The following is a 57,671-nucleotide window of genomic DNA, read 5'->3' on the forward strand; positions in this document are numbered from 1 at the left end:
TCCCTTGTGGGAGCGAGCCTGCTCGCGATAGCGGAGTGTCAGTTGGTGATGAATTGACTGACCCGCCGCCATCGCGAGCAGGCTCGCTCCCACAGTTGTTTTGGGCTGGCCTCAAGATTTGTGTACATCACCGCTCCCACACGGCTGGTCGAAACGCTTAGTCCGCCAACAACACCGCCGCATCAAACCCCACCCGCAAGTTGCCCCAGTGACGGCCGCCGAAGAAGAACGGCACGTCGATCTCGGTCATGATTTCCCCGGTGTCGCGCAGGTAGGTCTGGAGCAGGAAGCGCTGGACGTTGCCCGCAGCGCGCAGGCCGATCGGGTCGTTGAAGATCCGCTTGTTGCGGCACACCGGCAGGTCAACCGCGCGGTCGCCGGTGGGTTGCTTGGAGACCCAGCTGTTATTGACCGGGCAATACCCCTTCGTATCGACAATGAACGAGACCTTGCCGCCCGGCGTGCTGCGGGTGAGCTTGTCGCATTCTTCCTGGCAGACCCGGGCAAAGCGTTCGGTATAACTGGTCATGTATTGCTTGGGATCGGTGCCGGGAATCAATTGGTAATTCTGGTCGAACAGGTTGACACCTTCATCCTGCAACGCCTGCAAATGAACCTGCAGCGTGTCGCGGCATTCGCTGGCACGGGTGATGGCGGCGTCCAGCTTGCCGTGGCCAAGCACGAAGCGGCCCAGTAGCGTCTGGACTTTCTCCGCCACGCCAGACAGGTCGCGGGTGGCGGTCGCCGATTGCTGCATGCGTTGGTCGATCGACTGGCTGTCGGCGTGGATCTGGGTGACGCGTTCGTTGATGCCAGTGTTGGTATCGGCGAATTGCTGGATATGGTCAGCGATGTCGGCCAACTTGCCGTTGGTGGATTCGAAGTCGACGATCATGCTTTCGAAATGACCGGACGCGCGTTCAACGACTTTCTGGGTTTCCCGGGCGCTGTGGCTGATCTGGGTGGTCTGTTCGTGGGTCGAGCTGACTTCCTGCAACATGGCGTCGATGTTACGGGAGATATCGTCGGTGGCGCGGCTGACGTTCTGCGCCAAGGTGCGCACTTCATCGGCGACCACCGCAAAGCCACGGCCACTTTCCCCGGCACGCGCGGCTTCGATGGCGGCGTTGAGGGCCAACAGGTTGGTCTGGGCGGAAATCTGCTGGATCAGGCCGACGATCGACTTGATGCTCGAAGAGCGCTGGTTGAGGGCGTCCACCAGCCCGGCGAACTCGCCGAGGCTGCTGGAAATCTCGCTGATGTTGCCGGTCACTTCCAGCAATTCGGCGTAGGAGTCCCGGGCCATGCTCAGGTTCTGCGCGGTGGTCCCGGATATGCCCTGGGTCTGGCGCGACACCTCTTCGATACGGCCCACAGCGGTATTGCTCTGCTCCATCACTTCCTTGGCGAAGCGCGCCTGGTGCGTCGCGCTGTCGCTGGAATCACTGATGTTCTTCAGCGAGCGGGCCGATTCGACGGCGATATGGACGGTCAATGCCTGGACGTTGCTAATGATCTCGCGCTGCTTGGCCAGGAAACGGTTGCAGGTGGCGGCCAGCGTGCGGATCTCGTCGTGGGTCACCAGCGGCAGGTCCTTGGACAAGTCGCCCTCGCCGTTGGCGATCTCTTCCAGTGCTTTGGTCATGGCGGTAACGGGGCGCACGATGAGGTGGCGGAAGTACCAGACCATGAAACTGACCATGGCCAGCGTCAAAAGCGCGCCGAAGAGCAGCGCATGGGTGAGGCTGTCGAGGCGGTCTTGAATCTGTCCCAGCAGCGCGGCGTCAAGCTGGGCAGTGCGCAACTGCAGGACGATATCGGCGCGGGCGCTGAGGGCCACCCAATAAAGCAAGGCACTGACCGCGACCAAGAGGAAAAGGCTTGAAAGCTTTTTGGTGAGGGTATCGAAAAATTGCATTTCGATAGACTCATACAAGGCCTTTAACGTCTGCATCACAGCTCCAGGGAAAAATAGATTCGATGGCATACATTCGACCGAGAACGGCAAAGCTTTAGGGGGTTGGGGCGATTTGATATCACCCTGGGATTCTGACGCGGCCTGGCCCTGTCTTTTCGGTGCGAAAGGGATGTCAATAACTGTTGTTACGAATTAGACGAAAGTCGTACTAGCGCCTTGTCCGGCGACTGCTACGGTTTGAAGTGCAGAACAATAACAACAAAACAAGAGGGCGCTTCGATGTCCACTGAAAAACAACAGGCTGCGCGTGCCTACTGGACGGAAAATCTACGCTGGATGCTGGTGTTGCTGGTCATCTGGTTCGTGGTGTCGTTCGGTTTCGGCATCTTGCTGGTCGACTCACTCAACACCATCAGTTTCTTCGGCACGCCCCTGGGGTTCTGGTTTGCCCAGCAGGGGTCCATCTACGTCTTTGTGCTCGAGATCTTCTTCTATGTCTGGAAGATGAATCAGCTTGATCGCAAATATGACGTTCACGAAGACTGAGGGCAGCGCACATGGACACAAAAACCCTGATCTACCTGGTCGTAGGCGCCACCTTTGCGTTGTACATCGCGATCGCGATCTGGACGCGGGCCGGCTCCACCAGTGAATACTACGTCGCGAGCAAGGGCGTGCACCCCGTGCTCAACGGCATGGCGACCGGTGCGGACTGGATGTCGGCGGCGTCGTTCATTTCCATGGCGGGGATCATCGCCTTCGCGGGGTACGACGGTTCCGTCTACCTGATGGGCTGGACCGGCGGCTACGTCCTCCTGGCGATGTGCCTGGCGCCGTACCTGCGCAAATTCGGCAAGTTCACCGTGCCCGAGTTCGTTGGGGCGCGTTATTACTCGCAGACGGCGCGGGTGGTGGCGGTAATCTGCGTGATCTTCATTTCCTTTACCTACGTGGCGGGGCAGATGCGCGGCGTAGGCATCGTGTTTTCCCGCTACCTGGAAGTGGACATCAACACCGGCGTCATGATCGGCATGGCCATCGTGTTCTTCTATTCGGTGCTGGGCGGCATGAAAGGCATCACCTACACCCAGGTGGCGCAGTACTGCGTGATGATCTTCGCCTACATGGTGCCGGCCATCTTCATCTCGATGATGATCACCGGCAATCCGATCCCGCAGCTGGGCTTCATCAGCGAAGCCGCCGGCTCGGGGCAGAGTGTGATCGAACGGCTCAATGGCCTGGGCGCCGAGTTGGGCTTCTCTGCCTATACCAATGGCACCAAGTCGACCATGGACGTGTTTTTCATCACCATGGCGCTGATGGTGGGGACCGCGGGCCTGCCCCATGTGATCGTGCGGTTCTTCACCACCCCCACCGTCCGGGACGCACGCAAGTCTGCCGGCTACGCGTTGCTGTTCATCGCGATTCTCTACACCACCGCACCGGCGGTGGCAGCGTTCGCTCGTACCAACCTGCTGACCTCCATCCCCAACGTCAGTTATGCCACCGCGCCGGACTGGTTCAAGGCCTGGGAAAATTCCGGACTGATTGCCTGGGCGGACAAGAACAACGACGGCATCATCCAGTACAGCCCTGGGGCGGCGCTGGTCGGGGCGCCGAGCTTTACCGGCGAACGTGGGGCGCATGAGCAGCGGTTGCTCAAGAACCAGCTTTCGCCGGTGCCCAACGAGCTGTATGTCGACAACGACATCATGGTGTTGGCCAACCCTGAAATCGCCGGGCTGCCCGGTTGGGTAATTGCCTTGATCGCTGCCGGTGGGCTGGCGGCGGCGCTATCGACGGCAGCGGGGCTGTTGCTGGTGATCTCCACCTCGATCTCCCATGACCTGCTCAAAAGCAACATCATGCCCAGGATCAACGAGAAGCAGGAGTTGCTCGCGGCGCGTATCGCGGCCGGTGTGGCGGTGTTGATCGCGGGATTGTTCGGCATCTACCCACCCGCATTCGTCGCCCAGGTGGTGGCGTTCGCCTTCGGGTTGGCGGCGTCTTCGTTCTTCCCGGTCATCGTCATGGGGATCTTCTCCAAGCGCATGAACCGCGAAGGCGCGATTGCCGGGATGATCGTCGGGCTGACCTTCACGTTCACCTACATCGTCTATTTCAAATTCATCAACCCGACGATGAACACGGCTGAACATTGGTGGCTTGGTGTGTCCCCTGAAGGCATCGGCACATTGGGCATGGTATTCAACTTCCTGGCGGCCCTGGTGGTGTCACGCTTCACCGCGCCGCCACCGGAGCACATCCAGCATCTGGTCGAGGACATCCGCGTACCGAGGGGTGCTGGCGCCGCCATCGATCACTGACCTTCAACGAGCCCCAAAAAGGAGAGGGGACCGATAAAGGGCGCCGGAGTCATCCTCCGGCGCCCTTTAATGCATTCAGAGTCAAGCGTGGAAATGTTGGAAAGATTTACTGGGAATCATTCTCAAAGTATATTCGCTCTCATTTCCAACCCTCTGTGAGTGCGCGTCTTGAATCGTTTCACCCCTTTCGCCTACCGCAACGCCCTCGTCAAATGTGTTTTACCTGCGCTGTCCTGTTGTTTCATGGCCAGCCCCTTGAGGGCACAGGACACCCTCGAACTGCCCACTACGGATGTGCAAGGCAGTCGGATCATTCAGGACGAGGGCTACACGGCGACGCAAGCCAGCACGGCGAGCAAGAGCGATGTACCGATCAAGGAAGAGGCGCAATCGATCAACGTAGTCACTCAGCAGACGCTGGCGGACTATCAGGTGCGCTCGCTGGAGGACGCGATGAAGTTCGTCAGCGGCGTCAGCCAGGGCAACACCCTGGGCGGCTCGCGGGACTCATTGGTCAAGCGCGGCTTCGGCACCAACGACGACGGCTCGATCCTGCGCGACGGCGTGCGTTCCAACCTGGGCCATAACTTCAGCGCCACCACCGAGCGGGTCGAAGTACTCAAGGGGCCGGCCTCGATGTTGTACGGCGCGCTGGAACCTGGCGGACTGATCAACGTCATCAGCAAGAAGCCGCAATACACCCAGAGCACCACGCTCAGCGGTTCCGCCTACAGCGAAGGCGGCGGCACCATGGCCCTGGACACCACCGGACCGCTGGGCGATACCGGATTGGCCTATCGCCTGATCGCCGAGCGCGGCCATGAGGATTACTGGCGCAACTACGGGGTTAACGAGAGCACGCTGGTGGCGCCGTCGTTGGCCTGGACCGGCGAGCGGGCTTCGTTGAATTTGAGTTATGAGTACAACGAATATTCCAACCCGTTTGACCGGGGGACGATGTTCACCAATGGACATCCGGCCGACATCGACTATGACAAGCGCCTGGATGAACCTTGGGCCAAAAGCGTTGGCATCCGCGAAACCGCCACCGCGCGGTTCGAGTATGAACTGAGCGAGGCGTGGAAGACACGGGTGACCTACGGCTGGAACAATGACCGTTACAGCCTTTCGATTGCGCAGCCGCGCCTGTCGAATGGTGTCCTTCAGCGCGCCGCCAACGGTGCCCATTATGACGATGAAACCCGCTACGCCAGTTGGGACTTCATTGGCAATCAAGAATTGTTCGGCCAGCGTCATGATCTGTTGGTCGGGGTCGACAACCAGGTTTCAGACCAGTTTCGGGGCAAGACTTACCGTGGCGCTAACCAAGCAGGTTTCGACCCTACGACTCCGGTGTACGGTGGCCTGGATGAGCCAAGTCGTGTGAATGCTGCGCAGAGCAACCTGAGCAACAAGCTGACCTCCAGTTCGGTGTATCTGAAGGACAACTGGCACCTGGACGACCGCTGGATCCTTGTATTTGGCGGTCGTTATCAGCATTACGATCAATACACGACGCAGGGACTCGTCCCTGCCAAGCCAGTTCGCGACGATAATGGAGACGCCTTCGTCCCATTCCTCGGCCTGGTCTACAAAGCCACGGAAGAACTGTCGCTATATGGCAACTACAGTCGCTCGTTCAAGCCTAACGACGTGGTGGACGAGGGTAGTCATACCTTCAAGCCGGAGGAGGGCCGCAGCTACGAAGTCGGCGCGAAATACGATCCGCTGCCGGGCCTGAATATCAACCTCGCCCTGTTCGATATCGTGAAGAAAAACGTCGTGACGTCCTCTACGATCAACGGCGTAACGTTGGCAGAAGCCGCTGGCAAAGTCGGCTCTCAAGGCCTCGAACTCGATATCACTGGTCGCCTCGCCGAACGTTGGGACTTGATCGGCACCTACGCCTATACCCACACGGAGATCCTTGATGATCCGGACGATGAAGGCCATCGTCTGGCCGACGCCCCCAAGCACACCGCCAGCCTGTACCTGAGCCACCACCTGAACGTCCCGGCCGAATTCGGTGCCTGGCACGCCGGTGCCGGCGCCCGTTATGTCGGCGAGCGCGCCGCCAACAACGCCAACGATTTCTGGCTCAGCAGCTACACCGTCGCCGACGCTTTCCTGCGCTGGGAGTCGCCGGTGTTCGGGCACAAGACGTCGTTGCAGTTGAACGTCGATAACCTGTTCGACAAGCAATACTACCCGTCATCCACCGGCAGTGAACTTCAGGTCGCCGTCGGCGAGCCGCGTACCGCCAGGTTGAGTGCCAGCGTGACGTTCTGATCGCAGCACGCCAACAAAAATGCCCGGACAACCATGTCCGGGCATTTTTATTTCTGGCTTCAGGCCGTCTTCGCGCAAGCTCGCTTCCAACGAAGCGCTCTTTCAGCGAAGTCTTCGCTCGTGAGCTATGGTTGAGCCAAGCGCAGCGCTTTAGAGGTGAGTAATAATTTCCCCTTTTCGGGGCGTTCGGCCTCGACTTCCCGTCTGTCTGCACCGATTCGACCCGTTTGCTGTGCCGGCGCTTGAAACTGGAGTCAGCGTTTCAGGGCTCGAATCTCTTTTCGTCGCGAAATCAAAAATAAATTTCGCTTTTTCACCGCTTTGCGCCGGTTTTTCCAGCATTGCTTCAATCCGCCGCACTTAGGCACAGCCCTTGCTACGGCTCCACGAGACCCAGCAGAAAGGAGTTTCGATACGCAAATATAAAAAAGGGGCGCACGTCATCCAGACGCAAAGGCCTGATCAGAGACCCATGCCTGACGAGGTATTCAAAGAACCAGGGCTCATAAACGAGGCAAGGCCGTACTTGGTGGAATGACGACGTAATAAGAAATGCCGTGTACGACACGGCTGGGAGTTGGCTATGCCCCACGCTTTTTTCAATGAAATGTACGACGCGAAGGGTGACTGCCGCCCGCACTACCAAGCATTCTCGCGCTGGCTGGCGGACACGCCGCTGGAACTGCTGGAACAACGCCGCCGTGAAGCCGACCTGCTGTTTCATCGGGCGGGCATCACCTTCACGCTTTATGGGGACGAGCAGGGCACCGAGCGCTTGATCCCGTTCGATATCATTCCGCGCAGCATCAAGGCCAGCGAATGGCAAATCGTCGAACGCGGCTGCATCCAGCGGGTCCAGGCCCTGAACATGTTCCTGGCCGACATCTACCATGGCCAGCGCATTCTCAAGGAAGGCATCATCCCCGCCGAGCAGGTGCTCGCCAACGAGGGTTATCAAATTGCGATGCAGGGCCTGGACCTGCACCGAGGCATCTATGCCCACATCGCAGGCGTCGACCTGGTCCGCGATGGCGATGGCAGCTATTACGTGCTGGAGGACAACCTGCGCACGCCAAGTGGCGTGAGCTACATGCTCGAAGACCGCAAGATGATGATGCGCCTGTTCCCCGAACTCTTCGCCGCCCAGCGCGTGGCGCCCATCGATCATTACCCGAACCTGTTGCTCGACACGCTCAAAAGCTCAAGCCCGTTGGACAACCCGACCACCGTGGTCCTGACGCCGGGGCGTTTCAACAGCGCCTATTTCGAGCACGCGTTCCTGGCCCGGGAAATGGGAGTGGAGCTGGTGGAAGGTGCGGACCTGTTCGTGCGTGACGACCATGTCTATATGCGCACCACGGCCGGGCCCCAGCAGGTGGATGTAATCTACCGTCGCCTGGACGATGCCTACCTCGATCCGCTGTCCTTCAACCCTGATTCCATGCTCGGCGTGCCGGGGCTGATCGCGGTCTACCGTGCAGGCAATGTGGTGCTGGCAAACGCCGTCGGCACGGGCGTGGCGGATGACAAGTCGATCTATCCCTATGTCGACGACATGATCCGTTTCTACCTGACCGAAGAACCGATCCTGAAGAACGTGCCGACCTGGCAGTGTCGCAAACCCCAGGACCTGTCCCACGTACTGGCGAACCTGCCCGACTTGGTCGTCAAGGAAACCCAGGGTTCCGGCGGCTACGGCATGTTGGTCGGGCCAGCTGCCACCGCAGCGGAGATCGAAGATTTTCGGGCCCGCCTCAAGGCCAGGCCCGAGGCCTATATCGCCCAGCCGACCTTGAGCCTTTCCACCTGTCCGACGTTCGTCGAAAGCGGCATCGCGCCACGCCACATCGACTTGCGTCCCTTCGTGCTTTCCGGCAAGGAAACCCGCCTGGTGCCCGGCGGCTTGACCCGCGTGGCGCTGCGCGAGGGCTCGCTGGTGGTGAACTCGTCCCAGGGCGGCGGTACCAAAGACACTTGGGTCGTGGAGGACTAAGACATGCTTTCAAGAACCGCATCGGACCTCTACTGGATGTCCCGCTACCTGGAGCGCGCCGAGAACCTGGCACGCATGCTCGAAGTCAGTTATTCGCTGTCGCTGATGCCCCAGGCCGGACGCGGCGATGGTCAGGCCGAGCTGGCGATGTCGTTGCTGGCGGCCGGTACGCTGGATGACTACAACGCCCGTTATGACACCCTCAACACCGAGCGCATGCTGCATTTCTTTGCGTTGGACGAAACCAACCCCGGCAGCATCTACAGTTGCCTGCGGGCGGCGCGGACCAACGCCCATGCCGTGCGCGGACGCATCACCGCGGACATGTGGGAGAACATCAACGCCACCTGGCTGGAGATGCGCAGCATCGCCAGCAACGGCCTGGGCCGTTATGGCATCAGCCATTTCTGCGAATGGGTGAAGGAGCGTTCGCACCTGTTCCGTGGCGCGACGTCGGGCACGATCATGCGCAACGATGCCTACTGTTTCATTCGCCTGGGGACGTTCATCGAGCGCGCCGACAACACCTTGCGGCTGCTGGATGCGCGCTACGAGATGTTCGGCGAAGAATCGGAAGAGGTCAGCGACAACTCGGCGCGCGGTTACTACCAGTGGAGTGCGTTGCTGCGGGCGTTGTCTTCGTTCGAGGCGTTCAACGAGATCTACCGTAACGCGCCGAATGCCGAGCAGGTGTCCGAGATGTTGCTGCTGCGGGCCGACGTGCCACGCTCGCTGCACGCCTGCATTGAAGAACTGGACCATATTCTCGCCAGCCTGCCGGGCAATAACGGTCGGCCGGCGCAGCGGCTGGCCGCCGAGCTGAATGCGCGGCTGCGTTATTCGGGGATCGACGAGATCCTCGCGTCGGGCCTGCACCAATGGTTGACCGAGCTGATTGGCCAGATCCGCCACTTGGGCCAGACCATCCATGACGCCTATCTGGAGGTCGTATGAAACTGTCCATCCGCCACGACACGACCTATAGCTATGCCGACGAGGTCTGCACCAGCATCCAGTTCCTGCGCCTGACGCCCAAGGACACCCGACGCCAGACCATCCTGCAATGGCATCTTGAATTGCCGCGCCTGGTGCGCAGCCAGCTCGACCCGTACGGCAATATCCTGCACGTCATGACCATGGACGAGCCTCACGGCGCCCTGATCCTGACCGCTTATGGTGAAGTGCAGATCGACCAGACAGTGGAAATGGAGCCCGATACCCAATCACCGCTGCCGTTCCTGCGCACCAGCCGCCTCACCCTGGCCGACGACACCCTCAGCGCTTTCGCCGTGGCGCAATGCGGCGCACGCCGTGACCGTGCTGCGTTGGCCGACTTGATGAATGGCCTTGCCGATCGCATGCCCTACAGCCCCGGCACTACTGCCGTCAGCAGTACGGCGGCAGAGGCGTTCGCCGGTGGCGCCGGGGTCTGTCAGGACCATGCCCATGCGTTCGTGGCCTGCGCCCGCAGCCTCGGCGTGCCGGCGCGTTATGTGTCCGGCTATCTGTGTACCGAGGACGAGAGCCATCTGGCAAGCCACGCCTGGGCCGAGGCTTGGCTGGATGACGGCTGGTACAGCTTTGACGTGACCAATCGCTTGCTTCGTCCCGACCGCCATTTGAAGTTGGCGATTGGCCTGGATTACCTTGACGCCTGTCCGGTTCGCGGCATGCGCCGTGGTGGCGGGGCGGAGCAGATGCACGCGCGGGTGCAGGTAAGCTCGATGGTTCAGGTGCAGCATCAGTAATTTGACCATTGAAGGCTAAGGCCTCTTCGCGAGCAGGCTCGCTTCCCCAAAGGTTCGAGTTAACCCTGGGGGGAGCGAGCTTGCTCGCGATGAGGCAGGCACATCCAACCTCTATACGGCTACTGAACAGGCAAAACCCTGCGCATTGGCTATACCTGTAGTTCCGCCCCCCTCAGGTGTGGCCTACAGGAGTAACAGCATGAAACTCGCGTCCATGATCGGCACTGTCTGCATCGCTTCGCTCGCGCTGATGGGCTGCTCGAGCAAAGTCACCCAGCCGGACGAATACTCCGGCTTCCTGGGAGACTACAGCCGCCTCAAGGAAGAAAAATCGCCTTCGGGGGCCGAAGTGATGCGTTGGGTCGATCCGAAGATCGATCTGGCTAAATACTCCAGTGTGTATATCGAGCCGACGCAGCTCTATCCCAAGCCGCAACCGACCGTGAAGATTCCCGCCGGCACGTTGGCCGGCATTACCAGCTACTACGACCAGGCGCTCAAGCGGGAGGCGGGCAAGTCGTTGCCTCTGGCGACCAGTCCCGGGCCGGGTGTGTTGGTAGTACGGGCGGCCATCACCGCGGTCAGCAGCAAGACCGAGGGGCTCAAACCTTATGAAGTGATTCCGATTGCCTTGGTGGCCGCCGCGGTCAGTACGGCCAGCGGCATTCGCGATCAGGAAACCACGCTGGGCACCGAAGCGGTGTTTCTGGACGGTGGCAATAATGCGGTGGTCGCACAGGTGGTGCGCAAGGGCACGGGTAAGCTGTTGTCAAACGAGTCCCAGGTCATGAAGCCCGATGATGTCAAAGGGGTGATCGACGGCTGGGCCTCAGATCTGCACCAGTCGTATTTGCAGCTCAAGGCTAAATAGCGGGCCCCGCCACTCGTGACTTTTTGTGTGCAGGCATAGGTCGGAGCTCCATTTCATGGTTAACTCCGGCCTCACTGTTTTCAAACCTGTCAGAAGGAATCCGTTCATGGCTCAAGTCACCCTCAAAGGCAACCCAGTCCAAGTCAACGGCCAATTGCCACAAGCCGGTTCCAAGGCGCCAGCCTTTTCCCTGGTTGCCGGCAATCTGTCGGACGTGTCCCTGCAAGACTTCGCGGGCAAGCGCAAAGTGCTGAACATTTTCCCAAGCGTCGACACCCCGACCTGCGCCACTTCCGTGCGCAAGTTCAACGCCCAGGCCAACGACCTGGATAACACCGTGGTGCTGTGCATTTCCGCCGACCTGCCGTTCGCCCAGGCCCGCTTCTGTGGCGCCGAAGGCCTGGAAAACGTACAGAACCTGTCCACGCTGCGCGGTGCCGAGTTCATCGAGAACTACGGCGTCGCCATCGCGGACGGCCCGCTCAAAGGCCTGACTGCCCGCGCCGTGGTGGTGCTGGACGAAAACGACACCGTGCTGCACAGCGAGCTGGTCAAGGAAATCGCTGAAGAGCCGAACTACGAGGCGGCGCTCGCAGCCCTGAAATAACTGTTCCGAAACAAAGTATTTATTACAATTGTTAACGGCCTGGCCTGACCAGGCCGTTTTCATTTGTGTTTCAAGGCCTTAGCCGAGCATGGGAAAGGTAAGCCCAAGGTAAATTGCCGGTAAAGGCGCTTTGCTAAATACCCGCCAGTGCTTATCGTTCAGCCTCCTGTAGAAGAAGCCCACGCGCCCAATGGTTGACCATTCAATGCAATCCTCTGTTTCCCGTAAATCCCGTCGCTGGCTGTTCGGCCTGCTCATCCTATTGGCCGTTGCGTTGCTGGCTTGGAAATTCTGGCCTGCCGGCACCGGCTCGAACAACGAAGCAGGGCAGAAAGGCGCGGCCGGGCATATGGGGCGTTCGGGCGGCATGCGGCCAGGCTTTGGCGGTGCGACGGGCCCGATCCCGGTTCGGGTGGCGCCGGCGGTGACCGGGGATTTTCCGCTGTATTACAAGGCGCTGGGCACGGTTACCGCGCTCAATACCATCAATGTTCGCAGCCGCGTGGGCGGCGAATTGGTAAAGATCGCCTTCGAGGAAGGGCAGATGGTCAAGGCCGGGGACCTGCTGGCCGAGATCGACCCGCGTCCGTACCAGAACGCCTTGCTCCAGGCCGAAGGCACGTTGCTGCAGAACCAGGCCCAATTGAAGAACGCCCAGGTCGACCTCGAGCGTTATCGCGGCTTGTATGCCGAGGACAGCATCGCCAAGCAGACCCTCGACACCGCCGCTGCGCTGGTGGGCCAGTACCAGGGCACGGTCAAGACCAACCAGGCGGCGGTCAACGACGCCAAGCTCAACCTGGAATTCACCAAGATCCGCGCGCCGATCAGCGGACGCGTAGGGTTGCGTCAACTGGACATCGGCAACCTGGTAGCGGCCAATGACACCACGGCCCTGGCCGTCATCACCCAGACCCAACCCATCAGCGTTGTCTTCACGCTGCCTGAGAACAACCTCGAAACCGTGCTCGCCCGCTATCGCGGCGGGGCGAAACTGCCGGTCGAGGCTTGGGATCGTGGTGATGTGAAGCTGCAGGCCAGCGGCGTCTTGCAAAGCCTGGACAACCAGATCGACATCACCACCGGCACCTTGAAATTCAAGGCTCGCTACGAGAACCGCGACCAGTCGCTGTTTCCCAACCAGTTCGTCAACGTGCGCCTGCTGGCCGACACGCTCAAAGGCGTGGTCCTTGCGCCGACCGCCGCCATCCAGTTCGGCACCAACGGCACATTCGTCTATGCCTTGGATGGCGACAAGAAAGTCACCATCAAGAAACTCAAGATCGGCGCCAGCGATGGCGACAGGACGGTCGTCACCGAGGGGCTTGCCGCTGGCGACAGGGTGGTGCTCGAAGGCACCGACCGCCTGAAAGAGGGCAGCGAAGTGGAAGTGGTCAACGACAGCCAGGAGGTGCCGACCACGCCGACCGAGCATTTGCAGGGCAAGACCGCCGCGGCCCCGACTGAGCCGGCCATGGCCGACAAGGCGAAAAAGGGCGGCGCATGAATCTCTCGCGGCTGTTCATCCTTCGCCCGGTCGCCACCACGCTGAGCATGCTGGCCATTGTCCTGGCCGGCCTGATCGCCTATCGGCTGCTGCCGGTGTCGGCACTGCCCCAGGTCGATTACCCGACCATCCGCGTGATGACGCTGTACCCGGGCGCCAGTCCTGACGTGATGACCAGCGCCGTGACCGCGCCGCTGGAGCGTCAGTTCGGGCAGATGCCAGGCCTGACGCAGATGGCGTCCACCAGTTCCGGCGGCGCATCGGTGATCACCCTGCGTTTCAACCTGGACATCAACATGGATGTCGCCGAGCAGCAGGTGCAGGCCGCGATCAACGCCGCTACCAACCTTTTGCCCACCGACCTGCCGGCGCCGCCGGTGTACAACAAGGTCAACCCGGCCGACACCCCGGTGCTGACCCTGGCGATTACCTCCAAGACCATGCTGCTGCCCAAGCTCAATGATCTGGTGGACACGCGCATGGCGCAGAAGATTGCGCAGATCAGCGGCGTTGGCATGGTGACCATCGCCGGTGGCCAGCGCCAGGCCGTGCGGATCAAAGTCAATCCGCAAGCCCTGGCGTCCGCGGGCTTGAACCTGGCGGATGTGCGCACCTTGATCGGCGCTTCCAACGTCAACCAGCCCAAGGGCAACTTCGACGGTCCGACCCGAGTCTCGATGCTCGATGCCAACGATCAGTTGACCTCGCCCGAGGACTACGCCGAACTGATCCTGGCCTACGCCAACGGCGCGCCGCTGCGGCTCAAGGACGTCGCAGAGATCGTCGATGGCGCCGAGAACGAACGCCTCGCCGCCTGGGCCAACGAAAACCAGGCCGTGCTGCTCAATATCCAGCGCCAGCCAGGGGCCAACGTCATCGAGGTGGTGGACCGGATCAAGGCGATGTTGCCGAGCATCACCGACAACCTGCCGGCCGGCCTGGACGTTGCCGTGCTAACGGACCGCACCCAGACCATCCGCGCCTCGGTCACCGACGTTCAGCATGAATTGCTCATCGCCATTGCCCTGGTGGTCATGGTGACGTTCCTGTTCCTGCGCCGGGTCAGTGCCACGATCATCCCGTCGGTGGCCGTGCCGCTATCATTGATCGGTACGTTCGGCGTCATGTACCTGGCCGGTTTCTCCATCAACAACCTGACCCTGATGGCCCTCACCATCGCCACCGGTTTTGTGGTGGACGATGCCATCGTCATGCTGGAGAACATCGCCCGCTACATCGAGGAGGGCGACAGCCCGATGCAGGCGGCGCTCAAGGGGGCGAGGCAGATCGGCTTCACCTTGATTTCCCTGACACTGTCGCTGATCGCGGTGCTGATTCCGCTGCTGTTCATGGCGGACGTGGTCGGTCGCCTGTTCCGCGAGTTCGCCATCACCCTGGCGGTGGCGATCCTGATCTCGCTGGTGGTGTCCCTGACCCTGACGCCGATGATGTGCGCGCGGCTGCTCAAGCGTGAACCCAAGGAAGAGGAGCAGGGCCGCTTCTACCGCGCCAGCGGCGCCTGGATCGATTGGTTGATCGCCGCCTACGGGCGCAAGTTGCAATGGGTACTCAAGCACCAACCGCTGACGCTGTTGGTGGCGGTGGGTAGCCTGGTGTTGACGGTGGTGTTGTACCTAGCCGTGCCCAAGGGCTTTTTCCCGGTGCAGGATACGGGCGTGATCCAGGGCATTTCCGAGGCGCCGCAATCGATCTCCTTCGCCGCCATGAGCGAGCGCCAGCAGCAATTGGCCAAGGTCATCCTCGCCGATCCCGCCGTGCAAAGCCTGTCTTCCTACATAGGCGTGGACGGTGACAACGCCACGCTCAACAGCGGCCGCCTGCTGATCAACCTCAAGCCCCACAGCGAACGGGACGACAGCGCCAGCGCGATCATCGCTCGCCTGCAACCGCAACTGGACCGACTGGTGGGCATCCGGCTGTTCATGCAACCGGTGCAGGACCTGACCATCGAAGACCGGGTCAGCCGTACCCAATACCAGTTCAGCCTGTCGTCGCCGGATGCCGAATTGCTCAGCCTCTGGAGCGGGCGGCTCGTCGAAGCCCTGGTGCAACAGCCGGAACTCACCGACGTCGCCAGTGACTTGCAGGACAAGGGCTTGCAGGTCTACCTGGTGATCGACCGCGACGCCGCATCGAGACTGGGCGTGTCGGTGTCGAACATCACCGATGCGCTTTACGACGCCTTCGGCCAGCGGCAGATTTCGACCATCTATACCCAGGCCAGCCAATACCGCGTGGTGCTGCAGGCTCAGGCGGGGGAAAAGATCGGCCCGCAGGCCCTTGAACAGATCCATGTCAAGACCACCGACGGCGGGCAAGTCCGCCTGTCGAGCCTGGCCCGGGTCGAAGAACGTCAGGCGCAGTTGGCGATTGCTCACATTGGCCAGTTCCCGGCGGTGATGATGTCGTTCAACCTGGCACCGGGCGTGGCCCTTGGGCATGCTGTCGATGTCATCGAGAAAGTGCAGAAGGACATCGGCATGCCGGTCAGCGTGCAGACCGAATTCCAGGGCGCGGCCCAGGCGTTCCAGGCGTCGCTGTCGAGCACCTTGTTGTTGATCCTGGCGGCGGTGGTGACCATGTACATCGTGCTGGGCGTGCTCTACGAGAGCTACATCCACCCGATCACGATTCTTTCCACCTTGCCCTCGGCGGCCATCGGCGCGTTGCTGGCATTGATGCTGACCGGCAATGACCTGGGCATGATCGCGATCATCGGTATCATCTTGCTGATCGGTATCGTCAAGAAGAACGCGATCATGATGATCGACTTTGCCCTCGACGCCGAGCGCAACCAGGGCATGGACCCGCAGACCGCCATCTACCAGGCTGCGTTGCTGCGCTTCCGGCCGATCCTGATGACCACCCTCGCTGCGCTGTTCGGCGCCGTGCCGCTGATGCTCGCCACCGGCTCCGGCGCCGAGTTGCGCCAGCCCCTGGGCCTGGTGATGGTGGGCGGCTTGCTGGTGAGCCAGGTGCTCACGCTGTTCACCACGCCGGTGATCTACCTGTACTTCGATCGCCTGGGGCGGCGGTTCGTCAGGCCTGAGGCCGATGAGGTGCGGGTATGACGCATTCCCTGAACCGCAAGGAGCTTTTGTGGCGAGGGGATTTATCCCCGCTGGGCTGCGCAGCGGCCCTTTTTGTGAGCGCTGCGCACTCAAACGGGGATAAATCCCCTCGCCACGAAGAGCCCGCCATTTCTTGCGGCCAGTCGCCTGACGTCTGGAGCCGTTGCCGATGAACCTCTCCGGCCCCTTCATCCGCCGTCCAGTGGCGACCATGCTTCTGAGCTTCGCGATCATGCTGCTCGGCGGCGTGTGCTTTGGCTTGCTGCCGGTTTCGCCGTTGCCGCAAATGGATTTCCCGGTGATCGTGGTCCAGGCCAACCTGCCGGGGGCGAGCCCGGAGGTGATGGCTTCCACCGTGGCGACGCCGCTGGAGCGCTCGTTCGGCGCCATCGCCGGGGTCAATACCATGAGCAGCCGTTCGAGCCAGGGCTCGACCCGGGTGATCCTGCAATTCGACCTGGACCGCGACATCAATGGCGCGGCGCGGGAAGTACAGGCGGCAATCAACGCCTCGCGCAATCTGCTGCCCAGTGGCATGCGCAGCATGCCGACCTACAAGAAGGTCAACCCGTCCCAGGCGCCGATCATGGTGCTTTCGCTGACCTCCGACGTGCTGGAGAAAGGCCAGCTCTATGACCTGGCTTCCACCATCCTGTCCCAGAGCCTGTCCCAAGTGGCGGGGGTAGGGGAAGTGCAGATCGGCGGCAGTTCGCTGCCGGCGGTGCGTATCGAGCTGGAGCCACAATTACTCAACCAGTACGGCGTGGCGCTCGACGACGTCCGCACGGCGATCGCCGACAGCAATGTCCGCCGGCCAAAAGGGTCGGTCGAAGACGACAAGCGCATGTGGCAAGTCCAGGCCAATGACCAGTTGGAAAAGGCCAAGGACTACGAAACGCTGGTCATCCGCTACCAGGACGGCTCGGTGTTGCGGCTCAAGGACGTGGCGAAGGTCAGCGACAGCGTGGAGGACCGCTACAACAGTGGGTTCTTCAACGACGATGCCGCCGTGCTACTGGTCATCAACCGCCAGGCCGGCGCCAACATCATCGAAACCGTCAACGAGATCAAGAACCAGCTGCCGGCCCTGCAAGCGGTGCTCCCGGCCAGCGTCAAGCTCAACCTGGCCATGGACCGCTCGCCGGTGATCAAGGCCACCCTGCACGAAGCGGAAATGACCCTGTTGATCGCCGTGGCGCTGGTGGTGCTGGTGGTGTTCCTGTTCCTCGGTAATTTCCGTGCGTCCCTGATCCCGACCCTGGCGGTGCCGGTGTCGTTGGTGGGCACGTTCGCGGTGATGTACCTCTACGGTTTTTCCCTGAACAACCTGTCGCTGATGGCGCTGATCCTCGCCACCGGGCTGGTGGTGGACGATGCCATCGTGGTGTTGGAGAACATTTCCCGGCACATCGACGAGGGCGTGCCGCCGATGAAAGCGGCCTACCTGGGCGCCGAGGAAGTGGGCTTCACCTTGCTGTCGATGAACGCCTCGCTGGTGGCGGTGTTCCTGTCGATCCTGTTCATGGGCGGGATCGTCGAGAGTCTGTTTCGCGAATTTTCCATCACCCTGGCGGCCGCCATCGTGGTCTCGCTGGTGGTGTCCCTGACGCTTACCCCGATGCTCTGCGCACGGTGGCTAAAGCCCCACGTGCCGGGGCAGGAAAACCGCTTGCAGCGTTGGAGCCACGGCCTCAACGAGCGCATGGTCCGGGGGTACGCCCGCAGCCTGGATTGGGTGCTGCGCCATCGGCGCCTGACCTTGCTCAGCCTGCTGGTGACCATCGGCGTGAATATCGCACTGTACGTGGTGGTGCCAAAGACGTTCATGCCCCAGCAGGACACCGGCCAATTGATCGGCTTCGTGCGCGGTGACGATGGGCTGTCGTTCAACGTGATGCAGCCGAAAATGGAGATCTTCCGTCGCGCGGTGCTCAAGGACGAAGCGGTGCAGAGCGTGGCGGGTTTCATCGGCGGCAACAACGGCACCAACAATGCTTTCATGCTGGTACGCCTCAAGCCGATCAAGGAACGCGGGATTTCCGCGCAAAAGGTCATCGAGCGCTTGCGCAAGGAAATGCCCAAGGTACCCGGTGCCCAATTGATGCTGATGGCCGACCAGGACCTGCAATTCGGTGGCGGTCGCGAGCAGACCACGTCGCAGTATTCCTACATCCTCCAGAGCGCCGACCTGGCGTCGCTGCGCATCTGGTATCCCAAGGTCGTCGCCGCCTTCCGCGCCTTGCCGGAACTGACCGCCATCGACGCCCGCGACGGTGGCGGGGCGCAGCAGGTGACGCTGATCGTGGACCGCGACCAGGCCAAGCGCCTGGGCATCGACATGGACATGGTCACCTCGGTACTGAACAACGCCTACAGCCAGCGGCAGATCTCGACCATCTACGACAGCCTGAACCAGTATCAGGTGGTCATGGAGGTCAATCCCAAATATGCCCGGGACCCGAATACGCTCGAGCAGGTCCAGGTGATTACCGCCGATGGCGCGCGGGTCCCGCTGTCGGCGATTGCCCATTATGAAAACAGCCTGGAGGACGACCGGGTCAGCCATGAAGGCCAGTTCGCTTCAGAAGGCATTTCGTTCGACATGGCCGAAGGCGTCACGGTGGAGCAGGGCACCGCGGCGATCGAGCGGGCGATAGCCAAGCTCGGGATGCCCGAAGATGTCATCGCGAAAATGGCCGGCACCGCCGACGCGTTCGCGGCGACCCAGAAAAGCCAGCCGTTCATGATCCTCGGCGCGTTGCTGGCGGTGTACCTCGTGCTCGGCGTGCTGTACGAAAGCTATATCCACCCGCTGACCATCCTGTCCACCTTGCCCTCGGCCGGGGTGGGCGCGTTGTTGTCGATCTATGTCCTGGGCAGCGAGTTCAGCCTGATCTCGCTGCTGGGGTTGTTCCTGCTGATTGGCGTCGTGAAGAAAAACGCCATCCTCATGATCGACCTCGCATTGCAGTTGGAGCGCGCCGGCCAAACGCCGTTGGAGTCGATCCGCAGCGCTTGCCTGTTGCGACTGCGGCCGATCCTCATGACCACGCTGGCCGCGATCCTCGGAGCCCTGCCGCTGTTGCTCGGTGGCGCCGAAGGCTCGGAAATGCGCCAACCGCTGGGCCTGACCATTATCGGCGGGTTGGTATTCAGCCAGGTCCTGACGCTCTACACCACCCCGGTGGTCTACCTCTATCTTGATAACCTGCGCCATCGTTTCAACCGCTGGCGTGGGGTGCGCACTGATGCTGCCCTGGAAACTCCGCTATGACCGATCGTTCGTTGTTCAACCTTGTCGCTGCGCTGGCGACTGCCCGTGGTTCGCGTGTCTTGAGCCTGGCGCTCTGCGTGGCACTGCTGAGTGCCTGCGCAATCGGTCCCGATTACCAGCGCCCGTCAGCCGCCGCGCCGTCGCAGTACAAGGAGGCCCAGGGCTGGCGCCAGGCCAACCCCAGCGACGCCCTGGCCCGTGGCGCCTGGTGGGAACTGTACGCTGACACCCGGCTCAACGACCTGGTGGAACAGCTCAACGCCTCCAACCAGACCGTGGCCCAGGCCGAAGCCCAGTACCGTCAGGCCCAGGCTTTGGCGCGCAGTGCTCGCGGGGCGTTCTTTCCGACGGTCGACCTTTCGGTCGGCAAGACCCGCTCCAGCCAAGGCACGGGCAGCAGCAGTTCGAGCCTGAGCAGTTCCTCCAGCGGCATCCGCGACACTTACAGCGCCCAGGCCGGCGTGAGCTGGGAAGCGGACGTGTGGGGCAGGTTGCGCCGCACCTTGGAGGCCGATGAAGCCAGCGCCGAGGCCAGCTTTGCCGACCTGGCGGCGATGCGTCTGAGCCAGCAATCGGAGCTGGTGCAGAACTACCTGCAGTTGCGGGTGATCGACCAGCAGAAGCGCTTGTTGCAGACCACCGTCGACAACTACCAGCGCTCCCTGAAAATGACCGAAAACCAGTACCGCGCCGGGGTGTCCGGCAAGGATGCCGTGGCCCAGGCGCAGAACCAGCTCAAGACCACCCAGGGCGACCTGATCGACCTGATCTGGCAGCGTGCGCAGTTCGAAAACGCCATTGCCGTGCTGATCGGTCTGCCGCCGGCCGAATTCAGCCTGGCCGAAACCCAGGATGTCCCAGCGCTGCCGCAAGTCCCGGTGGCCGTGCCGTCGCAACTGCTCGAACGCCGTCCAGACATCGCATCGGCGGAGCGCTCGGTCATGGCGGCGAACGCCAACATCGGCGTGGCGAAGGCCGCCTATTACCCGGACCTGACCCTGAGCCTGAGCGGTGGCTACAGCAGCAGTACCTACGATAACTGGGTGAGCGTGCCGAACCGCTTCTGGTCGGTCGGCCCGCAACTGGCGATGACCCTGTTCGATGGCGGCCAGCGCTCGGCGGAGGTCGACCGCAGCGTGGCGGCGTATGATCAGACGGTCGCCACCTATCGCCAGACCGTGCTCGACGGTTTCCGCGAAGTCGAGAACTACATGATCCAGCTCAAGGTGCTCGAAGACGAAGCCCGCGTGCGCCAGGAAGCCCTCGACGCCGCCCGCGAGTCCCTGCGCCTGACGCAGAATCAGTACAGGGCAGGGCTGATCGGCTATCTCGACGTGGTGTCTGTCCAGGCTACAGCTCTGAGCAACGAGCGCAGCGTGTTGAGCCTGCAACAGAGCCGGTTGATTGCGAGTGTGCAGTTGATTGCCGCGTTGGGCGGTGGTTGGGATGGGCGGTTGGAGGCGTCCGAGCAGCCGGCAACGGACTGATACCCGCCCCAGACCTTGTGGGAGCGAGCTTGCTCGCGAAAGCAGTGGTTCAGCTTATGAAAATGTTGACTGACCTGCCGCCTTCGCGAGCAGGCTCGCTCCCACATTAGATTGCGCAGCGTGATGCAGTCCCGCTTTTGGCCGATGCGCTGCCTACGTCCTGTCGTGATCGCTTGTTATAGTTCAGGCCTCTTCCAGCCGGTCAAAGGATACTGCCATGTCGCAATACCAAGCGTTCAACGTCGAACTTGCAGACAACATCGCCCATGTGCAGATCAACCGACCGGACAAGATCAACGCCATGAACGCGGCGTTCTGGAGCGAAATCGTCGAGATTTTCCAATGGATCGACGACACCGACGAAGTGCGGGTGGTGGTCCTGAGCGGTGCCGGCAAGCACTTTTCCTCAGGCATCGACCTGATGATGCTGGCTGGCGTGGCGAACGAACTGGGCAAGGATGTGGGCCGTAACGCCCGCGTGCTGCGACGCAAGATCCTGCAGCTGCAAGCCTCGTTCAATGCCGTGGACAACTGCCGCAAACCGGTACTCGCGGCGGTCCAGGGCTATTGTCTCGGTGGTGCCATCGACCTGATTTCCGCTTGCGACATGCGCTACGCCGCCGAAGACGCGCAGTTCTCCATCAAGGAAATCGACATCGGCATGGCGGCCGATGTTGGGACATTGCAACGCTTGCCCCGGATCATCGGGGACGGCATGCTGCGTGAACTCGCTTATACGGGGCGCACCTTCGGTGCCGACGAAGCGCGCAGCATTGGCCTGGTCAATCGTGTCTACAATGACACCGCCAGCCTGCTCGACGGCGTGATGGGCATTGCCCGGGAAATCGCCGCCAAGTCGCCGATTGCCATGACCGGCACCAAGGAAATGATCAGCTACATGCGCGACCACCGCATCGACGACGGCCTGGAATATGTCGCCACGTGGAATGCCGCCATGCTGCAATCCAATGACCTGCGCGTGGCCATGGCCGCCCATATGAGCAAACAGAAACCCGAATTTCTGGATTGATCGATCATGATTTCACGCTGGACCACCGCAGTACTCGACACCGACCTTCCCGGCGGCTGGGCCGTGGCCCGCAGCCCGGAAGGTTTTTTGTACGACGATAACGGCGCGCTGTTTCCTCGCGACTGGCTCAAGCGCCAAGACCTGTCGATCCTCGCCGAGCACGGCATCGGCCATTTCGATGGCGAGCCGGTCTACCTGCTGGAACTGCACAGCCCCCTGGATATTCCCGGTTGCAGCTGGAAAGGCTTGCGCGCGTTCATGCTCGAGGAAGATCACACGCTGTTCAAGGTGTTGGGTTATGCCGCTCAGGTCGGGACCTGGGCCCGGGAACACCGCTTTTGCGGCAGTTGCGGCCAGCCCATGAGCCAGGTGCCGCGCGAGCGGGCGATGCATTGCCAGGCGTGCGATCTGCGGCATTACCCGCGGATCTCACCGAGCATGATCGTGCTGATCACCCGTGGCGATGAAGTCCTGCTCGCACGTTCGCCCCGTTTTGTCTCGGGTGTCTACAGCACCTTGGCAGGATTTGCCGAGCCGGGTGAGTCGGCCGAGGACTGCCTCGTCCGGGAAGTCCGCGAAGAAGTCAGTATCGAAGTGAAGAACATCCACTACGTGGGCAGCCAGTGCTGGCCGTTTCCCCATTCGATGATGCTGGGCTTCCACGCCGAATACGCCAGCGGCGATATCGTGCCCCAAGAGGACGAGATCGAAGACGCGCAGTGGTTCAGCATCCACGATCTGCCACCGCTTCCCGCCTCGCGCTCGATTGCCCGGTATCTGATCGACCTCTACGTGGCGCGGCGCTTAGGTCATGCTGAACCAGTGTTGCCAGGCTAGGCGCACGGTCAGGGCCAGCACCACGGTGATGAACACTGGCCGGATGAACTTCGCGCCGCCGCTGATGGCGGTGCGCGCGCCAAAGAAAGCACCGACCATCACCGACAGGCCCATGCTCAGGCCGATGATCCAGTCCACCTGGCCCGAGACGATGAACACCGTCAGCGCCGCGATGTTACTGACGAAGTTCATGCTGCGGGCCACGCCGCTGGCCTTGACCAGGTCGATGGGGTAGAGCAGCAGGCTGCTGACGGTCCAGAACGCACCCGTGCCCGGGCCGGCCACGCCGTCATAGAAACCGAGGGCGAAGCCTTGCGGCGACTGCCAGGTCTTCTTGATCGGTGCATTGCTGTCCAGCGGTGCCTTGGGCGTGCCGCCGAACAGCAAGTAGAGGCCGCAGGCAAAGACAATGACCGGCAGCATCTTGTTCAGCCACTCGGCGGGCAGATAATGGGCAACGACGGCACCGGCCAGGGCACCGATCAGCGTGCCGACGAGGGCGTGGGTCCACTGCCGTGGGTGAAACAGCTTGCGCTTGTAAAAGGTAAAGCTGGCCGTGGCCGAGCCAAAGGTCGAGCTGAGCTTGTTGGTGCCCAGCACCAAGTGTGGCGGCAGGCCGGCGGTCAACAGGGCCGGGGTGGTGAGCAGCCCGCCACCGCCGGCAATGGCATCGATGAAGCCGGCGATGAACGCCACAACGGCCAGGATCGCGAGGGTGGAAAGTTCAACGCTGAGTTCGAAAGGCATGGAATGGACTTAGTCGGCAGGGCGCAGGAGGGCTGCGGGAAAGGCCGGTATGTTACCGATTATGACGGCGCGCCGCGACTGTCCGGTGAGGCCCTGCAATCCCGGTGGCGAGGGAGTTGCTCCCTCGCCATGGAGTTTGATCTATTCCGGCCGGAACACCGCCCGTAGGCAATCCTGGCGTTTGTCCTTGAACATTGCGTAGCCCTCAACCGATTGCTCCAGGCCCATGGGATGCGTCAGCAGATAGGAGGGGTCCAGGTCACCGTTCTGGATGTGTTCGAACAGACGCTTCACATAACGCTGTCCCGGTTGCTGGCCGGAACGCAGGGTCAGTGACTTGTTCACGATCGCGCCCATCGGGAATTTGTCCAGCAAGCCGCCGTACACCCCGACCACCGACACCGTCCCGCCTTTACGACACGCGCGAATCGACTGGCGCAGCACGGTCCCGCGTTCGGTGTGCAGGCGCAGCATCTGTTTGGTCTTGTCGTAGAAATAATCGACTTCCGTGCCATGGGCCTCCATGCCGACGCAATCGATGCAGCGATCCGGTCCACGGCCGCCGGTCAGTTCCAGCAGGGCGGCATGCACGTCGGTGGTCTCGTAGTTGAGGGCGATGGCGCCGGCCTTTTCCTCGGCCAGGCGCAAACGATCGGCAAAGCGGTCGATGGCAATCACCCGTTCTGCGCCTAGCAAGTAGGCGCTGGACATCGCCATCAGCCCAACCCCGCCGCAACCCCAGACCGCCACCGTATCGCCGGGTTGGATATCGGCGTTGTCGGCGGCGAAATAACCGGTGGGCACCGCATCGGAGACGAACACGGCCTGCTCGTCCCTGACGCCATCGGGGATCGTGAACAGGTTGACGTCGGCAAACGGCACGCGGATATAGGTGGCGTGGCTGCCGGCATAACCACCGAACGCATGGCTGTAGCCAATGATGCCGCAGGCGGGTTGACCGTAGGCGATGTCGGTGGCGGTGGGGTTCGGATTGGAGTTGTCGCAGCAGGAAAAGTCCGAACGCTGGCAATGCTCGCATTCTCCGCAGCCGACAATCGACACTGTGACGACCCGGTCGCCTTTCTTGATCTGCGTGACAGCCGAGCCGGTTTCCACCACTTCGCCCATGAACTCATGCCCAATGATGTCGCCGGCCTGCATGGTCGGCACGTAGCCGCCCAGCAGATGCAGGTCCGAGCCGCACACCGAGGACAGGATCACCCGCACGATGGCGTCGCGGGGATTCAGGATGGAGGGATCGTCCACCGTCTCGACCTGCAGTTTGTTGGGGCCTTGCCAAGTCAATGCGCGCATCAGACGGTACCTCCATTGAGTTCGGGTTTGTCAGAGGATGAGTCATTGGCTGGAGCTTGCGTCGCGTGGGTAGCCGGGTGGACAAACAGAAAGTCCTTGGTATGCGGATCGCGCATCTTGTTGGTGCTGACTTCGCCCGTTTCCAGTTGCTGCTTGATGCTGCGCAGCACATTGAGCAGGGCCTTGTCGGAGAACCGGGAAATAGCGGCGGCGAGCGCATAGCCGGCCGCGCCGAGAGGCGTCTCGCAAGCCACGATGACTTTGATCTGCGTACCGCGACCGGCGGGCGCATCGCTGAAATGCATCTGGATGTCATGCTTGAAGCGTCGGTCCGGACCGGCAATCCAGTGCAGCTTGCGGCCTTCCTTGGGTTCGCAGTGTTCGAGGTCACACTGCAACGTCTTGTCCATCGGGCCATGGGCGACCCAGCGATAAGTTCGTTCGCCCGTCTGTTCGATGGCGTCCACCCATGGCATGAGCGCTCCCAGATTGGCCGGTTCGCTGCAGAACGTGTAGACCTCGTCCCTCGGCTTGCCCACCGTGATGCTGCGGGAAATGACCTTGCTGCCGTCCCAATCGCGATCCTGTTCGAATGTTTGTTCGAAAGGGCTGTGGGTCAGGGCTTGCTTGATCCGGCATGTGCCTGAATAGGCTCGCCAGGCAGCGCACGCGCCGAGCAGCACCTGCGGCCAGCCCTTTAGACCGCCCTGGCGCAAACCATTGGCAAGCAATAACGAGCCGGCCACCAGCGACACCAGGCGCTCCGGCGTGCCAAGATTGGGGCGTGAAGAGGTGGGCACCGGAGCCCGGCTTGCCACCAGTTTTGGGCGTTCAGTCATGATGGTTCTCCTTGCTGATCCAGGGGACGACATAACGAATGAACCGAGGGCAACGGCGGTTGTTCCGTTGGTGTGAGTGGTTTCCCGATGAGCCGGTTGGCAGAGGTTTCGGCCCGTCGTGTTGCCCAGGAAATACATCCGAAGGTCTCACCGCCAGGCAAATTTTTTTTGAAATCAAGGGGTTGTCAGCTTAGGCAAATGAGTACATAATTGCGCCCATCGAATGCATCGAGGCGTAAAAAACTTCAATGTTTTCAAGGAGATAGCTCGCTATTAGCGGCTTTGTCCGGATAAGTTTTTATCCGTTTGATGCGGTTTCATTGCATTAGGCGTATTGAGGCCGAATAGCAAAATGGTTATGCAGTGGATTGCAAATCCACCTACGCCGGTTCGATTCCGACTTCGGCCTCCACTTCTAAAAAGCTCTGTAGATTCATGATCTACGGAGCTTTTTTATTTAGGGGGCGGTGAAAGTTTTTGTCTTGAAAAGGGCAATGGCCGCCTTGCTTCACCCAGGAGGGATGTATATATTTCCCCCTCTGTTGCACCAGCCTCGATCCTGAGGGATGCCTATCCGACAGTGTCACATGGCTTGACCGCGCTACCGCCCGAATGGCGAAACTGGTAGACGCATGGGACTTAAAATCCCCCGCTCGTAAGGGCGTGCCGGTTCGATTCCGGCTTCGGGCACCATCTAATATCAAGGGTTTGCGAGCGAAAGCTAATGCAAACCCTTGTTTGTTTCTGGTCCGTAAAAATTGTTCGTCAGGTGTTAAGCGGTCTACAGCCTGCGCCGAAACGCTTCCAATATTTCCCGCATCCCTTTTTTCATCTGCAACTGCGCAATGGCGTCCAACGGGTGCCATACACAGTCGATGATCTCATTTTGTGGCCTGGCGGCCGTCGAATCGTTGACCGCCGCCTCGAACACGTGATGCTCGGTACCGCCGTCATTGATCCGCATCAGGTAAAGCAGGCTTTCGGCGCTCAGCCCCGTTTCTTCCGCCAGTTCCCTTAGGGCGGCGTCGGCGTGGGTTTCGCCGCGCTCGACAGTTCCGCCAGGCAACGCCCAGCGGCTCTTAGGCTTACGTACCAGCAGGATGTGGCGGTCTTCTTCGCAGATGACGGTCGCTCGAATCTTCATAACCTGGCCCAATCCCGACTGTCATTAAAGTGCAATATAACTGCAATATTTGAGCCTCGCGCCATTTCGGCGTTCAAAAAAACGAAATGTTTCGTTTCTGTCCATGGGATCGCGCCCCATGGAAAAGGCTTCGTTTATTTCGCGGACGGTTGGAAAACGTCGAGGCAGGGCCGTTGTCGACGACCGATCATCGCCAAAAATGAATCAGCGCCGAAAAAACGCATCAATGTTGGGTGGACGAGCCGGCCCCGATGGGGGGAGCGAGGAATGATGACCACCGTTGAAGACTTCAAAGTCAGATCCCACGAGCTTCTGGTTGAGCTTGATGCAGCAACGTCGGAGATGATGGCGCTAATCTGTGTCCATCAAATGTCGGGAACCGCCTGGGACGAGGCGGTCCGGCGTCAGCACGAGGCCTATGAGCAATGGGTCGCCTACCTCAACGAGCGCTTGTAGCTGCATGATCGTCAACCGTAACAGCAAGTCAGATTCTTTGAACGGAGCTGGCGCGGCCATGCCTAATCCATAGACCGACAAGAGGATTGAGGCCATGTCTGAACTAGCCAGTTATTTCTGGATCGCCGTAGCGGTGTTGCTGTTGCTCGTGGACTTGTGGGCGATCGTCAGCGTCTTTCGCAGCGACAAGTCGGCCGGTACCAAGGCGGGCTGGGCGCTGTTGCTGATTATCTTGCCTGTTTTGGGCTTGATCATCTGGGGCGTGGCCGGGCCACGAGGCGTCAAGAACCCGCCTTCTTCCCCAGAACACAGCAAGGGCTGACGCCATGTGATGCGAACCACCCGGTCAGCGGTTCTTCCATTGGCCGCCGGTGGTTTCGCAATCCTTTTGTGCTTGCTGCACTTGTTGCGCGTCGTAGTAGTACCAGGTGACTTGGGCGTTGTCCGGGATATTCGCCGAGCCGCCGCTGCGATCCTTGCTGGTGGAATGGGGATTGGCCAGGGCTTCCTGAGTCAGTCTTGCCTGACACGTTGCCACGTAGCCCTCGGCGCAATGCTCGACGGGTTTCTTTTGAGTGCTCAGGGTCCCTTTGCTTTCGTTGCTGCAGGACCAGCCGATGGCCTCCGAGGGGACGCCCTTGTACTCATAGCAACTGCGGGTTTCGATTTCCTGTACCGCCTGGCTTTGGGATCGGGTAAGGACCTCGCAACCCTGCGCCATGACGGTGGCGGGGCAGGCACAGGCAATCAGCAGCAGGACTCTGGCATTCATGTTGGTTCTCCCTTATGACGGCTCTTGCATCGATACCTATCAATATCGAGGTGCAAACGTACGCCGTCGTTCCATCGGGTTTACAACCGGTGGAGCTCAGGGAAACCGGTGCGGCAAGCGTCGTTGACGAAGCTTTCCATCAACAAACATATAGCCAAACCTATCAGCGAAATCTTGGCAACGGACGTTCCACAGGTTTGAGTGAAGAGAGGGCGCTCTGGATCGACGGGGCATCCTTTTCGATGTCGTTGAGCCGATCGCGGATGCGCACTGCAGCGGGATGGCCGCCCTGATGGTCGACCCAGTCGGCAATTTCCTTGCAGGCTGCGGTCAGCCCCGCCTGGCGCGATTCCAATAAAGTGAGCAGGGTGGTGATGGACTCTTTTTCGGACATGTCACACCTCCATTCAACGTTGGATGAGGCAGCACGAAACCCATCGCTATGGACGGGTAAGGCTGCAATAAGGGTAGTTGAGATATTTCTGCGGCGTTGGATATCCGGCGCATGACTGGACAGTCGGTGCGCCGGACCCTTTCATGTCTTGTTCAGCCAGACTCCTTGACCCAGGATGGCGCGACGGAGGCTCGCCAGCGCACATCGGTAATGCCATATTTTTCTGCCATGGGTTTTGAAACCCGCTTGACCTTCTCCCTGCCGAATTTGGGGATGCGCCCAACACCCGCGTCGCAACTGGCCCAATGCCAAGCTTCGGAGTTATTCATCACTTCTGCGCGAATGATGAAAGACTTGGGCTCGCCATGGAGCATGTAGTCGATGATGTAAAGCGATGGACCGCCCATAAATCCTCCCTAATTGATCCTATACGGATGGATACGGAGGCGTTCGGAAAATTCCATTGGATTTCCGGACGGTCAAGAATGGGGTCTACAGGGAGAGTGTCGAGGGTTGCTGAACACCGTGCTCACGGTGCGGAACCAAACCCGGGTAACCTTCTCCAAGGTGAGCTTGAAAGCACCGGTGCCAAGGATCAAAGGCGACGTAACGTGGCACTGAATAAAGGCAAGACATGAACAATTTCGCCAGGGCGCTGGTCGTGGCGCTGTTTGCCCTGCACTTGTCGGGCTGCATCGGCCCGCCCATCGAATTGACCCCGCAAACCGAGGAACGCCTGCGCGTCCAGGCCCCGATCCGTTTCCTGCTGACATTCGATGATGGGCCTAGCGCATCGTCCTTCTGGAATCCGAGCGCCGACGTGCTGGACGCATTGGACCGTAATCCGGTGCAGCCTGGGATCAAGGCGGTTTTTTTCGTCCAGACCCGGGCGCCACGGGCCGGTGGCAGCGAAATCGGCCGCTCGCTCATGCGTCGTGAGCATGCGAACGGACACCTATTGGGATTCCACACGGCTACCTATTGGCATACCAATCATCGATTCCTGGATCCGGATGAGTTGGAGCAGTCCCTGGCCAATGGCGCCAACGATATCGCTGTGATCACAGGCGCATCGCCAAACCTGGTACGGCCGCCATTCTGGAGTTTCGACAAGCGCACGTTTGCCGCTTATCAACGACACGGTATGCACGTATTGCTGACTGACTTGAGCGCCAATGATGGCAAGGTTTGGGGCATTACCGTGAGCCCACGACGGCGGATGAGCCTCACGCGCCAGCTCTCCGAGGTCCGCGAGCGCATCGCGGATGGTCAATTGCCCACAGTGGACGGTGTGATACCGGTCGTCGTGACCTTCCACGACCTCAACCGATATACCGCCCGCCACGCCCGTGAATACCTACAGATCCTTTTGGACAGTGCCAGGGAGACCGGGCTCAGGACCGATGCGAAGCCGTTCTACGACGACAGCCGCGCCTTGGAACGAGCGGCGCTGGCTCGCACGGTTCGCGACACGTCCCAGCCCGTGCATCTGCCCGGTTTATGGGATTGGCTGTGGGATTCGGACTCCCATTGAATTGCATGGACGATGAACTGTCGCGACGCCCGGTAGGCACCGACGGGTGAACCGGGAGTATGGTAGGCAGCGTAACTCGGTACTTTGCAGGAGGTGATCACCATGAGTACTGCGATGCTGACGAAAATGCACATCAATGGCTATGACGTACTGAGCGTCAACAGCGGCCCTTGGCGAGTCTGTACCCAGGCTGATCGGCTGGGTTCCTTCGCCTCGCGAGAGGAAGCGCTGGCCTACGCCGCCGCATTACCCGCCAGGAGACGCCGTAACGCCCCGTCCGGGAACGTCAAGTAGGGCCGCGTTCTGTTGACTGCGCGCAGGCACGGATGCCAGCCGCGCAGTCAAAGCGGGTCATGAGGCTGCCAGCTCCAGGGGCAGTTCCAGGGTAAACAGGGCGCCTTGCCCCGGTCCGTCACTGTAGGCCAAGAGACGGCCGTTCATTTCGACCGCCGCCAGGGCGCAACTGTGCAGGCCAAAGCCATGGCCGTCCTTGCGGGTCGTGAAGCCATGATTGAAGATCCTCGCCTGGTTTTCCTTGGAAATTCCTTCGCCACGGTCCTTGACGCTGACGCATAACGTCGTCTGGTCGACGATGCGGATTCCCAGGGTCATCTCCCGTGGGTGCTCAACGCTGGACATGGCGAACTTGGCATTGCTGATCAGGTTGATCAGGATCAGCAGCAGTCGGTGCTTGTCGCCGAGAATCACGGGAGTGTCCTGGTAATCCTTGATCACGGTGACATGATGCCGGCTCAGCGCCCCTGAATTCATGCGCAGGGCATCCTCGAACAGATCGGCGACGTTCAGCGGCTCGATCAGCCTCGCAGCCCCGGCGTAGGTTTGTTGGGTGGTGACGATGTCCTTGATGTGATCGATGCTTTTGGTCAACTGCGCCAGTTCTTCGATGAGCAGTGCTTGTTCGCCTGCAACAGAGTCCACCAGTTCATTGAAGTAGCGGGGCAACAACTTGCCTTTTTCGTCCTCGGTGATGAAATGACCCAGGTCGTCGGCATGTTCGTTCATCATTTTCACGGCTTTGCCCAACCCTTGCGTCTTGCTGTTTTTCAACTTGCGAGTGACCAGGTCCGCGGAAATATTCACGCTGTTGAGGACATTGCCGACGTTGTGCAACACGTTCGTTGCAATCTCGGCCATGCCTGCCATGCGAGCGGCATCCACCAACTCCCGTTCGGCCTCCTTCAACTCGCGGGTGCGTTCCTGGACGCGTTCTTCCAGTTTGTCATTGGAAGTTTGCAGCTCATGGTTGATCTGGTTGATGACTGAATAACTGCGCACCAGCCGTACGGCCAGATAGATCATCAAAAGCGCCATCAGGCCGGCGCACACCGCCAGGTATATATGGTACTTACGGTCCGTGGCGGCGGTCCTGCGCTGCGTTTCGTTCAACAGCTCGTTGATGCTGTCCAGCTCCTGGGCCACTGGGATGACGCTGATGCGGTCCAGCAGGTCGTTGACCTGGGGCTGTTCGTGGATGATGGTCTTGACGTGGTGTATCAGTGACACAAACGCGGGCCGATAGAGGGCAGGCAGTTGGTCAATCTGATGTTCGAGTTCGCTTAACTGATCCCGCACTTCCCGTTCTTTATCCGCCGTGACGTAAAGGGCGAACTCCAGGGTGGTCAACGCCAGGTCCAGGACATTCGAGGCCGCGGTCAGGCGCGCGATCTCCCCGTTCGCCTTCATCTCCTGCAACAGGTTTTGTATTTCGTCTTCTACCGTCGGCAACTCATCCAGGGACGCCCGCAGGGTGGCGTTGTGCTGCTCGAACTGCTCCACCAGCAGATTCTTGTTCTTGACCGCATCCACGTATCCCTGGCGCCTTGACGCCCAGAGCGCCGCCAGCGGGCCGGAACTGTTCAAACGCTCCAATTGCTCCCAGCGAGTCTGCGCTTCGGGCGGTGGGGTGAGTGACAGGTTATTGTTGACGCCGATTTTCTTCCTGAGGATTTTTACGTTCCAGTTGGCGTCGGCTTGCTTGAGTTGGCGAATGAAGTCCCGTGATTCGAAATAGGTCGCTGAGTCGTATGTATAGGATTTTATTAAAAAGAAGATCAATGCGGAAAAGACAACAAGCGCCGCGGCCAACAGGACGGGCCACTTGTATTTATTGATCAGAATGGTCACAGGTTTCTCCTGCGCGGAACGGATGCCGAAACCGGACCTGGCGAGTGTGAGCAATTATCGGGATGACGGGCGGAGAATGGGATACAGGAGGGGAGTTGCGTTGTTTGTTTGCCTGGGTACACGGTGAGCTCCCTGCTAACGGTGAACGTCTGGTCATCAGTGAAGCAAGTGTAGCGTCAACCACCGGCGTCGACGTATCTGTCCAGACGCTGCACGGGAAAATGGCGCGGCCGGAATCGACCGCGCCGAGGGAGGTTACTTCAAATCGATAAAAGGCAGCGCGCTGTTCGGCAGCATGGTGGTGGGCAGCTCACCGTTCCAGCGCTCGGCCTTGGTCAGCTCCACCAGGTTCTGGTTGCTGGCCAGCGCCTGGGCGCGGGCCTTGATCGCCTCGGCTTCAGCCTTGCCACGCAGTTCCGTTGCCAGGGCATCGGCCTTGGCCTGGGCCACTTGCGAATCGGCTTCCGCCTGGGCCTGGGTCACCCGAATCTGCGCCTGGACCTGTTCGGTGGCGAGCTGCTGCTCACGGGTCTTGACCTGGACCTCGGCGGCCATGCGCGCTTCGATGGCCTTTTCGTAGGCATCGCTGAAATCAATGTTTTCAACCTGGACGCTGTCGATGATCACCGGCCCGGTAATCGTCGATTTGATCGCAGCGGAGATATCGTTGACCAGTTGGACGCGGTTCTGCACGGCGGCCACGGCGTTGAACTTGCCGAACACATTCTCCACCTGCGTCGGCACCTGCCGGCTGATCATCCGGTCGCGGATGCCTTCCAGATCCTTGAACTGGGTATAGACCTTCGCCACGTCAGAAGGCGCGATGTGCCACGACACCGACACTTTGAGCTCGGCCGATTGCTGGTCTTTGCTGTAGGCCTGCAAGTCGTCGTAGGAGGTTACCTGGCTCTGCGTGCTGATCAGGCGTACCGATTCGATAAATGGCGTCTTGAACGACAGCCCCGGCTCAACCACCCCGACCAGCGCGCCATTGCGCAGAAGCACGCCGCGCTCGGTTTCATCAACCGTGTACCAACTTCCGAAGAACACGCATAACAGGACCACGCCGACAATTGCAGCAGCGATCGAACCGATTGTTTTACGGGGCACTTTACTTTCCTTGAGTAGGCTAGGGGATGGCATGCACTGTTTCCTTTGTGAAGACCGTCACTGTTTTTTCAAACGCCAGACACGAAAAAGCCCTGACAAGTCAGGGCTTTAACGTTAGAAGATGGCGGAGGCGATGGGATTCGAACTCATGGACCTGTTACAGTCGACGGTTTTCAAGACCGTTGCCTTAAACCACTCGGCCACACCTCCGTATTGCGTTGCGGGCGCCATAATACCCGAATGAAACACACTGTCAAACTCTCCACGTAGCTTGTTACAGAGCGTCTGTTATGATCCTTGCCACTGAATGTTTCAAAACCGGAGGAGTGTCGCCATGCGCGAACAGGATTACGCAGTGAACAACAGCGTGCAGGCTGAGCAGCTAGAAGTTAGCCGCGTCCTGCGCAACACTTATGGCCTGCTGGCACTCACGCTCGCTTTCAGCGGTGTGATGGCCTTCGTCGCACAACAGATGCGCGTCGGTTACCCGAACATCTTTGTCGTGCTGATCGGTTTCTACGGCCTGTTTTTCCTTACCAACAAGCTCCGCGATTCGGCCTGGGGCCTGGTTTCGGCCTTCGCCCTGACCGGGTTCATGGGGTTCCTGCTCGGCCCGATCCTCAACCGTTACCTGGGCATGCAGGGCGGCGCAGAAGTGGTCAGCTCGGCCTTCGCAATGACCGCGTTGGTGTTCGGTGGCCTGTCGGCGTACGTACTGATCTCTCGCAAGGACATGAGCTTCCTGAGTGGTTTCATCACCGCCGGTTTCTTCGTGTTGCTGGGTGCGGTGGTGGCTAGCTTCTTCTTCCAGATCAGCGGCCTGCAACTGGCGATCAGCGCCGGCTTCGTGCTGTTCTCGTCGGTCTGCATCCTGTACCAGACCAGCGCCATCATCCATGGCGGCGAGCGTAACTACATCATGGCGACCATCAGCCTGTATGTATCGATCTACAACCTGTTTGTCAGCTTGCTGCAGCTGTTTGGGTTGATGGGACGTGATGACTGATATTGCCGGAGTGTCCGGCTTGAACTGTTGATTTGAGAAACGGCGCTTTTCCTGAAGGAAAGGCGCCTTTTTTTTGTTCTGGGGCTTGCACCAGGTCGGCGTCCATCAACGGCTCTCAACCCATCGGAGGCAACCGCCGCTTCACCGGCGTCTTCTTGACAATAGCCGTATTGGTTTCCGCAAGAACATTCAACTTATCCAACAAAACATCCAACTGTTCCATCGACCGCACATGCAGCCGCGCGATGAAACAATCCTCGCCAGTCACCTTGTCGCATTCAGTGAACTCGCCAATGGCCTGGATCTGCCGCTCCACCTCTTGCAATTGCCCTGGCAATGGGCGAATACGCACGATGGCCTGGAGTTGATAACCAAAACACTTCGGATCGACTTCAACGGTATAGCCCCTGAGCACGCCACGCTCCTCGAGTCTACGCAGGCGTTCGGCAACGCTGGGGGACGACAGGCCGCTCAGGTTCGCCAAAGCCTTGAGCGAGCGTCGGGAATCTTCCATCAGCGCCTTGATGAGGATTTGGTCGATGTCGTCAGTCATAACGGCTCCGTTAGGTAAATGGTCAAAATGGCCTTTATAAAAAAGGTCAAAAACCAGTTTAGCCTTTTTCAGGCCATGGAGAAGCGGCCCGGCGGCTCGGCATACTGTAGCCACTTACCGAAGGAGCCTGAAGATGGACAAGACCCTACGCCGCGGTTCGCTCGAAATGACCGCCGCCATGCTGATTTCCGGAACCATAGGTTGGTTTGTACTGGTGGCGGGCCTGCCCGTACTGGATGTGGTGTTCTGGCGTTGCGTATTTGGCGCCGTCACGCTGCTACTGATTTGCGCGGGATTTGGTTTCCTGCGTCGGGATGTGCTGACGCGCACAACGTTCCTGCTGGCGGTACTCAGCGGCGTGGCAATCGTGGGCAATTGGGTATTGCTGTTCGCTTCCTATTCCCGCGCTTCGATTGCGATCGGTACGGCGGTGTACAACGTCCAACCGTTCATGCTGGTCGGGCTGGCGGCGTTGTTCCTGGGCGAAAAGATCACCGCGCAAAAGCTCTTCTGGCTCGCGGTTTCGTTCCTTGGAATGCTGGCGATCGTCAGCGCCCATGGCGAACAAGGGCAGGGTGGCGAGGACTATCTGGCGGGCATCGCCCTGGCGTTGGGTGCGGCTTTGCTGTACGCCATTGCGGCGTTGATCATCAAGCGGCTCAGCGGCACGCCACCCCATTTGATCGCGCTGATCCAGGTCAGCACCGGGATACTGCTGTTGGCGCCATGGGCGAATCTCTCGACGTTGCCGCAGCAACCCGAGGCCTGGGCCAGCCTGCTGACCCTCGGCATGATTCACACCGGTATCATGTACGTGCTGCTATACAGCGCGATCCAGCGGTTGCCGACAGCCGTGACCGGCGCGCTGTCCTTTATCTATCCGATCGCGGCGATCTTCGTCGACTGGTTCGCCTTCGGTCATCGCCTCGAACCGCTTCAGTGGCTGGGGGTGGCGGCGATCCTGCTGGCTGCTGCCGGCATGCAACAGGGCTGGGGCGTCAAATGGCGGCGCCCGGCCCTGTCGTAACCAGCGAGCGGTCTCAGAAAATGTAGTCGGTGGTCAGGAAATTCGAATCCCGCTCGCGGATGATGTCGCTGATAAGCGCCTTGTTGCTCTCCTGGAATTTGGTTGCCACCAGCGTACGGATCGAAAAAGTGCGTAGCGCATCATGGACCGACAATGTGCCTTCCGCGGAATTTTTCCGGCCGTTGAAAGGGAAGGTGTCTGGGCCGCGTTGGCACTGGGCGTTGATGTTGATGCGCCCGACCTGGTTGGCGAAGGTGTCAACCAGCTTGCCGACTTCAGCTGGGTGGGTGCCGAAGATACTCAGTTGCTGGCCGAAGTCGGATTCGAGCACGTAATCGACCACGGTGTTCAGGTCACGGTACGGCACGATGGGCACGACGGGGCCGAACTGTTCTTCGTGATACACACGCATCGCTGTGTTCACCGGGTATAGAACCGCCGGATAGAAGAACGAAGCCCGGGATTCGCCACCGTGCTGGTTCATCACCCCCGCACCCTTGGCGATGGCATCGGCCACCAGGGCGTGCAAATAATCGACCTTGCCGGCTTCGGGCAGTGGCGTCAGCGCCACGCCATCTTCCCAAGGCATGCCGGGTTTCAGCGCGGCGAGTTTGGCATTGAATTTCTCGATGAACGCCGGGGCGACGTCTTCATGAACGAACAGGATCTTCAAGGCCGTGCACCGCTGCCCATTGAAAGAAAGCGAACCGGTGAGCGCTTCGCTGACGGCATTGTCCAGGTCGACATCGCGTAACACCAGGCCGGGGTTTTTTGCATCCAGCCCCAGGGCGGCGCGCAGGCGATGCGGGCGCGGGTGGAGTTTCTTGAGGTCGCTGGCAGCCTTGTTGGTGCCGATGAAGGCAAATATGTCGATCTTGCCGCTGGCCATCAGTGCGCTGACGGTCTCTCGGCCGCTGCCGTAGATCACATTGATGACGCCCGCAGGAAAGCTGTCGCGAAAGGCTTCCAGCAGCGGACGTATCAGCAGCACGCCGAGCTTGGCCGGCTTGAAGACCACGGTGTTGCCCATGATCAGCGCGGGAATCAGCGTGGTGAAGGTTTCGTTCAGCGGATAGTTGTACGGGCCCATGCAGAGGGCGACGCCGAGGGGCACGCGGCGGATCTGCCCCAGCGTGTCCTGTTCCAGCTCGAAGCGGCTGGAACGACGGTCCAGCTCCTTGAGGGCGTTGATAGTGTCGACGATATAGTCGCAGGTCCGGTCGAATTCCTTTTGGGAGTCCTTGAGATTTTTGCCGATTTCCCACATCAGCAGCTTGACCACTGCTTCACGTCGTTCACGCATGCGCGCCAGGAAGCTCTCGACATGGCGGATGCGTTCGGCGACGCGCATCGTCGGCCATGTGCCTTGGCCGCGATCATAGGCCCGGACGGCGGCGTCAAGCGCGGTGAGCGCCGTCTCGGCGTCCAGCAGCGGCGTGCTGCCGAGGATCACTTGTTCATCGCCGTTCGGGCCGGCCAGGTAAACCGGGCTGCGCACGGTGGCCAGTGGTCCTTGCCAGGTTCTCAAGACGCCATCGACCAGGTATTCCCGTTGTTCGACGGGATCACCGAGACGGTAGGCCTCTGGGATATCCGCGGCGCTGGGAAATAAATGGGAGAGCAGGGTGGCGGTGGTCATATCGTTACTCCATCAATGAAATGAGCCATGGGCTGACAGTCTGCGGCGCTTCTAGCGTTATACGCCTTAATGAAGGTGATTTCGAAGTGGCAAGGGCGTGCGGCTGTCCTGCCTACGCCCCTGCCACCATTGCGTTGAATGCATGAAGCCGGTGTTTACCAACGCATCCGCACGCCCAGGCTGGCGATGACGCCGTTGAGGTCGTTGTCGTCGACGTCACTGCTGTAGTCGGCGCTGACATACAGGCTCACCACTGGGGTGACCCGGGCAACCAGGCCCAGGCCGACTTCAACGGTCGAAGATTTGCGGCTGCTGCTGATCTTGTCGACTTTGTCCAGGGTAACGGTGTCGGCGCTCTGGACCGTGTGCCACAGGTTGGTGCGCACGTACGGCTCGACGCCCAGGCCGTTGACTTGGTAGGCCCCTTTGAGCCGGGCGCCGACGCGACCGCTCCAAGTGCTCAGTTCACTGCTGTCGCCATTTTCGCCGTTCGGCGTATCAAGGCTGATGCGCTGGTTGATCAACTGCGCCTGGGGTTCGACCACCCAGTTTTCGCTGATGCCGATGGGGAAGCCGCCTTCGACCGACAGCGTGACGGCGCTGCCCTCGGTGGCTTGACGCTGACCCTGTTCGTTCAAGCTGAAACCGTTGACCCGCCCCCCGCTGGCACTCAGGTCCACGTGCCAGCCCGCGGGGCCGGTCAGGCTCCAGTAGGCTCCAAGATTCTGCCCCTCCAGGCTCAGGGTTTCCTGGCCCGGCTTGGCGAGAGCCGGCGCGACCAGCATTGCGCTGCCATTGGCTGTGATCCGGCTCTGGCCGCTGATCAAACCGACGCGCTGGGTATGGCCATTGTTGTTGCGAAGCGTGAAGAGCGCGGGACTTTTGCCCGACGCGGGGTCGTTGCCCGTTGGGTGGTCGGCGGGTGTTCGGTCGTACCAGGGGGCAGTGAGAGGGTCTTCCAGTTCGGCCAGCACTTGCATCGACGAACACAGCAACAGGGAGGTCGAGACGGTGCAGAGGGTGGTTTTGAGTTCCTGCGGGCGGGGGGAAGTTTTCATGGGGGTCTGCCTTGCAATCGCATGCATTTCTCGCTTAGGGCGTCTCTCCTACCCCGAATGAGGGGCGACCGAATGGATGAGGCAAACCTCTGGCGACCCGCGATGGCGGGGTTCCAGAGGCCTGCCCCTGACTGTGTTTCCGGGGGTAGTACGTTGTATTCAAGAAGACCAAAGCGGTTGCGTCAAGAAATTGGCCGACAAATGGCACAGTGAAATCAGAGAGCGCTAACCCAATGATTTCACGCGGATAAAAACGATCCTATTTAGGCGTCAATTCATCGTCGTCTGCGCCTCACCAACTGATTCTCACGCCCACATTGCCCGCCACGCCGCGTTGCTGGTTGCTGTCCAGGTTATTGCTGTAGTCCACGCCGGCATAGGCGCTGACGCTAGACGCCAGGCTCACGACCAAGCCAACGCCCAGGTCCGCCGTGGAGGCGCGTTGTTCGGTCTCGATCCGTTGGGTGTCGTCGAATGTCACCGTGTCGGTGCCGGAAAAGGTGTGCCAGATATTGGCTCGCAGATAGGGCTCCACCGGCAAGCCGCTGACTTGATAGCTGCCCTTGAGCCGGGCGCCTAGGCGGCCAGTCCAGGCGCTGTCGGAGTCGAATTCGACCTTTGAAATCCCATCGTCCTGGCTGTCCAGGCTGATCTTCTGATGGATGATCTGGGCCTGGGGTTCGAAGACCCAGTCGCGAGCTACCGCAAACGGATAGCCGGCCTCCGCCGATAGGGTCAAGGCGTGCCCGCGATTGTCGATTTTGACGCCACGTTCGGAGCGGTTATCGCCATTCAGGCGGGTGCCCATGACCACCGCATCGATGTAGCCACCCGAGCGGTCGATGAGGGTCCAGTAAAGGCCATAGCTGTCGCCATCGAGCTCGATCTTGCCAGCGCGCCGGCCTTGGAACCCGAGGTTGAAGCCGTCAACGTTGCCGTTCAGTTCGGTGTGGCCGACAAAAAAACCGATACGCTGGGTCCGATCGTCGGACGTCGGGGCGGCGTACAAGTCGTGGCCGACCTGGAAACCCTTGATGGAACCGTCGAACCGGGGCGTTACCGTGCCGGCCCAGGTTTGATCGAGGTCCTTGCCGTAGGCCCGGCCCCAACCCGCGCCGAACGCGCCGGTTTCCGACAGCAGGCGCTGGTCGCCTTGCCGATCGTGAAACGTACCCAGGGCCATCAGCGTCAATTGCGCGGCGGCTGGGGGCAGTACTGACCAGGTAGGGACTTCGGGGCGGTACAAGGGAATCGGCGCAGCGCCCGGCACGGCGGCCGGCAGCGGCGGCAGCGTCGGGCTGGGCGCTGCGACCGGGCCCGCCACTACCGTGGAGCGTAGGTACCAGTTGTTGGCGTTGCCGGCCACGCCGCCCTTGAACAGGCGATAGTCGAATGCACCGGCCGAGACGGATTGCGCCAGTGAAAAGGCGCTGCTATCACTGACGGCTCCGCTCTGGGCCTGGACCAGTTCGATGCCGTCCTGGGTAGTCAGGCCGCCGGCGCCACCCAGATTCGTGACGGTGATGGCGGTGCCGCCTGTCAGGGTGCCACCGTTGACCACCAGTTTGTCACTGGGCGAATCATCGGCCCCAAGCACCGTTTGCAGGCGTAGCTGGCCGCCATTGCCGGCGTAATTGCCTTGCACGGTGAGGGTGTCGTTGGTGCGGGTGTTGCCGTCGGCAAGATCAATTGCTCCAGCATTGTTGAGCGTGGTCATCTGGCCTGAAGTAAACGGCGCGATGACGCCTTGGGTCGAGGTCAATACGCTGCTGCTGTCGATGTTGAACACACCCGTGCCGGTGGCGTTGTCGCCCAGCAGCAGCGTGTCGCTCAAGTCCAGGCGCGAGCCTTGGGTCAGGCTGACGGTTTCCCAGTTGTCATAGCGGGCTCCGGTACTGGACGTGCTGCCCTCGAAGGTCAGGTTGTCCTGGCCCAAGCCTCCGTCCAGGCTGGGCGTGGGGGCGAGTCCCGCCTCGGTGAGGTTCTGCAACAGAGCGGTGTCGGTGCCGTCGCCCATCAGGATGGCTGAGCGGATGGTGCCGCCGCTCCATTGGAATCGATCGTCGCCGGCACTGGTCCGGACCTCGCCGCCGATTTCCCCGCCACTGACGGTCACGCTGTCGTTGCCACCGCTGACGCTGACATTACCGCCGATGCGTCCTTCGGACAGGATGATGGTGTCCCTGCCGAAGCCAGTGACGAGGTTGCCGATGATTTCCCCACCTGACATGTCGAAGACGTTGTCATCGAGCTTCATGTCGACCCTGCCGATGGTGCCGCCGGTCATCTGGGCGATGTCGCCATCTTCGAACGCGTCGACGATGGTGCCGCCAGTCATCAGGAACGTATCGAGGCCATCGCCTTGGGAGATCGATAGAATCCGGCCGCCATTCATTTCAAACGCGTCGGCTTGCGAGCCTTGCTCGACGTCGCCATCGATCACACCGTTGGCGTTGATTTCGATGCGGTCGGTTCCGGCATCGAACACGACGTCACCCTGAACGAGGCCACTGCCTGAGACCGTCAGGTTATTGTTGCCCGACAGATCCGTAAGCCCGGTTGCACTCGTGCCACTGTCGCACACGTAAGTGTCGTCGCCTGCCGTGGGTGACAATGTGCAAGCCGCCATCGCTGATGAGGCAGGAAGCAGGAACGGAGCCGCTACCCATAAGGCGTTGAACAGACGATTGAGATGCCGATCGCGCCGAATCATGTGCTATCCCTCTGCATGGGCATCCATGGCATGCCTGTTTCAGCATGGGTTGCACGACAGATGGCACACAGGACCCGGCAACGCTCGCTGTATGGAAAGGCACGCTAGCAACGAATCAAAGGCGTCGCTACTGTCAGATCTTACAGGTCGGTTTACCCGGATCAGGGGCTACAGATGCACTTCCACCGCCAACGGCAGGTGATCGCTCAAGTGCGTCCAGGGCTTGTTGCCGAGGATCTGCGGGGCGTGGCTGGTGGCGTTGCGCAGGTAAATGCGGTCCAGGCGTAGCAGGGGGAAGCGGGCGGGGTAGGTCCGGGCAGGGCGCCCGTGATGGTGTTCAAAGGCCTCGTGCAGGTACTGGCGACGGGCAAGCGTGGTGTTGCCGCGCAATTGCCAATCGTTGAAATCCCCGGCGATGATCACCGGAGCGTCCTCGGGAAGAGAGTCAAGCAATTTGCAGAGCAGCTTGAGCTGCAATTGGCGATGGCTTTCCAGCAGGCTCAGATGCACGCAGATCCCGTGGACTTCGGCATGGCCCGGCACGTCCAGCACACAATGCAGTAACCCGCGCCGTTCGGGACCGGTGATTGACACGTCGAGGTTGCGGAACTGGCGGATCGGGTATTTGGAAAGCAGCGCGTTGCCGTGATGTCCGTCGGGGTACACCGCGTTCCGGCCGTAGGCGAAGTCGCTCCACATGCTGTCGGCGAGAAATTCGTATTGCGAGGTCTGGGGCCAGTTGTCGTAGCGCAGGGCATGTCGATCATGTTCACCAAGCACCTCCTGAAGGAAAACCAGGTCGGCACCTGTGGCGCGCACCGCTTCGCGCAGCTCCGGCAAAATGAAACGACGATTGAGGGCTGTAAAGCCTTTATGGGTATTCACCGTGAGAACACGCAGTCGATGAATCGCCGCGGGTGCGTCCAGCGGCACTGATTCTTCGACCCGCCAGTGGGGATCGCGAGTCACGTTCACTCCTGAGTCAGACGTCTCTGTTCATGCGACTCATGGCGACTGCGGCAGTTCCGGAATTCTTGCCGGACAAAACTTCAAGGCGAAAAATGTGGGGGCGAGCCTGCTCGCGATAGCAGTTAGGCCGCTATCGCGAGGAAGCTCGCTCCCACAGGGCTGGGGGTCAGATAAATACAATTTCGTACGGCATGCCCATGCGATCGAGAATGACCCTCGGCACCAGCGGTGCGATGCCGTTGGTGGGCTCGCTGCCGAGCTGGCTGGCATAGGCGTGCATGGCGTGACGCTTGCGGGCGGTGGTCCACACGTCCAGCCGTAATTTGCGCGCCCGATGCCAGGGGATCCTGTTCTGCTCACGAACCGGCCAGTGCCAGGCCCATACGGGCAGTTCGTTGAACACCGCTCCGACGGTTTCAGCGGCCAAGGCTCCAGCGCGGCCGACCGTGTCGTGGTCGCTGTCGCCGTCCAGGCGCCAAGTGCTGAACACCACGTCGCTAGGTTTGAGGTAATGGCCGATGAACGCGGTCAGTTGGGCTTCATGTTCGGCGAGGCCCTTTTCCGGGAACCCTCCGCGGACCCACTGCAGGCCATTGGAAGGCACGCCCAGGCGATGCAGGGCGTCCACGCTCTCCTGGGGATGCGGGCGAAACGTGCGCAGCCGCTCATCAGACCACAGTGGCGAGCCCGGATGGCTCAGGCTGCCGTCGGTGACCGAGATCAGCAACATCGGTTGGCCCAGGTTGCTCAACAACTGGAGCAACCCACCGCAGGCGCCGACTTCGTCGCCAGGGTGCGGGGCAAGGATGACCGCGCGGGCGCCCGCGGGTATGAGTGTCTGGGTGCTGATGATCGGAATATCGGCCAGTTGCGGCGCGCTGTTCCAGATTTGCGGGTGATGCCGGCCTTGCAACCGAGAGGCAGGTTTCATGAGATACGTCCTTGTCGTGTCCAATCGTTCAGTCACGCATCGGGCCAGCCGCCCAATGTCGCCCCTTGGGAGCGATGACTGTGATTCGCGATGTTCCGAGTCCTGGAATCGACCGCAGGCGAAGTATTGACCATGCCAGCGGATTCGTCGCGTCAGAATGTGTATCTGAACCGGTTTTTTTTGTTCGAACTGTGTTGCGCGTGCAGCAGGGCGCGTCCTTGCGCCAGCCGACTCGGGGAAGGTCGCTTATTCCTCTTCCTCGCGTTGAAGCTCGAACAGCAGCAGTGAGCGCCCGGTCACGGAATATTCGAAATCAAAATCGAAACGCTCCTGGCCGCGCACCGCGGGTTGGTTGGTGTCCACCATGCAGGTCCAGAAACTCCCTTCGGGCACCTCTGGCAGGCGGAAGTTGACGATGTCGTGGTGCGCGTTGACCACCAGCAACAATGTCGCGTCGCCGCCCTTGCGGCGGATGCCGGTCTCCTGTGCGCGGCCGTCCATCAACATGCCGAGGCAACGGCCCTGGCCATCCTGCCATTGTTCGACGGTCATCTCGCTTGCGTCGGGGGCCAGCCAGGTCACATCCTTTACGCCGATGTCCTCGTTGTAATTGCCGACCAGGAATCGACCGCGTCGCAGGATCGGGTAGGACATGCGCAGTTTGATCAAGCGCTTGACGAACTTCAGCAACGCCTGGCCATCAGCGCTCAGGTCCCAGTTGACCCAGCCGATTTCGCTGTCCTGGCAGTAGGCATTGTTATTGCCGTGCTGGGTTCGGGCGAACTCGTCGCCAGCGACAATCATTGGTGTGCCTTGGGCCAGGAGCAGGGTGGCGAAGAAGTTGCGCATCTGCCGATGACGCAGCTCATTGATCTCGGGATCATCCGTCGGGCCTTCGACGCCATGGTTCCAGGACAGGTTGTTGTTGCTGCCGTCCTGGTTGTTCTCGTCGTTGGCTTCGTTGTGCTTGTCGTTGTAGGAGACCAGGTCGTGCAACGTGAAGCCGTCGTGGGCCGTGACGAAGTTGACCGAGGCGTACGGCCGTCGGCCACGCTGGTTGAACATCTCGCCCGAGGCGGTCATGCGGCTGGCGAAGTCGGCCAGTTGGCCATCGTCGCCTTTCCAGAAGGCGCGCACGGTGTCGCGGAATTTGTCATTCCATTCGACCCAACCTGGCGGGAAGCGTCCGACCTGATAGCCGCCGGGGCCGCAGTCCCAGGGCTCGGCGATCATTTTTACCTGGCGCAGCACCGGGTCCTGGCGACAGGCGACGAGGAAACTGTGGCGTTCGTCGAAGCCGTCGTGATACCGGCCCAGAATGGTCGCCAGGTCGAAGCGGAAGCCGTCCACGTGCATTTCCGTGGCCCAGTAGCGCAACGAGTCGGTGACCATTTGCAGCACGCAGGGATGACTCAGGTCCAGTGTATTGCCGGTGCCCGAATCGTTGATGTAGTAGCGCTTGTCGTCGGGCATCAGCCGGTAGTACGACGCGTTGTCGATGCCTCGCATGGACAACGTCGGGCCCTGTTCATTGCCCTCGGCGGTGTGGTTGTAGACCACATCGAGGATGACCTCCAGATTGGCCTCGTGCATGTGCGCGACCATTTCCTTGAACTCGGCAATCTTGCCGCTGGCCAGGTAGCGCGGATCCGGGGCAAAGAAGGCGATGCTGTTGTAGCCCCAGTAGTTGGTCATGCCCTTTTGCAGCAGGTGCTGGTCGTTGACGAACGCGTGGATGGGCAGCAATTCCACAGACGACACGCCCAGCTTGCGAATGTGTTCCAGGACATCGTCGACCATCAGGCCAGCGAACGTACCACGCAGGTTCTCCGGCACCGAGGGATGGCGCATGGAGATGCCGCGCACGTGAGTTTCATACAAGATGGTCTTGTCCCACGGCACGCTGACCCGATGATCGCGGCCCCAGGTATGGGCCGGGTCGATGACCTTGGACTTGGGCACGAATGGCGCGCTGTCGCGCTCATCGAAACTGAGATCGCCATCGGGATGGCCGATGGTGTAGCCGAACAGGGCTTCCGACCATTTCAGCTCGCCCACCAGTTGCTTGGCGTAGGGGTCGATGAGCAGCTTGTTGGGGTTGAAGCGGTGGCCGTTCTCGGGGTCGTACGGACCGTAGACGCGGTAGCCATAGATCAGCCCCGGATGTGCGTCCGGTAGATAGCCGTGGTAGATCTCATCGGTGTATTCCGGCAGTTCGATACGCTCGAGTTCCACCTCGCCTGTGTCGTCGAAGATGCACAGTTCGACCTTGGTGGCGTTGGCCGAGAACAACGCGAAATTGACCCCCAGGCCATCCCAGGTCGCGCCGAGTGGAAACGGCAGCCCTTCACGTATCCGCGAAGCCTCGATAACGGGCGGCGGCGTGGTATTTTTCGGACGGGTCATAGTTGCTCCTGCAAAAGACAGATACGGTGGTGCGCTGCACGCAGGGCTGCGTGCTTTGCGCTTGTGGCGAGAAGACAAGTCTGGACGCCACAAGCAGGCCTCTTCGTTGAAAGAAGCACTGGCTTGGGAACGATGAGTCCGCGGGTTCAGACCGCCGGGGGCTTGCGCGTGGCGCGTGGCTTTTTAGCGCTAGCCTTGTCGGCGGGCGGGACCATTGCCGCGGTGGCTGCCGAAGGCTTGGTCGCGGGCTTGGCCTTGGGCGCGGTGCTCTTGGCGGCGGCCTTGGCGACGGTGGCCTTGGCGGCAGCAGCCGGCTTGGTGCCGTCAGTCTTGCTGGCCGCGGATTTGCTCGGTGCTTTCGGTGGTTTGCTTGGCGCCAGGGCTTCGGCCTCCGCCAGCTTGCGTGCCATTTCCCAATGGCGCTCTTCTTGCCCGGCAGGCTTACCTTCCGACTCCCAGATCTGATAGGCGAATTCACGAATGCGTTTATCGTCGGTACTCATCGCAGTGCTCCTGACTTGACTCAAGATTCAATAAAGACATTGACCGGGAAATCCCCCAGTGCGGCGCTGACCATCAGCTCCCTTTGGGGTGTGACTGCTGCGCTTGCAAAAAGTCCCCTCAGTTTTGCTCCCTCGGTGGCAAACGGTAGCGAGATGCGCGTGTCGCCCCAGTCCGATGCAGCGACCTGGGGCAGGGCACTGTTTTCCAGCAGGCGCGCCGTGTGAATCGGCACCACGACGATCGCCCGTTGCTGCTGGTGTTGGCGCACGAATGCCAATACGTGCTCGGCATGCTCACCCTGTACCGGCAACGGCTCGTAGCTGCCCTGGCGGAAGAGTTGCGGATACTCGGACCGCAAGGCCAGCGTCCGCGCGATCAGTGCCTGCTTGACACGCCCGTCGCGCCAATCACGCACAAGCGCCACGGGGGCGCTGTCGGCCTGCATCGCCTCACGGCGGGCCTCGAAATCCACTGGGCGACGGTTGTCCGGATCCACCAGGCTGAAGTCCCAGAACTCGTTGCCCTGATACAGATCCGGTACGCCGGGGACGGTCATGCGCAGCAAGGTTTGCGCCAGGCTGTTGAGGGCGCCCGCTGGAGCGATGGCCTGCACGGCTTCGGCGATGGCGCAGCGCAGAGGCAAGCCCTCATCGCACAGCAGCAACCGCTCCAGGAACATCTGCGTTGCCTGCTCATAAGAGTCGTTGACGGCGGCCCAACTGCTTTGCAGCTTGGCTTCGCGCAACGCCTTGCGCTGCCATTGCCACAAGCGTTCGGCATAGCTGGCCAAGGCCTTGGGGTCCTGCAAGTCAAGGTCCAGCGGCCAACTTCCGAGCAGGGCCTGGTAAAGAATCAACTCGTCACCGGCCGAAGGGGCGGCCGGGTCGCTGTGCAGCGACGGGGCGAGGATGCGCCATTGCTCCACGCACGCGGTGTACCAATCCGGGCGTTCGCTGATCACCGCCAGCCGTGCTCGAGTGTCTTCCCCGCGTTTGTGGTCGTGGGTGGCGGTGGTCACCAGGTTGTCTGGGAAATGCTCCAACCGCTCGAAGCAGGCCCCGTGGAACTCCTGAGCCGGGGCGCTGAACCGTTCGGTGTTGTAGCCCACGTCATTGCGCGACAGCAGCACCGCCGAACGATACAGCGCAGTGTCTTCGACAGCCTTGGCGGCGGCCGGCGAAGTCAGTTGCTGGAAGCGCACGCAAGCGTGGCGCAGCCGTTTGCGCTCGCTGCCCCGAGGCCGCCCGCGCCAAGGCATGCCACCGAGCCAGTCGGCCAGGCAGTCAAGCACCGGCCAGTCGGCTTCGCTGAGGGTTTGCCGGGCGCCTTCCAGGGCCTTCTGGAAAAACACCTCATCTTCGGCGGAGCGACCCAGCGGGGTGATATAGGTGCGGTACACCGGGAAATGCACGATCAGTTCCTGCAATGCCCGTCGAATGGCACCCAGGGTCAGGTCGCGGGTCATCACGTCATCCCGCGCCACCTGCAACAGGGCTTGGGCCACGCTTTCGAAGTCCCCGGCCAGGGATCCATTGAGAATCTGCTGGCGGGCCAGGCGCGCCTCTTCGATAAAATGCGCTGGCCGTTCACTGTGGCGGCTCCAGAATTCAGCGAGGGGCTCGGCGCCGGCCGGGTTGTGTTGCAGCAACGAAATCTGGTTCATGAATTCGTAACCGGTGCTGCCGTCAACGTTCCAATCCCGGCGCAGGGTTTCGCCATCGCCCAGGATTTTCTCGACGAAAATCGGCAGATGCCGTGACGGGGACAGCGAGTCGACGCGCCGGCGCAGCTTGCGGCAGTAGCCCCGAGGATCGGCCAGGCCGTCAATGTGATCGATCCGCAGCCCGTCCACCAATCCTTCGGCAATCAGCTCGAAGATTTTCGCGTGGGTCGCTTCGAATACCGCCGGCCGCTCGACCCGTAGGCCGCCCAGTTCGTTGACATCGAAAAAACGCCGCCAATTGATATCGTCCGCCGCCGTACGCCAACTGGCGAGACGGTAGCTCTGACGTTCCAGCAGCCGATGCAGGCGTTCGAAACCTTCCGGCTGCGTGGAGTCGTAGCCGCGCAGGGTGACCTGGATGGCGTCGAGTATCGCGGGCTCCGCTGCCAGGTCTCGCAGTTCCTGTTGCAAGGGACGGGCGAGGGAGTGGGCATCGGTCTGGTAGTTCAGCGTGGTAAAGCGCTCGGCCAGGCCCTTGAGCGACTCGATCTGCTCGGCTGCCAGGTCGTCCGAAGGCTTTAGCAACTCACCGTACTGCATGGGGCAGACAGGGAAGCGATGCTCATAATGCTCGACATAAAAGCTGCCTTGCGTGGCGTCGAAGCGCAGTTTCAGCGTGCCTTCTTGCAGGGCCACGCCGTAGTCGCTGCCCAGGAAGGGCAGGAGCAGTTGGCCTTCCATCAACGGGTCGGGGGAATGCCATTGGATGTCGAAAAATTCGCCATAGGGGCTCAGCCGTCCCCATTCCAGCAGGTCCAGCCACCACGGATTGTCATTGCCGCCGACGGCCATGTGGTTGGACACGATGTCGAGGATCAGCCCCATCCGATGTTCGCGCAGGGTGGCGACCAGGCGCTTGAGCGCGGCTTCACCCCCCAGCTCGGGGTTGACCTGGGTCGGGTCGACCACATCGTAGCCATGCATGGATCCGGCCCGCGCCTTGAGCAGCGGTGAGGCATAGATATGGCTTATACCCAGCGACGCGAAGTAAGGCACTTGCGGTATGGCGTCGTCGAGGGTGAAGCCCTTGTGAAATTGCAGGCGTAAGGTGGCCCGCAGGGATGGAGTCATTTTATCGTTCATCGGTCACGCTCGTTCGCCTGAAGCCTCGCGCAGGCGAGTATTTCCAGACGCCGTGCGGCGTCCGGGTCGTCCAGCAGCGCTCCGCTCTCCAGAGCCAGGCGCCGCCGCCAGTTAGGGTGGGTGTCGGTGGTGCCGGGGAGGTTGGCCTGCTCGTCGATGCCCAGGGCATCTTCCAACGGCAGCAGTACCAACGGCGCTCGGGTATGCCCGAGAAAGCGCACGCTAGCGTCCAGCACCTGGTCGGTTTCGCGGTGTTCCTCGCGGAAGTTCTGCGGGTCCTGGTTCAGCGCGTTGCGCAACCCTTTGCGTTCACGCTGGCGATGTTTGCGCCAATCCATTTCGGTGTGGGAATCGATCAGCTCCAGCCGGGCATTCCAGTCGATGTCGTGGCCGTGCCACCAGCCGTTGAGAGTGGGCAGGTCATGGGTGCTGGTGGTCGCCAGGGCGTCGTCGGGCCAATCGAGAATGGGCTTGAAGTGCGTGTTGTCCTGTTCGAACAACAACACGCGCATGCCGAGGATCGAGCGCGCCGCCAGTTTTTCACGCAGGCCGTCGGGCACCGTACCCAGGTCCTCGCCCAGGACGATGGCCTGGTGACGATGGGACTCCAGGGCCAATAGTCGCAACAGGTCGTCGATGGGGTAGTAGAGATAGGCACCGTCGGTGGGCGGGGCATCGTTGGGGATCACCCATAGCCGTTGCAATCCCATGATGTGGTCGATGCGCAAGCCTCCCGCGTGGGCGAAATTGGCCCGCAGCATCTCGATGAAGGCGCGAAAACCATTGCGAACCAGGCCCTCGGGGGAGAACGCGGAGATGCCCCAACCCTGGCCCGAGCGATTGAGGATGTCGGGGGGCGCGCCCACCGTAAGGGACGCGAGCAATTCGTCCTGCCGGCTCCAGGCCTGGCTGCCGGCGCCGTCGGCACCCACCGCGAGGTCGGCGATCAGGCCGATGCTCATGCCGCTGGATTTGGCCGCGCTCTGGGCACGCTCCAGGCAACGGGCGATCAACCATTGGCAAAAAGCGTAGAAGCCGATTTCGTCAGCGTTTTCTTCGGCGAAACGGGCGATTGCCGGGCTGCGCGGGTCCCGCCATTCTTCGGGCCACTGGCGCCAGTCGAGGCTTTCGCCGCGAGCCGCGCGTTCGGCCTGGAGGGCTTCGAAGCGGCAGTGATTCTCCAAGGCTTCTCCACTGCTATGGCGGAAGCTGCTGAAGTCTTCGTGCAAGGGGTGCTCGCCTTGGCTGAAGCCGTCATACAGGGCGCGAAGCACCCGTTGCTTGGCTTGGGCAGCAACCGGCCAGTCGATGAGCGGCTGCTCTTCAAGGCTGCGCAATTGGTTGGTCAGGCCGCTGGCGTCGATCGCCGTGCGCAGCGCACGCTCGCCCAGGATGGTGCCCGGCGCGGCATACAGGCTGTTGAGAAACAACCGGCTGGAAGGCGAGTAAGGGCTGTAGCGGCCGGTATCGCTGCTGAACATCGCATGCATCGGGCTGATAGCCAGGGCATCGGCGCCGCGTTCGCCCGCGACCCGCGCCAGCTCTTCGAGGGCCTGGGTGTCGCCGAAGCCGCCATCACCCGGGCGTCGTAGCGAATAAAGCTGTGCGCTCAAACCCCAGGCCCGAGGCGTTGGATCATCCACGGCATCGGCCACGCTGTAGCAACGGGCCGGCGCCACCGCCAGGGTGAAATGTTGGCCCTGGATGCTCACGTGCTGATACCCCACCGGGACGATCCCGGGGAGAGCGGCGTCGGCATCGAGCTTTGAGCTCATCGTCGCGCCGTCCTCGAGTTGGATTTCGCAAGGCGTGCCGGGCTCGAAATAACGGCTCAGGTCGACATTGACGCCTACGTCCGCCGTGAGCAGCGGTGGCAGGCGGTGGTTCTGTTGGTCCTCTTGCAGTTGCAACAGGCTGGCGTCGATTTCCTGCGCGCTACCGGCGGGATGGCCCAGGCCGGTGAGGACCGAACGCAGGACCGCCGGCGATACTTTCTGGGCCCGGCCGTTGGCGTCGATCCAGTCCACCGCCAGGCCTGCCCGGCCAGCGAGGATTTCCAATTGCGCATCACTCATAGGCGCTCTCCAGTAAGGGTGGGCAAGGTTGCCGCTTGCGTCAGACTGACCAGCGCGCTGTAGGGCGTGAGTACCCCCTGTTGCAACAGACCCATGGCCTGCGGTGGATGTTCGAAAAGAATCTGCGCATCTTGCGGGGCGCTGTGGTTGACAGGCTTGTCGCTAAGATTCAGGTCGATGCGCAACACGCTGCCATCGCCCATTTGCCAGCGTGCGCTGACGGCGCCGTGACCCAATACGTCGGCGCCCAAGGCATGGGCGGCGGGCAGGCGCGGAACGATTTCCTCCCGACGGATTTTCAGCAGTAGGCGATAAAGAGCTTCACTGGCCAGTTGCTCTGGCTGGTGCGCCTCCAGGTTGGGCCTTGAGGCGTCGAACGTACTGGCCGCGTTCGGATCGGGGATCCGTTCACGCTTCTGCGGATCGGCAAAGGCGCTGAAGGCCTTGAACTCGTTGCGGCGGCCTTCACGCACCAGCTCGGCCAGTTCGCCGTGGTGGCTGGTGAAAAACAGGAACGGTTGTTCAGCGACGACCTCATCGCCCATGAACATCAGCGGAATCATCGGCGACAAAAGCAATAGGGCGGTCGCGGCTTGCAGGGCTTGCGGCGGCGCCAGTTGATGCAGACGTTCACCGAGGGCGCGGTTGCCGATCTGGTCGTGATTCTGCAGGAACAGCACGAACGCGCTGGGCGGCAAGTGACCGCTGGGCTCCCCGCGGGATTCGCCATGGCGGTTGGTATGGCCCTGGAACACAAAGCCCTGGCTCAGGCAGCGGGCGAGTTTTTCCGTCGGTTGCTCGGCATAGTCGGCGTAGTAAGCGTCGGTCTCGCCCGTCAGCAGCACGTGCAGCGCGTTGTGTCCGTCATCGTTCCACTGGGCGTCGTAGCCTTGTTCCAGAAGGCTGGCCTGGTTGTGTTCGTTCTCGACGGTCAGCCAGACATACCGTGTCGGGTCCACCTGCTGACGCACCCTGGCGGCCAGTTCCTGAAGGAAGTCGGGGTCTTCGATGGCGTGAACAGCGTCCAGGCGCAGGCCGTCGAAACGGTACTCCGACAGCCACATCAGCGCGTTGTCGATGAAGAAGTCACGGACCTCGCGGCGCCGGAAATCAATCGCCGCGCCCCATGGTGTGTGCTTGTCTTCGCGAAAGAAGCCCTTGGCGTAGCGGTGCAGGTAGTTGCCGTCGGGGCCGAAGTGGTTGTAGACCACGTCCAGGATGACTGCGATTCCATGGCCATGGGCGCTGTCGATCAAGTGCTTGAGCTGGTCCGGCGTACCGTAAGAAGCCTGGGGCGCGTACGGCAGCACGCCGTCGTAGCCCCAGTTGCGGTCTCCGGGGAACTGCGAGAGCGGCATCAGTTCAATGGCCGTGACGCCAAGCCCGGCCAGGCGCGCCAGCTGTTGTTCGACACCTTCGAAACCGCCCAGGGCGCCGACGTGTAGCTCATAGATGACGGCATCGTACCAGGGGCGTCCGCGCCAACCGGTGTGCCGCCATTGATAAGCGTGGGGGTCGACCACCACGCTGTGGCGGTCAATATCGCCATCCTGGGACCTGGAAGCCGGGTCAGGCACTTGCAGTTCACCATCGATGTTGTAGCGGTAGCGAGTGCCGGCGGGGCAACGGGCCTGGATCATGTGCCAGCCGTTGGCCTGGGGCAGCATCGGTATGGATTCTCCAGTGTCGAGTTCGACACTGACATAAAGGGCATCAGGGGCCCACAGGGCGAAACGGGTGTGCTCTGGATCAAGCAGGACCGCGCCGTGGGTCCAGGTTTCAGGCGTCCTTGACGGCATCGGTTACCTCATTGTCTGGCAGATTTTCCTAATGATTTAGCGACCAGTTGTTCGTAAAGTTCGGCGTAGGGTTCCACAGCCTTGCTCCAATTAAACGGCGCGGACATCGCCCGGCAGCGCATGGCATTAAGCAGTTCGGGGAACTCGTACACCTTGAACGCACGGGTCAGCGCCTCTTTGTAACTGTCGACGGTGGATTCGTTGAACAAGAACCCGGTGACTCCGTCCTCGATCGTGTCGGCAAGCCCGCCGGTATTCCGGGCAACGGGCAGCGACCCAAAGCGTTGCGCATACATCTGGCTCAAGCCGCAGGGCTCGTAGCGGGACGGCATCAACAGGAAGTCGCTGCCGGCGAACATCCGCCGAGCGTCGGTTTCGTTGAAGCCGATGCGCACGCCGATCCGGCCTGGGAAGCGCAGGGCCAGTTCACGCATGGCTTGTTCTTCTTCCGGCTCGCCGCGGCCGATGATCGCGATCTGCCCGCCGGACTCGACGATGAATTCGGAAACGGCTTCGGTCAGGTCCAGGCCTTTCTGATACACCAAGCGCGATACCACGGCGAACAGTGGGCCGGTGGAGTCATCCAGGCCGAACAGGTCGCGTACATGCGCGGCGTTGGCTGCCTTGCCATCCCAGTCGCCTATGGAAAACTGGCGCTGCAGGTGGGTATCGGTGGCCGAGTCCCAGCTTTCATCGATGCCGTTGGGGATGCCACTGAGCAAGCCTTGTTGAGTCTTGGAGGCGAGGAACCCATCGAGTCCACAGCCGAACGCCGGTGTGGTGATCTCCTGGGCGTAGGTGGCGCTCACGGTGGTGATGTGGCTGGAATAGGCCATGCCGGCCTTCAGGAACGACAGCTTGCCGTAGAACTCCATGCCTTCCTGTTGCAACGCGTGCTCGGGAATACCCAACTCAGGGCAGGACGCGAGGCTGACCACGCCCTGGTACGCCAGGTTGTGGATGGTGAACAGGGTGGGGGTGCGTTGACCGCGCCAGTGCATATAGGCAGGCGCCAGCCCGGCTGGCCAGTCGTGTGCGTGGACCAGGTCGGGGCACCAGTGGATTTGCGCCAGGTTGGCGGCGATGTCTGCCGCGGCGAGGCCCAGGCGGGCAAAGCGAATGTGGTTGTCGGGCCAGTCGCGGCCATTGTTGGCGCCGTAGGGAGAACCTTCTCGGGCATAGAGTTCGGGACAGATCAGTACGTAGATCACCAGACCGTCGGCCATGTCCATGCGGCCGATCTTGCAGGGCGGAAGTGCGGCATGGCCGCCCAGTTCGCCGATGATATGGATAGGATTGCCGCTGTTCATGACTTGCGGGTACCCAGGGATCAGTATCCGCACATCGTGCAGCCCGGCCATCGCCCGGGGCAGGGCGGAAGAAACGTCACCCAGCCCGCCGGTCTTTACCAGGTCGGCGATTTCGGACGTCACGAACAGAATTTTCTTGCGATTTGGATTCTGTCGAACGACAGGGAGCAGTGCCTTGCCTCCGGTGGCCAGCACCGGTGCCGTCGGCGATTCTGCCGCCGGCGGTAGTTGAGAGCGGACTTGCTGTGGTTCCAAGGCAGCACTGATCATAAATAACTCCTATGTTCTCGATCTGTTTCCGGCAAGCGCCAGAGCTGTTGTTACATTGGCCGAATCCTGCGGCCAGGCGCACGAGCGCTACGCAAGGAGAGCAAAGCGCTGCCCAATGCGGCGAAGCGAATCAGGTGAGGGGGCCGTTGCAAGGAATGCTCCAGCCGTTGTTGCCCTTCCTCTAACCTGACCTTTCGCCGTTGTGAAAAGTTTCGACTTTTTTTCGTCCTGATGACCGGTCGGTTTTGCGCCCGGACCGGCAGTCTAGGTCAGAAGCTAGAGCGGTGCGGTTCGCTTCGTCGAATTGTCGGACAATCACATTTATTGTCGGCAATGTCTTACACGACGAAGGGGAATACGAGCCGACGAAATGCAGCCTTTTTGAAACATTCATGTTGTAGGGAAAGGCGCTGGTTCAATCGCGTGCGCGGTTCAACAGCGCATCGCACCATAAAGGGGCGGGCAGGGTGGAGGCGTTTTGATGGCTTTCAGGCAGGGTGCAGATGCTTCATGTGGGAGCTGGGTGGGAGCGAGCCTGCTCGCGAAAGCGCCAGGTCAGACGACATCTCTTCTAACTGACATACCGTCTTCGTCGGCACGTCGCCCGGAAACGGCTCGCTCCCACAGGGACGGGCAAACTCAGGCTATCGGCTTCAACACCCGAATCGGCTTGCCTGCCGCCCAGGCCTGCAAGTCTTCAATCATCTGGCCGTAGAATTGCTGGTAATTCTGGCGGCTCACGTAACCCACGTGAGGTGTTGCCAGTACGTTGTCCAGCGTCCGGAACGGGTGGTCGGGCGGCAACGGTTCCTGGGCGAATACATCCAGGCCCGCCCCAGCCAGGCGTTCGTGCTGCAGCGCATCGATCAAGGCAGCCTCGTCCACGATCGGCCCGCGGGCAGTATTGATCAGCAACGCCCCAGGCTTCATCCAGCCCAGCGCCTGGGCATCGACCAGGCCCCGGGTGCGGTCACCGAGGACCAGGTGGATCGAGAGAATATCGGCCTGCTCGAACAGCGCTTGCTTGCTTACATAGGTGACGCCGGCATCGGCTGCCCGTTCGGCCGTCAAGTTCTCGCTCCAGGCGATCACCCGCATGCCGAACACTTGGCCGAACTGCGCCACGCGCGTGCCGATGCTGCCCAGGCCGAGGATTGCCAGGGTCTTGCCGTGCAAGTCGCCGCCCAGGCCCTGTTGCCAAAGCCCGGCACGCAACGCGTTGGCTTCTGGGACGAGGTTGCGCGTCAGCGCCATGATCAGTGCCCAGGTCAGTTCGGGCGCGGCGTGCTTGTAGCTGTCGGTGCCACACACCTGAATACCCAGCGCGGCGGCAGCCTTGAGGTCGAGGGCGGCATTGCGCATGCCGCCGGTCAGCAATAGCTTGAGCTTGGGCAAGCGGCGCAGCAGCGCTTCATCGAAACGCGTCCGCTCGCGCATCACGCAGATGACATCGAAGCCTTGCAGGCGCGCGGCCAGGGTGTCGTGGTCGGCGGGATAGTCATGCAGGAACGTCACCTGGCCGACGCTCTCCAGTGCGGACCAATCCACAACATCCCGTGCCACGTCCTGCCAATCATCGATGACTGCAATCTGCACCGCCATGGAATACCTCGTCAGAGAATGGGTTTGTCCAGCCAGCCCAGCAGGGCTTTGTGGAACCGGTCCGGTTCCTCCATCTGCGGCGCGTGACCCAGATTGGGGAATTCCACCAGTGTCGATCGAGGAATCAGCTGGGCGACCTGCTTGCCCAGCACGTCATATTTGCCCAACCTGGCCTTCACTGCCGGCGCAGCGATGTCGCTGCCAATGGCGGTGGTGTCGGACGTGCCGATCAGCAGCAGAGTCGGCGCCTTCAGGTCCTTGAACTCGTAGTAGACCGGCTGGGTGAAGATCATGTCGTAGATCAGTGCTGAATTCCATGCCACCTGCTTATGTCCCGGGCCTTTGTTCAATCCGGCCAGCATGTCCACCCAACGCTCGTACTCCGGCTTCCAGCGACCGCCATAGTATGTATTGCGCTCGTAGGTACGGATGCCGTCGGCGCTGAGTTTCAGCTCGCGGTCATACCATTGGTCCACACTGCGGTAGGGAACGCCGAGTGCCTTCCAGTCTTCGAGCCCGATGGGATTGACCATCGCCAGGCGTTCGACCTGATCGGGAAATTGCAGCGCATAGCGGGTGGCAAGCATGCCACCGGTGGAGTGGCCCAGCACGATGGCTTTCTGCACACCCAGGGTCTTGAGCAGCGCGTTGGTGTTGTTCGCCAGTTGGTGAAAGCTGTACTGGTAGTGGTCTGGCTTGCTCGAGGTGCAGAAGCCGATCTGGTCCGGCGCGATGACCCGGTAGCCAGCCTCGCTGAGGGTCCTGATCGAGTCGCCCCAGGTCGCGGCGCAGAAATTCTTGCCGTGCATCAGCACGACACTGCGACCGTTGGCCTTGCCTTGGGCGGGCACGTCCATGTAGCCCATCTGCAATGTTTTGCCCTGAGACTGCAAGGAAAAGTGCTTGAGGGTGTAGGGGTATTTGAAGCCTTCGAGCTGAGGGCCATAGGCCGGACCTTCGGGCGGGTTCTCGGCCTGGGCGAACAGCGGCAGGGCAGCGAGCAAGAACAGGCTGGACTTCCAGCGGGTAGTCAAACGCGGCATTGTCAAACTCCTTTAGGCAACCGACCGATCCTGGAACGGCTGGATTATGGCGACATTAATCACAGGCAACCGAACCGTGGGAACGTTCAACCCATCCAGCCCAGGGTTGCGAGCACGAGTACGCCATAACGCAGGCCTTTGGCGAGGGTGACCATCAACAGAAAGCGTCGCCACGGTTCACCCATCACGCCCGCCACCAGCGTCAGGGGATCGCCAATGATGGGCACCCAGCTCAGCAGCAGCGACCAATAGCCATAGCGCTGGTAATGCTGGCGGGCCTTGTCCAGGTGAGACGGGCTGACAGGGAACCAACGGCGGTCCTTGAACTGCTCAACGCGGGTCCCTAGCCACCAGTTCACCAGTGAGCCCAACACATTGCCCGAGGTGGCGACCCCCAGCAACAGCCAGACCGCTTGGCGCTCGCTGAGTACCAGGCCGATCAGCAGCGCTTCCGATTGCAGCGGCAACAGGGTCGCCGCGCCAAATGCCGCCAGGAACAGCCCGACATATGCCTCGGGCATCAGT

The 57,671-nt window shown here is 61.1% G+C and carries 46 protein-coding genes and 3 tRNA genes (1 of these 49 running past the window's edge); 22 read left to right on the forward strand and 27 right to left on the reverse strand.

What is annotated here, in order from left to right; all coding sequences use genetic code 11:
* Positions 1-157: 157 nt before the first annotated feature.
* Positions 158-1,954, reverse strand: a complete 1,797-nt coding sequence (locus ACLK1G_RS18655; RefSeq protein ID WP_420766768.1) for a methyl-accepting chemotaxis protein — start codon at positions 1,952-1,954, stop codon at positions 158-160.
* A gap of 243 nt (positions 1,955-2,197) precedes the next feature.
* Between ACLK1G_RS18655 and ACLK1G_RS18660 the strand changes: the two genes are divergently transcribed.
* From ACLK1G_RS18660 to nudC, 14 genes are all read left to right on the forward strand, one after another.
* Positions 2,198-2,464 carry a DUF4212 domain-containing protein gene (locus tag ACLK1G_RS18660; RefSeq protein ID WP_420766769.1) on the forward strand — a complete coding sequence of 89 codons (267 nt, stop codon included), beginning with the start codon at positions 2,198-2,200 and terminating at the stop codon, positions 2,462-2,464.
* Positions 2,465-2,475: 11 nt separating this feature from the next.
* Positions 2,476-4,245: a sodium:solute symporter family protein gene (locus ACLK1G_RS18665; RefSeq protein ID WP_420766770.1), complete on the forward strand. Its 1,770-nt coding sequence runs from the start codon at positions 2,476-2,478 to the stop codon at positions 4,243-4,245.
* 243 nt (positions 4,246-4,488) lie between these two features.
* Positions 4,489-6,534 (forward strand): TonB-dependent siderophore receptor, encoded by a 2,046-nt coding sequence (locus tag ACLK1G_RS18670; RefSeq protein WP_420766771.1) that lies wholly within the window; start codon positions 4,489-4,491, stop codon positions 6,532-6,534.
* Between the two features lie 583 nt (positions 6,535-7,117).
* Positions 7,118-8,527 carry a circularly permuted type 2 ATP-grasp protein gene (locus tag ACLK1G_RS18675; protein WP_420766772.1) on the forward strand — a complete coding sequence of 470 codons (1,410 nt, stop codon included), beginning with the start codon at positions 7,118-7,120 and terminating at the stop codon, positions 8,525-8,527.
* A 3-nt stretch (positions 8,528-8,530) separates the two neighbouring features.
* Positions 8,531-9,481: an alpha-E domain-containing protein gene (locus ACLK1G_RS18680; protein WP_420766773.1), complete on the forward strand. Its 951-nt coding sequence runs from the start codon at positions 8,531-8,533 to the stop codon at positions 9,479-9,481.
* Entirely contained in the window at positions 9,478-10,275 is a 798-nt protein-coding gene (locus ACLK1G_RS18685; protein WP_420766774.1) for a transglutaminase family protein, read from the forward strand. Before ACLK1G_RS18680 ends, ACLK1G_RS18685 begins: the two co-directional genes overlap by 4 nt.
* A 199-nt stretch (positions 10,276-10,474) precedes the next feature.
* Positions 10,475-11,146 carry a DUF3313 domain-containing protein gene (locus ACLK1G_RS18690; protein ID WP_420766775.1) on the forward strand — a complete coding sequence of 224 codons (672 nt, stop codon included), beginning with the start codon at positions 10,475-10,477 and terminating at the stop codon, positions 11,144-11,146.
* Between the two features lie 106 nt (positions 11,147-11,252).
* Positions 11,253-11,753, forward strand: a complete 501-nt coding sequence (tpx, locus tag ACLK1G_RS18695; RefSeq protein WP_420766776.1) for a thiol peroxidase — start codon at positions 11,253-11,255, stop codon at positions 11,751-11,753.
* A gap of 190 nt (positions 11,754-11,943) precedes the next feature.
* A complete protein-coding gene (locus ACLK1G_RS18700) occupies positions 11,944-13,260 on the forward strand; it encodes an MdtA/MuxA family multidrug efflux RND transporter periplasmic adaptor subunit (RefSeq protein ID WP_420766777.1) in 1,317 nt (438 codons plus the stop codon).
* Positions 13,257-16,352 (forward strand): MdtB/MuxB family multidrug efflux RND transporter permease subunit, encoded by a 3,096-nt coding sequence (locus ACLK1G_RS18705; protein ID WP_420766778.1) that lies wholly within the window; start codon positions 13,257-13,259, stop codon positions 16,350-16,352. The genes ACLK1G_RS18700 and ACLK1G_RS18705 overlap by 4 nt, the downstream gene beginning before the upstream one ends.
* A gap of 169 nt (positions 16,353-16,521) precedes the next feature.
* On the forward strand, positions 16,522-19,626 hold the full coding sequence (locus tag ACLK1G_RS18710; protein WP_420766779.1) for an efflux RND transporter permease subunit: 3,105 nt from the start codon (positions 16,522-16,524) through the stop codon (positions 19,624-19,626).
* Positions 19,623-21,113, forward strand: a complete 1,491-nt coding sequence (locus ACLK1G_RS18715) for an efflux transporter outer membrane subunit (protein WP_420766780.1) — start codon at positions 19,623-19,625, stop codon at positions 21,111-21,113. Before ACLK1G_RS18710 ends, ACLK1G_RS18715 begins: the two co-directional genes overlap by 4 nt.
* 217 nt (positions 21,114-21,330) lie before the next feature.
* Positions 21,331-22,143, forward strand: coding sequence for a crotonase/enoyl-CoA hydratase family protein (locus ACLK1G_RS18720; protein WP_420766781.1), 813 nt, complete (start codon positions 21,331-21,333; stop codon positions 22,141-22,143).
* Between the two features lie 6 nt (positions 22,144-22,149).
* Positions 22,150-22,980 (forward strand): NAD(+) diphosphatase, encoded by an 831-nt coding sequence (gene nudC, locus ACLK1G_RS18725; RefSeq protein ID WP_420766782.1) that lies wholly within the window; start codon positions 22,150-22,152, stop codon positions 22,978-22,980.
* On the opposite strand, the gene ACLK1G_RS18730 is transcribed toward nudC, so the two are convergent.
* From ACLK1G_RS18730 to ACLK1G_RS18740, 3 genes are all read right to left on the reverse strand, one after another.
* Positions 22,948-23,727: a TSUP family transporter gene (locus tag ACLK1G_RS18730; RefSeq protein ID WP_420766783.1), complete on the reverse strand. Its 780-nt coding sequence runs from the start codon at positions 23,725-23,727 to the stop codon at positions 22,948-22,950. The two genes, nudC and ACLK1G_RS18730, sit on opposite strands and share 33 nt — an antisense overlap.
* A gap of 141 nt (positions 23,728-23,868) precedes the next feature.
* On the reverse strand, positions 23,869-25,041 hold the full coding sequence (locus tag ACLK1G_RS18735) for a zinc-dependent alcohol dehydrogenase (RefSeq protein ID WP_420766784.1): 1,173 nt from the start codon (positions 25,039-25,041) through the stop codon (positions 23,869-23,871).
* Positions 25,041-25,880 carry an SRPBCC family protein gene (locus tag ACLK1G_RS18740; RefSeq protein WP_420766785.1) on the reverse strand — a complete coding sequence of 280 codons (840 nt, stop codon included), beginning with the start codon at positions 25,878-25,880 and terminating at the stop codon, positions 25,041-25,043. The genes ACLK1G_RS18735 and ACLK1G_RS18740 overlap by 1 nt, the downstream gene beginning before the upstream one ends.
* Before the next feature lie 338 nt (positions 25,881-26,218).
* On the opposite strand from ACLK1G_RS18740, the gene ACLK1G_RS18745 reads away from it, so the two are divergent.
* Positions 26,219-26,292, forward strand: a tRNA-Cys gene (locus ACLK1G_RS18745).
* A gap of 194 nt (positions 26,293-26,486) precedes the next feature.
* A tRNA-Leu gene (locus ACLK1G_RS18750) sits at positions 26,487-26,573 on the forward strand.
* Positions 26,574-26,661: 88 nt separating this feature from the next.
* On the opposite strand, the gene ACLK1G_RS18755 is transcribed toward ACLK1G_RS18750, so the two are convergent.
* Positions 26,662-27,024 carry an NUDIX hydrolase gene (locus tag ACLK1G_RS18755; RefSeq protein WP_420766786.1) on the reverse strand — a complete coding sequence of 121 codons (363 nt, stop codon included), beginning with the start codon at positions 27,022-27,024 and terminating at the stop codon, positions 26,662-26,664.
* Positions 27,025-27,291: 267 nt separating this feature from the next.
* On the opposite strand from ACLK1G_RS18755, the gene ACLK1G_RS18760 reads away from it, so the two are divergent.
* Positions 27,292-27,480, forward strand: a complete 189-nt coding sequence (locus ACLK1G_RS18760; protein ID WP_420766787.1) for a hypothetical protein — start codon at positions 27,292-27,294, stop codon at positions 27,478-27,480.
* Between the two features lie 94 nt (positions 27,481-27,574).
* On the forward strand, positions 27,575-27,802 hold the full coding sequence (locus ACLK1G_RS18765) for a PLD nuclease N-terminal domain-containing protein (protein WP_420766788.1): 228 nt from the start codon (positions 27,575-27,577) through the stop codon (positions 27,800-27,802).
* A 24-nt stretch (positions 27,803-27,826) separates the two neighbouring features.
* On the opposite strand, the gene ACLK1G_RS18770 is transcribed toward ACLK1G_RS18765, so the two are convergent.
* From ACLK1G_RS18770 to ACLK1G_RS18780, 3 genes are all read right to left on the reverse strand, one after another.
* On the reverse strand, positions 27,827-28,252 hold the full coding sequence (locus ACLK1G_RS18770; protein ID WP_420766789.1) for a hypothetical protein: 426 nt from the start codon (positions 28,250-28,252) through the stop codon (positions 27,827-27,829).
* Positions 28,253-28,415: 163 nt separating this feature from the next.
* Positions 28,416-28,646, reverse strand: coding sequence for a hypothetical protein (locus ACLK1G_RS18775; protein ID WP_420766790.1), 231 nt, complete (start codon positions 28,644-28,646; stop codon positions 28,416-28,418).
* Between the two features lie 152 nt (positions 28,647-28,798).
* A complete protein-coding gene (locus ACLK1G_RS18780) occupies positions 28,799-29,053 on the reverse strand; it encodes a DUF6555 family protein (RefSeq protein ID WP_039588765.1) in 255 nt (84 codons plus the stop codon).
* Positions 29,054-29,280: 227 nt separating this feature from the next.
* On the opposite strand from ACLK1G_RS18780, the gene ACLK1G_RS18785 reads away from it, so the two are divergent.
* Together ACLK1G_RS18785 and ACLK1G_RS18790 are read left to right on the forward strand one after the other, a co-directional pair.
* The gene (locus tag ACLK1G_RS18785; protein WP_420766791.1) at positions 29,281-30,180 is read left to right on the forward strand and encodes a polysaccharide deacetylase family protein; all 900 of its coding nucleotides are present in this window, start codon (positions 29,281-29,283) and stop codon (positions 30,178-30,180) included.
* Positions 30,181-30,282: 102 nt separating this feature from the next.
* On the forward strand, positions 30,283-30,474 hold the full coding sequence (locus ACLK1G_RS18790) for a DUF2188 domain-containing protein (RefSeq protein WP_420766792.1): 192 nt from the start codon (positions 30,283-30,285) through the stop codon (positions 30,472-30,474).
* A 57-nt stretch (positions 30,475-30,531) separates the two neighbouring features.
* On the opposite strand, the gene ACLK1G_RS18795 is transcribed toward ACLK1G_RS18790, so the two are convergent.
* The 3 genes from ACLK1G_RS18795 to ACLK1G_RS18805 form a co-directional block, all read right to left on the reverse strand.
* A complete protein-coding gene (locus ACLK1G_RS18795; protein ID WP_420766793.1) occupies positions 30,532-32,325 on the reverse strand; it encodes a DAHL domain-containing protein in 1,794 nt (597 codons plus the stop codon).
* A 255-nt stretch (positions 32,326-32,580) separates the two neighbouring features.
* A complete protein-coding gene (locus tag ACLK1G_RS18800; RefSeq protein WP_420766794.1) occupies positions 32,581-33,435 on the reverse strand; it encodes a prohibitin family protein in 855 nt (284 codons plus the stop codon).
* 122 nt (positions 33,436-33,557) lie between these two features.
* Positions 33,558-33,645: transfer RNA gene (locus tag ACLK1G_RS18805), tRNA-Ser, on the reverse strand.
* Positions 33,646-33,769: 124 nt separating this feature from the next.
* Here ACLK1G_RS18805 and ACLK1G_RS18810 point away from each other — a divergent pair.
* The gene (locus ACLK1G_RS18810; protein ID WP_039588756.1) at positions 33,770-34,441 is read left to right on the forward strand and encodes a Bax inhibitor-1/YccA family protein; all 672 of its coding nucleotides are present in this window, start codon (positions 33,770-33,772) and stop codon (positions 34,439-34,441) included.
* Between the two features lie 115 nt (positions 34,442-34,556).
* Here ACLK1G_RS18810 and ACLK1G_RS18815 read toward each other — a convergent pair whose 3' ends face one another.
* On the reverse strand, positions 34,557-34,994 hold the full coding sequence (locus ACLK1G_RS18815) for an Lrp/AsnC family transcriptional regulator (RefSeq protein ID WP_420766795.1): 438 nt from the start codon (positions 34,992-34,994) through the stop codon (positions 34,557-34,559).
* Positions 34,995-35,127: 133 nt separating this feature from the next.
* Here ACLK1G_RS18815 and ACLK1G_RS18820 point away from each other — a divergent pair, with 133 nt between their 5' ends.
* Positions 35,128-36,021: a DMT family transporter gene (locus tag ACLK1G_RS18820; protein WP_420766796.1), complete on the forward strand. Its 894-nt coding sequence runs from the start codon at positions 35,128-35,130 to the stop codon at positions 36,019-36,021.
* A gap of 13 nt (positions 36,022-36,034) precedes the next feature.
* Here the strand turns inward: ACLK1G_RS18820 and ACLK1G_RS18825 are convergent, their stop codons facing one another.
* The 15 genes from ACLK1G_RS18825 to ACLK1G_RS18895 form a co-directional block, all read right to left on the reverse strand.
* The gene (locus ACLK1G_RS18825) at positions 36,035-37,660 is read right to left on the reverse strand and encodes an NADP-dependent glyceraldehyde-3-phosphate dehydrogenase (RefSeq protein WP_420766797.1); all 1,626 of its coding nucleotides are present in this window, start codon (positions 37,658-37,660) and stop codon (positions 36,035-36,037) included.
* 155 nt (positions 37,661-37,815) lie between these two features.
* Positions 37,816-38,718 (reverse strand): autotransporter domain-containing protein, encoded by a 903-nt coding sequence (locus ACLK1G_RS18830; RefSeq protein ID WP_420766798.1) that lies wholly within the window; start codon positions 38,716-38,718, stop codon positions 37,816-37,818.
* 292 nt (positions 38,719-39,010) lie between these two features.
* Positions 39,011-41,431, reverse strand: a complete 2,421-nt coding sequence (locus ACLK1G_RS18835) for an autotransporter family protein (RefSeq protein ID WP_420766799.1) — start codon at positions 41,429-41,431, stop codon at positions 39,011-39,013.
* A 168-nt stretch (positions 41,432-41,599) separates the two neighbouring features.
* The gene (locus ACLK1G_RS18840) at positions 41,600-42,400 is read right to left on the reverse strand and encodes an endonuclease/exonuclease/phosphatase family protein (RefSeq protein ID WP_420766800.1); all 801 of its coding nucleotides are present in this window, start codon (positions 42,398-42,400) and stop codon (positions 41,600-41,602) included.
* Between the two features lie 166 nt (positions 42,401-42,566).
* A complete protein-coding gene (locus ACLK1G_RS18845) occupies positions 42,567-43,331 on the reverse strand; it encodes a PIG-L deacetylase family protein (protein WP_420766801.1) in 765 nt (254 codons plus the stop codon).
* Positions 43,332-43,577: 246 nt separating this feature from the next.
* Positions 43,578-45,737: a glycogen debranching protein GlgX gene (glgX, locus tag ACLK1G_RS18850; RefSeq protein WP_420766802.1), complete on the reverse strand. Its 2,160-nt coding sequence runs from the start codon at positions 45,735-45,737 to the stop codon at positions 43,578-43,580.
* A 146-nt stretch (positions 45,738-45,883) separates the two neighbouring features.
* Positions 45,884-46,240: a DUF2934 domain-containing protein gene (locus tag ACLK1G_RS18855; protein ID WP_420766803.1), complete on the reverse strand. Its 357-nt coding sequence runs from the start codon at positions 46,238-46,240 to the stop codon at positions 45,884-45,886.
* A gap of 20 nt (positions 46,241-46,260) precedes the next feature.
* Complete coding sequence (locus ACLK1G_RS18860) at positions 46,261-49,047, reverse strand: malto-oligosyltrehalose synthase (protein WP_420766804.1); 2,787 nt, start codon at positions 49,045-49,047, stop codon at positions 46,261-46,263.
* Positions 49,044-51,122, reverse strand: a complete 2,079-nt coding sequence (malQ, locus tag ACLK1G_RS18865; protein WP_420766805.1) for a 4-alpha-glucanotransferase — start codon at positions 51,120-51,122, stop codon at positions 49,044-49,046. The genes ACLK1G_RS18860 and malQ overlap by 4 nt, the downstream gene beginning before the upstream one ends.
* Positions 51,119-52,921: a malto-oligosyltrehalose trehalohydrolase gene (gene treZ / locus ACLK1G_RS18870; protein ID WP_420766806.1), complete on the reverse strand. Its 1,803-nt coding sequence runs from the start codon at positions 52,919-52,921 to the stop codon at positions 51,119-51,121. Before treZ ends, malQ begins: the two co-directional genes overlap by 4 nt.
* Positions 52,922-52,929: 8 nt before the next feature.
* The gene (gene glgA, locus ACLK1G_RS18875) at positions 52,930-54,501 is read right to left on the reverse strand and encodes a glycogen synthase GlgA (RefSeq protein WP_420766807.1); all 1,572 of its coding nucleotides are present in this window, start codon (positions 54,499-54,501) and stop codon (positions 52,930-52,932) included.
* A 639-nt stretch (positions 54,502-55,140) separates the two neighbouring features.
* The gene (locus ACLK1G_RS18880) at positions 55,141-56,103 is read right to left on the reverse strand and encodes a D-2-hydroxyacid dehydrogenase family protein (protein WP_420766808.1); all 963 of its coding nucleotides are present in this window, start codon (positions 56,101-56,103) and stop codon (positions 55,141-55,143) included.
* Positions 56,104-56,114: 11 nt separating this feature from the next.
* Positions 56,115-57,146: an alpha/beta fold hydrolase gene (locus tag ACLK1G_RS18885; protein WP_420766809.1), complete on the reverse strand. Its 1,032-nt coding sequence runs from the start codon at positions 57,144-57,146 to the stop codon at positions 56,115-56,117.
* An 86-nt stretch (positions 57,147-57,232) separates the two neighbouring features.
* Complete coding sequence (locus ACLK1G_RS18890) at positions 57,233-57,667, reverse strand: YqaA family protein (protein WP_420766810.1); 435 nt, start codon at positions 57,665-57,667, stop codon at positions 57,233-57,235.
* Positions 57,667-57,671: the final stretch of a DUF411 domain-containing protein gene (locus ACLK1G_RS18895; protein WP_420766811.1), read on the reverse strand. The gene runs 442 nt beyond the window's last position; 5 of the gene's 447 nt are visible here — the last part of the coding sequence; its start codon lies beyond the right edge, outside the window; its stop codon occupies positions 57,667-57,669. The genes ACLK1G_RS18890 and ACLK1G_RS18895 overlap by 1 nt, the downstream gene beginning before the upstream one ends.

Source organism: Pseudomonas algeriensis, from assembly GCF_048847255.1.
GTDB lineage: Bacteria > Pseudomonadota > Gammaproteobacteria > Pseudomonadales > Pseudomonadaceae > Aquipseudomonas.

Excerpts from the sequence above, each read along its gene's own strand:
- tpx (WP_420766776.1), top strand. The coding sequence starts at position 11,253 with ATGGCTCAAGTCACCCTCAAAGGCAACCCAGTCCAAGTCAACGGCCAA.
- ACLK1G_RS18685 (WP_420766774.1), top strand. The coding sequence starts at position 9,478 with ATGAAACTGTCCATCCGCCACGACACGACCTATAGCTATGCCGACGAG.
- ACLK1G_RS18665 (WP_420766770.1), top strand. The coding sequence starts at position 2,476 with ATGGACACAAAAACCCTGATCTACCTGGTCGTAGGCGCCACCTTTGCG.
- ACLK1G_RS18700 (WP_420766777.1), top strand. The coding sequence starts at position 11,944 with ATGGTTGACCATTCAATGCAATCCTCTGTTTCCCGTAAATCCCGTCGC.
- ACLK1G_RS18715 (WP_420766780.1), top strand. The coding sequence starts at position 19,623 with ATGACCGATCGTTCGTTGTTCAACCTTGTCGCTGCGCTGGCGACTGCC.
- ACLK1G_RS18780 (WP_039588765.1), bottom strand. The coding sequence starts at position 29,053 with ATGGGCGGTCCATCGCTTTACATCATCGACTACATGCTCCATGGCGAG.
- ACLK1G_RS18735 (WP_420766784.1), bottom strand. The coding sequence starts at position 25,041 with ATGCGCGCATTGACTTGGCAAGGCCCCAACAAACTGCAGGTCGAGACG.
- nudC (WP_420766782.1), top strand. The coding sequence starts at position 22,150 with ATGATTTCACGCTGGACCACCGCAGTACTCGACACCGACCTTCCCGGC.
- ACLK1G_RS18880 (WP_420766808.1), bottom strand. The coding sequence starts at position 56,103 with ATGGCGGTGCAGATTGCAGTCATCGATGATTGGCAGGACGTGGCACGG.
- ACLK1G_RS18755 (WP_420766786.1), bottom strand. The coding sequence starts at position 27,024 with ATGAAGATTCGAGCGACCGTCATCTGCGAAGAAGACCGCCACATCCTG.
- ACLK1G_RS18660 (WP_420766769.1), top strand. The coding sequence starts at position 2,198 with ATGTCCACTGAAAAACAACAGGCTGCGCGTGCCTACTGGACGGAAAAT.
- ACLK1G_RS18775 (WP_420766790.1), bottom strand. The coding sequence starts at position 28,646 with ATGTCCGAAAAAGAGTCCATCACCACCCTGCTCACTTTATTGGAATCG.
- treZ (WP_420766806.1), bottom strand. The coding sequence starts at position 52,921 with ATGCCGTCAAGGACGCCTGAAACCTGGACCCACGGCGCGGTCCTGCTT.
- ACLK1G_RS18740 (WP_420766785.1), bottom strand. The coding sequence starts at position 25,880 with ATGACTGAACGCCCAAAACTGGTGGCAAGCCGGGCTCCGGTGCCCACC.
- ACLK1G_RS18785 (WP_420766791.1), top strand. The coding sequence starts at position 29,281 with ATGAACAATTTCGCCAGGGCGCTGGTCGTGGCGCTGTTTGCCCTGCAC.
- ACLK1G_RS18680 (WP_420766773.1), top strand. The coding sequence starts at position 8,531 with ATGCTTTCAAGAACCGCATCGGACCTCTACTGGATGTCCCGCTACCTG.
- malQ (WP_420766805.1), bottom strand. The coding sequence starts at position 51,122 with ATGAGTGATGCGCAATTGGAAATCCTCGCTGGCCGGGCAGGCCTGGCG.
- ACLK1G_RS18825 (WP_420766797.1), bottom strand. The coding sequence starts at position 37,660 with ATGACCACCGCCACCCTGCTCTCCCATTTATTTCCCAGCGCCGCGGAT.
- ACLK1G_RS18790 (WP_420766792.1), top strand. The coding sequence starts at position 30,283 with ATGAGTACTGCGATGCTGACGAAAATGCACATCAATGGCTATGACGTA.
- ACLK1G_RS18655 (WP_420766768.1), bottom strand. The coding sequence starts at position 1,954 with ATGCAGACGTTAAAGGCCTTGTATGAGTCTATCGAAATGCAATTTTTC.
- ACLK1G_RS18730 (WP_420766783.1), bottom strand. The coding sequence starts at position 23,727 with ATGCCTTTCGAACTCAGCGTTGAACTTTCCACCCTCGCGATCCTGGCC.
- glgA (WP_420766807.1), bottom strand. The coding sequence starts at position 54,501 with ATGATCAGTGCTGCCTTGGAACCACAGCAAGTCCGCTCTCAACTACCG.
- ACLK1G_RS18760 (WP_420766787.1), top strand. The coding sequence starts at position 27,292 with ATGATGACCACCGTTGAAGACTTCAAAGTCAGATCCCACGAGCTTCTG.
- ACLK1G_RS18720 (WP_420766781.1), top strand. The coding sequence starts at position 21,331 with ATGTCGCAATACCAAGCGTTCAACGTCGAACTTGCAGACAACATCGCC.
- ACLK1G_RS18885 (WP_420766809.1), bottom strand. The coding sequence starts at position 57,146 with ATGCCGCGTTTGACTACCCGCTGGAAGTCCAGCCTGTTCTTGCTCGCT.
- ACLK1G_RS18710 (WP_420766779.1), top strand. The coding sequence starts at position 16,522 with ATGAACCTCTCCGGCCCCTTCATCCGCCGTCCAGTGGCGACCATGCTT.
- ACLK1G_RS18830 (WP_420766798.1), bottom strand. The coding sequence starts at position 38,718 with ATGAAAACTTCCCCCCGCCCGCAGGAACTCAAAACCACCCTCTGCACC.
- ACLK1G_RS18855 (WP_420766803.1), bottom strand. The coding sequence starts at position 46,240 with ATGAGTACCGACGATAAACGCATTCGTGAATTCGCCTATCAGATCTGG.
- ACLK1G_RS18765 (WP_420766788.1), top strand. The coding sequence starts at position 27,575 with ATGTCTGAACTAGCCAGTTATTTCTGGATCGCCGTAGCGGTGTTGCTG.
- ACLK1G_RS18770 (WP_420766789.1), bottom strand. The coding sequence starts at position 28,252 with ATGAATGCCAGAGTCCTGCTGCTGATTGCCTGTGCCTGCCCCGCCACC.
- ACLK1G_RS18860 (WP_420766804.1), bottom strand. The coding sequence starts at position 49,047 with ATGAACGATAAAATGACTCCATCCCTGCGGGCCACCTTACGCCTGCAA.
- ACLK1G_RS18670 (WP_420766771.1), top strand. The coding sequence starts at position 4,489 with ATGGCCAGCCCCTTGAGGGCACAGGACACCCTCGAACTGCCCACTACG.
- ACLK1G_RS18705 (WP_420766778.1), top strand. The coding sequence starts at position 13,257 with ATGAATCTCTCGCGGCTGTTCATCCTTCGCCCGGTCGCCACCACGCTG.
- ACLK1G_RS18675 (WP_420766772.1), top strand. The coding sequence starts at position 7,118 with ATGCCCCACGCTTTTTTCAATGAAATGTACGACGCGAAGGGTGACTGC.
- ACLK1G_RS18845 (WP_420766801.1), bottom strand. The coding sequence starts at position 43,331 with ATGAAACCTGCCTCTCGGTTGCAAGGCCGGCATCACCCGCAAATCTGG.
- ACLK1G_RS18890 (WP_420766810.1), bottom strand. The coding sequence starts at position 57,667 with ATGCCCGAGGCATATGTCGGGCTGTTCCTGGCGGCATTTGGCGCGGCG.
- ACLK1G_RS18810 (WP_039588756.1), top strand. The coding sequence starts at position 33,770 with ATGCGCGAACAGGATTACGCAGTGAACAACAGCGTGCAGGCTGAGCAG.
- ACLK1G_RS18815 (WP_420766795.1), bottom strand. The coding sequence starts at position 34,994 with ATGACTGACGACATCGACCAAATCCTCATCAAGGCGCTGATGGAAGAT.
- ACLK1G_RS18835 (WP_420766799.1), bottom strand. The coding sequence starts at position 41,431 with ATGATTCGGCGCGATCGGCATCTCAATCGTCTGTTCAACGCCTTATGG.
- glgX (WP_420766802.1), bottom strand. The coding sequence starts at position 45,737 with ATGACCCGTCCGAAAAATACCACGCCGCCGCCCGTTATCGAGGCTTCG.
- ACLK1G_RS18690 (WP_420766775.1), top strand. The coding sequence starts at position 10,475 with ATGAAACTCGCGTCCATGATCGGCACTGTCTGCATCGCTTCGCTCGCG.
- ACLK1G_RS18820 (WP_420766796.1), top strand. The coding sequence starts at position 35,128 with ATGGACAAGACCCTACGCCGCGGTTCGCTCGAAATGACCGCCGCCATG.